Raw genomic sequence first — 56,548 nt, 5'->3', positions numbered from 1 at the left:
CGGCGAGGATTATGCGTTCGGCACCATGATCCGCGTCGGTAACGGGTGAGGTGTCGGCTTTATAGCTGATGGCCGGTCCGGCGTTGTAAATGTCCAGGATCGCCCTTCCGGCTGCGAGCGCCGATCTTTCCAATGTTTCCAGCATCGCCATTCTTCTTTTCCGCGCCAGCGCCCCGATTCGCATGGGATTGGCGGAACACCGATAGCCTTCCTTCCTTCATACTCAAATCTGTCTCTTTGCCGCAATCGCGGAAGCTCCTGGCATTGCCGCGAGAAAAACCCGTTACAGCGGCATTTTGCGGCCGCAAGGCGTCTTGCATCTTTGCGTTGCGCCTTGCTTGTGCAAAGGTGGCCGCGCAAGTGAACTGGATGTCTTCATGCGTTATTCCGCATTCTCGATCGTCAAGAACGCTCTTTCCGGAAATCTGAAATGGAAGCCGCAATGGCGACAGGCCGAACCGAAATCGCATTATGATGTGATCATCATCGGCGGCGGCGGTCATGGCCTCGCCGCAGCCTACTATCTCGCCAAGGAATTCGGCGTCAAAAACGTCGCCGTACTGGAGAAGGGCTATCTTGGCTCAGGAAATGTCGGACGGAACACGACGATCGTGCGTTCCAACTACATGCTGCCGGGCAACGAACCGTTCTACGAATTCTCGATGAAGCTTTGGGAAGGGCTGGAGCGGGAGCTGAACTATAATGTGATGCTGTCGCAGCGCGGCGTCATCATGCTTTACCACAGCGACGGCCAGCGCGACGCTTACATCCGGCGCGGCAACGCCATGTGGATGGAGGGCGTGGCGGCCGAGCTGATCGAGCGCGACCAGTTGAAGAAGATGATCCCCTTCCTCAACTACGACCACGCCCGCTATCCGATCCTCGGCGGGCTCCTGCAGCGGCGCGCCGGTACGGCCCGGCACGATGCGGTCGCCTGGGGTTACGCGCGCGGCGCCGACCGCCATGGGGTCGATATCATCGAACATTGCGAGGTGACCGCGATTCGCCGCGAAAGTGGCGTCGTCACCGGGGTCGAGACGACCAAGGGCTTCATCGGCTGTGGGAAGCTGGCGCTGGCGGCCGCGGGCAACACCTCCCGCGTCGGCGAGATGGCGGAGCTGAAGCTGCCGATCGAGAGCCATGTGCTTCAGGCCTTCGTGACCGAAGCGCTGAAGCCCTGCATCGATCATGTGATCGTCTACGGCGGCGGGCATTTCTATATCTCGCAGTCCGACAAGGGCGGCCTTGTCTTCGGGGCGGAGATCGACGGTTACACCTCCTATGCCCAGCGCGGAAACCTCGCGACAGCCGAGCATGTGATGGAGGAGGGGGTGACGATGATCCCGGGCCTTTCGCGCGTCCGGGTCCTGCGCTCCTGGGCCGGCGTGATGGACATGAGCATGGACGGATCGCCGATCATCGACCGGACGCCGATCGACAATCTCTATCTGAACTGCGGCTGGTGCTACGGTGGTTTCAAGGCGACGCCCGCATCGGGCTACTGCTTCGCTCACCTGATCGCCAAGAACGACACGCATCCGGTCGCGCGTGCCCTGAGGCTCGACCGCTTTGCCCGCGGCTATGCGGTCGACGAGGCCGGTGCCGGTCCGCAACCCAATCTTCACTGACAGAAGCGGCGAACCGCTCTCTCCCTCGCGGTCGCATTTCGAACCAACTGGATCCGCGCGGGTCCAAGGACAAGACGATGGCAAGCCTGATCACCTGTCCCCATTGCGGGGTCCGCCCGAAGGAAGAGTTTGCGATCCGCGGCGACGCATCGCTCGTTCGCCCGGTGCCGACCGCATCGGACGAAGCCTGGCACGATTATGTCTATGTGCGCGCCAATCCGCGGGGGCGTACGCTTGAGCACTGGCAGCACGTGGCGGGCTGCCGCCGCTTCCTCGTGGTCGACCGCGACACGTTTACCCATGAGGTCCACTCCGTGACCGATGGTGCTGTCTTCGCCAGGGAGAACGGCCGATGACCGCCTATCGCCTGACGACGGGAGGACTGGTCGATCGCAGCCGTTCGCTGAGTTTCAGTTTCGACGGCCGCCCCTTGCGCGGCTTTGCCGGGGATACGCTTGCCTCGGCGCTCCTTGCCAATGACCAGCTGCTGGTCGGCCGCAGCTTCAAATATCACCGCCCGCGCGGGATCGTTAGCGCCGGCCCGTCAGAACCGAATGCGCTTGTCACGATCGGTTCCGGCGCGCGCAGCGATCCGAACACGAAAGCGACCGTTGCGGAGCTCTACGCCGGATTGACGGCACGCAGCCAGAACCGCTGGCCGTCGCTCGGCTTCGATATCGGCGCGGTGAGCAATCTTCTCTCGCCATTCATTGGCGCGGGCTTCTACTACAAGACCTTCATGTGGCCAGCGCAGCTTTGGGAAAAGTTTTACGAGCCGCTGATCCGTCGTGCTGCCGGTCTCGGGCGTGCGGTACTCGAGCGCGATCCGGAAAGTTATGAGAAATCCTGGGCACACTGCGACCTGCTCGTCGTTGGTGGCGGCCCGACCGGCCTGATGGCGGCGCTTACCGCGGCACGCGCCGGCCTTCGCGTCATTCTGGCCGACGAGGATTTCCGCCTCGGCGGGTCGCTCCTTTCGGAAACGCAGGCGATCGATGGTGCGCCCGCGCATGTCCTTGCCGATCGTGTCGCCGCCGAATTGCAGGCGCTGCCGAACGTGACCCTGTTGCCGCGAACGACGGTCTTTGGGTGGTACGACGACAATGTATTCGGCGCCGTCGAACGGGTTCAGAAGCACGTGGCGGAGCCTGTCGCCAAGCTGCCGACGGAGCGGGTCTGGCGCATCGTCGCGAGGCGGGCGCTTCTCGCGACCGGTGCCGAGGAGCGTCCGCTGGTCTTCGGCGGCAATGACCGGCCGGGCGTGATGATGGCCGGGGCGCTCAGGATCTATACGAACCGCTACGGCGTGGCGGCCGGCAGATCGGTTGCGATCTTTACCAGTGGCAGCGCCGGATATCAGGCAGCCCGCGACCTCCACGCCAAGGGCATCGCCATCGCGGTGATCGTCGACAGTCGTGCAGCGGCAGAAGACGCCGCGCCTGAGGGCACGCGCGTGATTCGTTCGGCCTCTGTTGTCGATACCAAGGGACGCCGGCGGGTTTCGGGGATCGTCGTCGAGCGGTCGGGCTTCGAGGAACTCGTACCCTGTGACGCGATCGGCATGTCCGGCGGCTGGAGCCCCGTCATTCACCTCGCCTGCCAACGCGGGGCGAAACCGGTCTGGTCCGATCAACTGAGCGCCTTCATTGCGCCGGACGTTGGCAGCGGACTGCGGGTCGCCGGCGCGGCAAATGGGGTCTACACGCTTGCCGGTTGCCTCGGCGATGGCGTTGCCAAGGCGTCGGCGATCGCCGCCGAACTGGGATTCAGGCCCGCTCAGGACATTCTGCCGGAAACGGGCGAGGAAGCTGATCCGCACGTCACCGCGCTTTGGTATGTACCCGGAGCAAAGTCCAAGGCCTTTGTCGATTTCCAGAACGACGTGCACGCGAAGGATCTGGGGCTTGCTCTGCGCGAAGGCTTCGGCCACGTCGAACACGCCAAGCGCTATACGACCAGCGGCATGGCTACCGACCAGGGCAAGCTCTCGAATATCAACGCCGTTGGCATTCTTGCAGGCATGCGAGGAGTGAGCCCCGCGGACGTGGGGACGACGACATTCCGCCCGTTCTACACGCCCGTTTCCTTCGGCGCGCTTGCCGGCACCGCGCGTGACAAACACGCGGCACCCACGCGCAAATCACCGCTGCATGAATGGGCACGGAAAAGCGGCGCGACCTTCGTCGAGTCGGGTCATTGGTATCGGTCCGCCTGGTATCCCCGCGCTGGCGAAAAGGCCTGGCGCGAGAGCGTCGATCGCGAGGTGCTGAACGTACGGGCCAACGTCGGCATTTGCGACGTCTCGACACTCGGCAAGATCGAGCTTTTTGGCCCGGACGCGGCTGAATTTCTCAATCGGCTCTATTGCAACGCGCTGTTGAAGCTTCCGGTCGGCAAGGCTCGTTATGGCCTGATGCTTCGCGAGGACGGTTTCGTCTATGACGACGGCACCGTCAGCCGGCTCGCGGAAGAGCACTTCCTGGTCACGACGACGACCGCGATGGCGGGCGGCGTGATATCACACATGGAGTATTGCTCGCAGGTGCTCTGGCCCGAACTGAAAGTTCGTTTCTGCTCCGTATCCGACCAATGGGCGCAGATAGCGATTGCCGGCCCGAAGGCGCGCAGCGTGTTGCAGCAGCTTGTCGAGGATGACATCTCCGACGCGGCATTCCCGTTCCTCGCAGCCGGAGCAGTCACGCTCAAGGGCGGCCTGAAAGCGCGGCTTTTCCGCATCTCCTTCTCCGGCGAGTTGGCCTTCGAACTCGCCGTTCCGGCGGGATTTGGCGTGGCAGTTGCCGATCAGCTGATGGACGTGGGCCGCGCCTTCGATATCTGCGCCTATGGGGTGGAAGCCCTCAATGTGCTGCGGGTGGAAAAAGGCCTGCCGACACATGCCGAATTCGATGGTCGGGTGACGCCTGATGACGCCGGGCTGGGCCGCATGGTTTCCTCCCACAAGACGGACTTCATCGGCAAGCATCTCTCGTCGAGATATGGACTGACGGCCGCAGACCGCATGCAGCTTGTGGGACTGAAGCCAGTGGACAGGGAAAAGGACATTCGTGCGGGCGCGCATCTGCTGCGCGAGGGCATGAAGCCGTCGACCCTCAGCGACCAGGGCTGGGTCAGCTCCGCCTGCTTCTCGCCGGCACTCGGTCATCACATCGCGCTTGCCTTCCTCAAATCCGGCCGTGAACGCTACGGCGAACGGATTGTCGTGTGGGACAAGCTGCGCGATCAGGAAGTTGTCGCCGAAGTCTGCGACCCGGTCTTCGTCGATCCCGAGAACGCCAGAATGAAAGCCTGAGGACGCGCCGATGATCCGCGATTACTACAACCGCAATGCGCTCGATGAGAAGCTGCGCGGCACGCCCCAGTCGCCCGGCGCCAATCATCTCGCGATCGGCCACAGGCAGGCGGTGGCGTTGGTGCTTGCCATTGCCGGCGAGGAGGACGCGGTCGAAAAGCTGTTGTCGTCGGCAACTGAATTCGCGGTGCGCTTCAGCGCGCCGGGCGAATGGCTGGTCGTCTCTGAAAACGATACGCCGGAGGCGCTGCAACGTCGTCTCGATGCCCTGTGCAGCGGCCGGGCCCATATCGTCGATCAAAGCGACGCGCGCGTCTTGTTGCGGCTTTCCGGACCATCGGTGCGCCGGATCCTTGCAAAGGGCATCGGCCTCGACCTGCATCCCGCCGCCTTTGAGACCGGGACCAGCGCGAATGCGCTTTGCGGCCACATTGCCGTCAATCTTGCGCGCACCGGGCAAGACGCATTCGAGCTGATCGCTCCGCGCTCTTATGCGGAGTCCCTTTTCGATGACCTCATGACAATGGGGCGCGAACACGACCTGACGGCGGCATTCGCCGGGTGACGAGGCAAGCGGTTGCGGCAGTCTCCGAATTGTCCAATCGCAACATCGGCCGCAATTCAAATTGCTACAGCGTCCTTTGTGCGTCCTATGGAACGCGTGAGGCTATTGATGCCGATTTTCCGCGACTTTGCGGTCAATCGTGCTCATTTCGCGTGCGATCGCTGCTAAAATTTTGATTTTTCTGGCTTCGAAAACGCCAAATCGATTTTATCGCCGAAGAATCCGGAGGAGAACCACTTTTTAGCTTTCATTTTCGTTTGAAAGAGGTATGGAATTGGGGCAAAGAGCACGCTCACCAATGAGCTCTAATAACAAGAGATCGGACCGCTAGGATCTGGTCCAGGGGAAGATTGATGGAGTATTTCGTCCAGCAGCTCGTCAACGGGCTGACGCTTGGGTCTATTTATGGTATGATCGCGATCGGTTATACCATGGTTTACGGCATCATCGGCATGATCAACTTCGCCCACGGCGATATCTTCATGCTGGGCGGCTTTGCCGCGTTGATTGTCTTTCTGATTCTCACAACATTCATGGCGGGTGTGCCGGTTGTACTGGCGCTGTTGCTAATGATGATCGTCGGTATGCTTACGGCAGCGATTTGGAACTGGACCATTGAGCGGGTGGCTTACCGTCCGCTGCGCGGGTCCTTCCGTCTGGCGCCGCTGATCACGGCCATCGGCATGTCGATCGTACTGTCGAACTTCATTCAGGTGACCCAGGGCCCGCGCAACAAGCCGATCCCGCCGCTTGTCTCGTCGGTCTATGATATCTTCGGCATCGCCATTTCGCTGAAGCAGATCATCATCGTTATCATCACGGCCATTCTGCTTTCGGTTTTCTGGTACATCGTCAACAAGACGCCGCTTGGTCGTGCGCAGCGCGCCACCGAACAGGACCGCAAGATGGCGGCGCTGCTCGGTGTCGATGTCGATCGCACGATCTCGGTGACCTTCGTCATGGGCGCGGCGCTCGCAGCTGTCGCCGGGACGATGTTCCTCATGTATTACGGTGTCGTCGTTTTCACTGACGGCTTCGCTCCGGGCGTCAAGGCGTTTACCGCTGCCGTTCTCGGAGGCATTGGCTCACTGCCGGGCGCGGTTCTCGGCGGGCTGATGATCGGCCTCATCGAGTCATTGTGGTCGGCCTATTTCACCATCGACTACAAGGATGTCGCGACGTTCTCCATTCTCGCGATCGTTCTGATCTTCAAGCCGTCAGGTATTCTCGGACGACCGGAAGTCGAGAAGGTATAATTCCATGGCAAATATTGCATCTACCACTGCAAGCGCTGGCACTGAGGTGACGGCGCGGGCCCTGCGGGAGGCTGTCTTCGCGGGCCTCGTCACCCTCGGCCTGTTCGTTCTGTTCGTCGGCCTCAAGACCGACCAGAACATCCGCAACGAGCTGATCCTCACCCAGCGCTGGGGTCTGCTGGCGACTTTCGTGATCATTGCCATGGTCGGTCGCTTCCTGATGGTCGCCTACGCCCAGCCCTGGCTTGCGCAGAGAAAAGCGGCGAAGGTGGCTGCACCGGAGGTCGTGAAGGAGGAGGGCTTTTTCAGCCGCAATTTCTCCAAGATCGCGATCGTTGCGCTCATTCTCTATCCGCCGGTCATTCTGGCCCTCACCGGTGTCCAGGGATCGTTGAAGTGGGTGGACAACTTCGGCATCCAGATCCTGATCTACGTGATGCTCGCCTGGGGCCTTAACATCGTCGTCGGCCTCGCCGGTCTGCTCGACCTCGGCTACGTCGCGTTCTATGCGGTCGGGGCCTATTCCTATGCGCTGCTTTCAAGCTATTTCGGCCTGTCCTTCTGGGTGCTCTTGCCGGTCGCCGGTCTTCTGTCCGCCTGCTGGGGTATGATTCTGGGCTTCCCGGTACTGCGCCTGCGCGGCGACTACCTGGCGATCGTGACGCTCGCTTTCGGTGAGATCATCCGCCTCGTGCTGATCAACTGGACCGAAGTGACCAAGGGCACGTTCGGTGTGTCCGGCATCGCCAAGGCGACGCTGTTCGGCATCAAGTTCGATGCCTCCAAGACCGGCTTCGCGGCGATAATGGGGCTGCCGATCTCGTCGGCCTACTACAAGATCTTCCTCTTCTATCTGATCCTCGGCCTTTGCATGATTACGGCCTTTGTCACCATCCGGCTGCGCCGCATGCCGGTCGGCCGGGCTTGGGAAGCGCTGCGCGAGGACGAGATCGCCTGCCGGTCGCTCGGCATCAACACGACGACGACCAAGCTGACGGCATTCGCCACGGGCGCGATGTTCGGCGGCTTTGCAGGGTCGTTCTTCGCGGTGCGCCAGGGTTTCGTCTCGCCGGAATCCTTCGTATTCCTTGAGTCGGCCGTCATCCTTGCGATCGTCGTGCTCGGCGGCATGGGCTCGCTGACCGGTATCGCTATAGCGGCCATTGTGATGGTCGGCGGTACGGAGATCCTGCGCGAGCTCGCCTTCCTCAAGGTGATCTTCGGACCGAACTTCACGCCCGAACTTTACCGCATGCTGATATTTGGCCTGGCCATGGTCGTCGTCATGGTGCTGAAGCCGCGCGGCTTCGTCGGATCCCGCGAACCGACTGCGTTCCTCCGCGAACGCAAGGCTGTCTCCGGCAGCTTCACCAAGGAAGGGCACGGCTGATGGCCATAGAGACAACGACAATGACAAAAGACCCCATTCTAAAGGTTGAGCACCTGTCGATGCGCTTCGGCGGTCTCATGGCTATCAACGATTTCTCTTTCGAAGCCTCTCGCGGTGACATCACCGCACTGATCGGCCCGAACGGAGCGGGCAAGACGACAGTGTTCAACTGCATCACCGGCTTCTACAAGCCTACGATGGGCATGATCACCATGCGCCAGCGGTCCGGCAAGGAGTATCTGCTGGAGCGCCTGCCCGATTTCGAGATCACCAAGCAGGCCAGGGTGGCGCGCACCTTCCAGAACATACGGATGTTCTCGGGCATGACGGTGCTGGAAAACCTGCTTGTTGCCCAGCACAACAAGCTGATGCTGGCGTCCGGCTACACCTTCCTCGGTCTGTTTGGCTTCCCGGCCTACCGTCAGGCGTCCAAACAGGCCATCGAACTCGCCAGGCATTGGCTCGAAAAGGCGTCACTGATCGACCGCGCCGATGATCCGGCCGGCGACCTGCCCTATGGTGCGCAGCGGCGGCTCGAGATTGCCCGCGCCATGTGCACGGAACCGGAGCTTCTCTGCCTCGACGAGCCAGCGGCAGGCCTCAACCCACGTGAATCGCATGCGCTCAACGACCTGTTGCAGGGTATCCGTCGGGATACCGGGACATCCATCCTGTTGATCGAGCACGACATGTCCGTGGTAATGGGGATCTCCGATCACGTGGTGGTGCTGGAATACGGCCAGAAGATTTCCGACGGCAACCCGGAATTCGTGAAGAACGATCCGAAGGTCATTGCGGCCTATCTGGGTGTCGAGGACGAAGAGGTTGAAGAGGTGATCGAACAAATCGAGGAAATCGAGGGCGAGCAGGGAGGCACCAAGCAATGAGTGCGCCGCTGCTGCATGTAAGAGCCGTCGAGACCTATTACGGCAACATCCGGGCCCTGAACGGCGTCGACGTGGAGGTTCATCGCGGCGAGATCGTCAGCCTTATCGGCGCCAACGGCGCCGGGAAGTCGACGCTGATGATGACGATCTGCGGCAGCCCGCAGGCGCGCACCGGCTCCGTCCACTTCGACGGTCAGGACATCACGCGGCTGCCGACGCACGAGATCGCCCGTCTCAGGATCGCGCAATCGCCGGAAGGGCGCCGCATCTTCCCGCGCATGACGGTATTCGAGAACCTGCAGATGGGAGCGAGCCTCGACAACCTGAAGTATTTCAACGAGGACGTCGAAAAGATCTTCACGCTCTTCCCGCGGCTCAAGGAGCGGCGGGCGCAGCGCGGCGGCACGCTTTCGGGCGGCGAACAGCAGATGCTGTCGATCGGGCGCGCGCTGATGGCCCGGCCGAAGCTGCTCCTGCTCGACGAGCCTTCGCTTGGCCTTGCGCCGCTGATCGTGAAGGGCATCTTCGAGGCGATCAAGAAACTCAACAAGCAAGAGGGCCTGACGGTGTTCCTCGTCGAACAGAACGCGTTCGGCGCGCTCAAGCTGTCGGACCGCGCTTATGTCTTGGTCAACGGCAGGGTGACCATGAGCGGGACAGGCAAGGATCTTCTCGCCAATCCGGAAGTCCGTTCGGCTTACCTCGAAGGTGGCCGCCATTGATGCGCCGCGCCTGGAGTATGTGACATGCAGGGAATTCTTTACGAAGAAACGTCGATCTGGCAGTTCATCTTCATCACCTGTGTGCTGGGTGGCTGGACCGCCTGGCGGACGGGCAAGAGCGTCGCCGATACCTGGCATAACTTTCCGCGGCTGCTGCTCTACGTGGCGCTGCTCGGTTGGGCTATCCGCTTCATTCATCACGCTCTTTTCGGCGGAACGATGTTCAGCCTGCAGTACTATATCGTGGACACGATCGTGCTTTTGTTGTTTGCTACTGCCGGTTTCCGATACTACCGGACCAGGCAAATGACCAATAACTACTACTGGCTCTACGAGAAGGCCTCGCCCTTCTTCTGGAAAGCCAAATAAGGGAACAGCGCGTGCCGGTCGATTGCGGCCGGTGCGAAAGAACACCGGCGCAATTAAGGTGGGCATTGCGCAGGCTTGGAAACGAGACCCGCTCGAATATTGGGAGTAACAAGATGAAAAAGTCTCTTCTGTCGGCCGTTGCGCTGACGGCAATGGTCGCCTTTAGCGGCTCTGCGTGGGCTGATGTTGTGGTCGGCATTGCCGGCCCGTTGACCGGCCCGAATGCTGCGTTCGGTGCGCAGCTCCAGAAAGGTGCGGAACAGGCGGCTGCCGATCTCAACGCTGCAGGCGGCATCAATGGTGAACAGATCAAGGTCGTGCTCGGCGACGACGTGTCGGATGCCAAGCAGGGCGTTTCGGTCGCCAACAAGTTCGTTGCAGACGGCGTGAAGTTCGTCGTCGGCCACTTCAACTCTGGCGTGTCCATCCCGGCTTCGGAAATCTACGCCGAAAACGGCATCCTGCAGGTCACGCCGGCCTCCACCAACCCGCAGTTCACTGAGCGCGGCCTGTGGAACACGTTCCGCACTTGCGGTCGCGACGACCAGCAGGGTGCGGTTGCCGGTGCCTACCTCGCCGCCAACTTCAAGGACGCGAAGATCGCCGTTGTTCACGACAAGACCCCCTATGGTCAGGGCCTTGCCGATGAAACCAAGAAGGCAATGAACGAGGCCGGCCTCACCGAAGCGCTCTACGAAGGTATCAACACGGGCGACAAGGACTTCTCCGCTCTGATCGCGAAGATGAAGCAAGCCGGTGTTTCCATCGTCTATTACGGCGGTCTGCACACGGAAGCTGGCCTGATCATGCGCCAGATGAAGGACCAGGGCCTGAAGGCAACGATGATGTCGGGTGACGGCATCGTCTCGAACGAACTGGCCTCGATCGCTGGTGACGCCGTTGACGGCACGCTGATGACCTTCTCGCCGGATCCGCGCAAGAATCCGAATGCCAAGGAGCTCGTCGAGAAGTTCCGTAACGCCGGCTTCGAACCGGAAGCCTACACGCTCTATGCCTATGCGGCTCTTCAGGTCATCGCTGAAGGCGCGAAGGCTGCCGGCGGCAACGATCCGCAGGCCGTTGCGGAAGCCATCAAGGCCAAGGGTCCGTTCAAGACCGCAATCGGCGAACTCGGCTACGACGAAAAGGGTGACATCACCCGCCCGGACTACGTCATGTACACCTGGAAGAAGGGTGACGACGGCAAGTACAGCTACTTCCAGAACGAATAGTCGTCATTTCATTCCGCTTTTGGAAAGACCCGGCGTGAAGGCGCCGGGTCTTTTGTTTTGTGATAGCAGTCCACGTGTACCGACCGCGCAGCCCGTCTGATCAGGCGTGCAAGGACGCTGTGGCACTGAATTGCCGCATGTATCCTCAAATCGGCTACGATCAAGGACACATGCAGCAGCGATGCGCATGCTTTCGCCCCTGGCGGCGCTTATCTCAGCAGCGACGTACGCAGCGTCGTGATCTCCTGCTTGAGCCGGGCAAGTTCCCCCGGTTTCATCCCCGTCGCGCTGACAATGCCATGCGGTACCTTCTCGGCCTTTTCCCGCAAGGCGCGGCCGCTGTCGGTCAATTTCACGCGCACTTGTCGTTCGTCGGCCTGGTCTCGTACCCGCGATATGTAGCCCATGCCTTCGAGCCGCTTCAGCATGGGTGTGAGCGTGCTCGATTCCAGAAAAAGCCTTTCGCCCAAACTGCCGACGGTCTGATCGTCCTTTTCCCACAGGACGATCATCACGAGATATTGCGGATAGGTGAGGTCTAACTCATCGAGCAGCGGCTTGTAGACGCGCGTGAAGGCGTGGTTTGTCGAATAGATCGCGAAGCACAGAAAATTGTCGAGTTTCATCAGGTCTTCGTGAGAGGGGCTGTCTGCCTTGGTCATTGTTCCAACTCAGATTTGATCAATAGGATAAAATATATCGTTCGCGATCTAATCGCAAGGTACTGACACGTTGAATTCATCCCGCTAAACATCGTGCACGATTTAATTGATGACAATGTAACGCCGAATCGTGGCGAAACGTTTGTGAAGATTTAAATCGTGCACGATTTAGTCGTGAGATCTAAAGCAGGCTGCACGATGGAACAAGGAGTAATTCCATGACAAGCACACCGGCAAGCGTAACCACGAACGGCCTCTCTCGGAGAGGCGTGCTGGCTGGCACTCTGGGTGCCGCTGCGGCAGTATCTGCTGTCCGCCCGGCTTCGGCGGGAGGCGCCGCGAATGCAACCACCACCACAACCAGCGAAGGAGCAAGGACCATGGGCAGCAGGATCGTCACCCGCGACGGCGTCGAAATCTATTACAAGGACTGGGGTCCGAAGGACGGTCCGGTCGTCGTGCTCAGCCACGGCTGGCCGCTGTCGTCCGACAGCTGGGAGGCCCAAGCCTTCCATCTCGCCAACAACGGCTTCCGCGTCATCACCCATGACCGCCGCGGTCATGGCCGCTCCAGTCAGCCCTGGGACGGCAACGACATGGACCACTATGCCGACGATCTCGCCGAACTGATCGAAAAACTGGATCTTTCCGGCATCTTCCTCGCCGGCTTCTCGACCGGCGGCGGCGAGATCTCCCGCTATATCGGCCGCCACGGCACCAAGCGCGTCGCCAAGGCCGGGCTGATCTCGGCGGTGCCGCCGTTGATGGTCAAGACCGACAAGAACCCCGGCGGACTGCCGAAGGAGGTGTTCGACAATCTCCAGGCGGCAAGCGTCGCCGACCGCTCGCAGCTCTACAAGGACATCGCCTCCGGGCCGTTCTTCGGCTTCAACCGGCCGGGCGCCAAGGTTTCGCAAGGCATGATCGACAGCTTTTGGCTGCAGGGCATGATGGGCGGCCACAAGAACACTCACGACTCGATCGTCGCCTTCTCGCAGACCGATTTCACCGAGGACCTGAAGAAGTTCGATGTGCCGACCCTGATCATCCATGGCGACGACGACCAGATCGTGCCGATCGATGCCGCGGGGCGGGCCTCGAAGAAACTCATTCCGCATGCGGTGCTGAAGGCCTATCCCGGCGCCCCGCACGGCATCACCGAAACCCACAAGGACCAGCTCAACCAGGACCTGCTTGAGTTCGCGAGGTCGTAATTCCTGAACGAAAGAGAAGGGGGCGCCCGAGTGGCGCCCTTTTTCTCGTCGACAACCTTCTTCGTCGCTTGCAAACCGCCGACAGGGGGCTCAGGGAGTAAGCGCCTTGCGTGGTCAAGCGCGGATTCTCCTTGCGAAACAATGTCTTGACTTTGGAGCTCGGCTCGCGGACGATGCCACCATCGGTGCATGCCGTCTTGCAAAAATTTCCAACGGCCTTTCATGAATGATGCAGCAATCATCGCTCCGCAGCGGGCGTGGGGAAAAGGGCGGCTCGTTGCCAAATGCCGGAACGGCCGTACGGCTATTGCCGAGCTCTATCAGGAAGGCTGCGCCAAGATCCGTTTTCCAAAGACCTTTGATGCGTCGATCGAAGCGGTGCTGATTAATTCGTCGGGAGGAATCACCGGCGGCGACCGGATGGCTTGGGCGTTCGAGGCGGGCGAGGGCACCTCGCTTACGTTGACGACGCAGGCCTGCGAGAAGATCTACAAGGCGAGTGCGGGAACGGCCGATATCTCGGCGCGGATCCTTGTTGCTGGCGGAAGCCGGGTCGATTGGCTTCCGCAGGAAACCATCCTCTTCGATCGCGCATCCCTGGCGCGGTCACTGGACGTCGAGCTTGCCGGAGACGCAACCTTTCTGGCGGTCGAGGCGGTTCTTCTCGGCCGCAAGGCGATGGGTGAGGTGGTGCAGGCTGGTCTCTTTCGCGACCGCTGGCGGGTGAGAAGTGACGGCCGGCTGCTGCATGCGGAGAACCTGGCGCTTGCCGAGGATATTGCCGCACTTGCGGGGCGTTCCGCGGTGCTCGGCGGCGCGGCAGCTTTTGCGACATTGCTCTATGTCGGGTGGGATTGCGAAGTGATGCTTTCGCGGCTGCGAGGCGCGCTCGGCAGCTATGCGGCCGCCGGTGTCAGCCATGTTCATGTTGCCGGTCGCGACAAGCTGGTTGCCCGCGTAGCGGCGACCGACGGCTTCGCGCTCAGAAAAATTCTCGTCCCGCTTATTTCGCACTTGCGTAACGATGCGTCTGTGCCGAAAGTCTGGACTCTTTGATCCACAATCCACTGGACGGCGACGCATGAATCTTACTCCGCGCGAAAAAGACAAGCTGTTGATTTCCATGGCGGCGATGGTCGCTCGCCGGAGGCTGGAGCGGGGCGTGAAGCTCAATCATCCGGAGGCGATCGCCCTCATTACCGATTTCGTCGTCGAAGGTGCGCGCGACGGGCGCTCCGTGGCCGAACTGATGGAAGCCGGCGCGCATGTGCTGACCCGCGACCAGGTCATGGATGGGATCCCCGAAATGATCCATGACATCCAGATCGAGGCGACCTTTCCGGATGGCACGAAGCTTGTGACGGTCCACGAACCGATCCGCTAGAGCGGGATACGGGACCCGCCGTCAACGTTGAGGGACAATCATGCTGAGTCTACGCCCGAACTGCGAATGTTGTGATCGCGACCTGCCGCCCGAGAGCCGGGAGGCCATGATCTGCACGTTCGAATGCACCTTCTGTGCCAACTGTGCCGAGGAGAGGCTCGGTGGCATCTGCCCGAATTGCAGCGGCGAGCTGGTCCGACGGCCGATCCGCCCGGCTGCCATGCTTGCGAAATATCCGGCGTCGACGGAGCGCGTGTTGAAGCCGCAAGGCTGCGCGCGCGGCCAGGCGGCCTGAATGAGGAGAGGGACATGATTCCTGGCGAAATCATCGCAGCCGAAGGCGAGATCGAACTGAACGTTGGTTTCGAAACGGTCACCATCGAGGTTTCCAATTCCGGCGACCGTCCTGTGCAGGTGGGGAGCCACTATCACTTCGCCGAGACGAATCCGGGCCTGATCTTCGATCGTGACGCGGCCCGCGGCAAGCGGCTCGACATTCCGGCGGGCACGGCCGTGCGCTTCGAGCCAGGCCAGACGAGGCAGGTGACGCTGATCCCGCTTTCGGGCAAGCGCGAGGTGTTCGGCTTCCGCCAGGCGATCATGGGAAAGCTATGAGGATCTTCGCGCCACTTTCCGGCTTGCTTCTGCTGTCAACGGTTTCGGCAGCAGCGCAGGAGCAGCCAACGGTCGATTGCCAGAATGCCGTAACGCAGATGGACATGAATATCTGCGCCGGCCAGGACTATGACAGAGCCGACGCGGACCTGAACAAAATCTACAAGCAAGCGATCGCTGCCATGAAGGCGATGGATAAGGAACTCGGCGAAATCGATGCCGCCTATGTCGGGGCCGAAGAGGCATTGAAGAAGGCGCAGCGGGCCTGGATCGGATACCGCGACGGGCAGTGCGAACTGGCCGGTTTCGAGGCGCGCGGCGGGTCGATGGAGCCGATGCTGGTTTCCGGCTGTCTTGCCGAACTGACCCGCAAGCGAACCGGCGAATTGAAGCAACTCCTCGAACCGAGCGGAAACTGACCGTTGAGCGGCCGTATCATTATGATCGTTGGCAATGGCGACGTGCCGCAAGGCGCGGCGGCCGCTATTGACGCTGCCGATCTCGTCATCCGCTTCAACGATTGCCGCTCCGTCGGCAAGGGCGGCACAAGGACCGATATCGTCGCGGTCTGCAACACCGGTCGCCCTGCGCTTTCGATGCTCGGCGGCGGCCGGTGGAAGACCAGCGACGCCGTGCGGCAGGCGCGCGAGATATGGAGCGTCCGTTCTGGCGCAAAGTTTGCCGCATTGCGGGCGGAGCTCGCGAAGACGCACCCGGATCTCGACGATTTCTGCGACGATTACACGGCGGGCTTCGAAGCTTTCGCACATGCGACAGGCCGACGCCATCGGATGATTCCGGTGGAAACGCACGAGCGGCTCGATCGCGATCTCGCCCGGTTTGCGTCGGCGCCCTATGTCGTGCCGTCGAGCGGCCTGGTGGTGATCGCCGACGTCCTCTCCGAATTCGTCCAGCCCGGAGACGACGTGGTGCTTGCCGGCTTCGGCCACAGCGGCTGGGAATGGCATCCCTTTGCGGCGGAGCGCCGCTACGTTGACGCACTCGTCGCCGAAGGCCGCCTGCGCCGCCTTGGTCAACCCCAACCTTCAGACTTTTCCCAAGGAGCCTGATCCATGCCCTACAAGATGTCGCGCGCGGCCTACGCCAACATGTTCGGTCCGACGGTGGGTGACAAGGTGCGCCTTGCGGATACCGAACTCTTCATCGAAGTCGAGAAGGATTTCACCGCCTATGGCGAAGAGGTGAAGTTCGGCGGCGGCAAGGTTATCCGCGACGGCATGGGGCAAAGCCAGGTCACGCGCGAGGGCGGCGCGGTCGACACCGTGATCACCAACGCGCTGATCGTCGACCATTGGGGAATCGTAAAGGCGGACATCGGCCTCAAGGACGGGCGGATCGCGGCGATCGGCAAGGCCGGCAATCCGGACACGCAGCCGGGTGTCACCATCATCGTCGGCCCGGGTACGGAAGTTATCGCCGGCGAAGGCAAGATCGTCACGGCCGGCGGCATGGACAGCCATATTCACTTCATCTGCCCGCAGCAGATCGAGGAAGCGCTGATGAGTGGCCTCACCTGCATGCTCGGCGGCGGCACCGGCCCGGCGCACGGCACGCTCGCAACGACCTGCACGCCGGGCCCCTGGCACATCGCCCGGATGATCGAGGCGGCTGATGCATTCCCCATGAACCTCGCCTTCGCCGGCAAGGGCAATGCGTCGCTCCCCGGCGCGCTTGTGGAAATGGTGCTCGGCGGCGCCACCTCGCTGAAGCTGCACGAGGATTGGGGCACGACGCCGGCGGCGATCGACTGCTGCCTCTCGGTTGCCGACGAATATGACGTGCAGGTGATGATCCACACCGACACGCTGAACGAGAGCGGCTTCGTCGAGGATACGATCGCCGCGATCAAGGGCCGGACGATCCATGCCTTCCATACGGAAGGGGCAGGCGGCGGCCATGCACCGGATATCATCAAGATCTGCGGTCAGCCGAACGTGATCCCGTCCTCGACCAATCCGACGCGGCCCTACACGCTCAACACGTTGGCAGAGCATCTCGACATGCTGATGGTCTGTCACCACCTGTCGCCGTCCATCCCGGAGGACATCGCCTTTGCCGAAAGCCGTATCCGCAAGGAGACGATCGCGGCTGAGGACATCCTGCACGACATCGGCGCCTTTTCGATCATCTCGTCCGACAGCCAGGCCATGGGCCGCGTCGGCGAAGTGGCCATCCGCACCTGGCAGACGGCCGACAAGATGAAGCGCCAGCGCGGACGGATGAAGGAAGAGACCGGCGACAACGACAACTTCCGGGTCAAGCGCTACGTCGCCAAATACACGATCAACCCGGCGATCGCCCATGGCCTCAGTCATGAGATCGGTTCGCTCGAAGTCGGCAAGCGCGCCGACCTTGTCATCTGGAACCCGGCGTTCTTCGGCGTGAAGCCCGACATGGTGCTGCTCGGTGGCTCGATCGCCGCGGCGCCTATGGGCGACCCCAATGCCTCGATCCCGACGCCGCAGCCGGTCCACTACCGGCCGATGTTCGGAGCCTATGGCCGAAACCGGACCAACTCCTCGGTCACCTTCGTCTCACAGGCGTCGCTCGATGCGGGGCTTGCAGGCAGGCTTGGTGTCGCCAAGGAACTCGTCGCCGTCCAGAACACCCGCGGCGGCATCGGCAAGGCGTCGATGATCCACAACAGCCTCACGCCGCATATCGAAGTCGACCCGGAGACCTACGAGGTCCGCGCCGATGGCGAGCTCTTGACCTGCGAGCCGGCGACGGTTCTGCCGATGGCGCAGCGGTATTTCCTGTTCTAGGCGGGCCGCCTTCGGAGAGAGCGAAACAGAAAGCCATGCGGTCAGCGCATGGCAGCCATGCGGAGCCCCCGAAATCGCCGCTTTGATGCTGCACCGCAGCGCAATCTCCGATAGGAAAGTGTTCTCACTTTCCGGCCGGCTCGCGCTTTCCTCCCAAGACTGATCGCGGCCGGCAGCTTGCCCTGAAGGAGATGATTATGCTCGGCAGAAAAGTTCCCGCTGTAACCTTCCGCACTCGCGTCCGCGACGAAGCCGTCGGCGGCTCCAATCCGTTCCGCTGGCAGGATGTTTCGTCGGACGACTATTTCGCCGGCAAGCGCGTCGTGCTGTTTTCGCTCCCGGGTGCCTTCACCCCGACCTGCTCGACCTATCAGCTTCCAGATTTCGAAAAGCTCGCCGCTGAGTTCCGCGCCGAAGGCATCGACGAGATCTACTGTGTCTCGGTCAACGATGCCTTCGTGATGAACGCCTGGGGCAAGTCGCAGAACCTCGAAAACGTCAAGCTGATCCCGGATGGTTCGGGCGAGTTCACCCGCAAGATGGGCATGCTGGTTGCCAAGGACAATCTCGGCTTCGGCATGCGCTCCTGGCGCTATGCCGCGGTCATCAACAACGGCATCGTCGAGCAGTGGTTCGAAGAGGAAGGCTACTCCGACAATTGCGACAGCGACCCCTACGGCGTTTCTGCGCCGCAGAACATTCTCGCCGCGCTGAAGTCGCAGAAGATCGCCGCCTGATCCGGTTGCGAAGGCCTGTCCCTCTCAAGAGGTGAAGGGCTGAAGACGACTGAAGGCCCCGGCTCAGGCAGGCTGCGTGCAAGTAGTTGCTTTCCGCATTCCTGCTGGCGCTGGGGCCTTTTCTTGTTACATTGGTGCCGGAGAGGGCGAGGATCGATGGTCTACGTTATCGCATATCTGAAGGCACATGCGGGTAGGGGCGATGACGTCGTCGCCCTGGCGGCACCGCTGATCGAGGCCACCCGCGAGGAAACGGGCTGCATCAGCTACGATCTCTACCGCAAGCCCGCGGAGCCGGACACGCTGGTTTTCGTCGAGAACTGGAAAGACCGGGCGGCCGTGGATGCGCATTTCGCCGAGCCGCACCTGAAGGCCTTTGAGGCGGCAATGGCGGATCTCCTGGCGGACGTTCGCATCGAGGTCGTACACCCGGAAAGGATAGAGGTGATCTGACGTGCCTTATCGCTCGACCGAAGTTCTGTCGCCAGGCCCCGCGGACAAGGTGCCGCTTCACAGTGTGACGCTCGACCATGACGAGCGCCATCTGCGGCGCAAGCTGCTCCATCTCGAAAACGACGATGTGGTTATGCTCGACCTCAAGCAGCCGGTGATGCTCGCCGATGGCGATCTCCTGGTGCTGGAAGGAGGCGAGTACATTCGGATCAAGGCCGCCGACGAGGCGCTTTACGAGGTTCGCGCGCGGGACCGCCTGCATCTCATCGAGCTTGCCTGGCATCTCGGCAACCGACATCTTCCGGTGGCGGTCGCGGAGGCGCGGATCCTGATCGCCCGCGATCCCGTCATCCGCGTAATGCTCGAAGGCTTGGGCGCCACCGTCAACGAAGTGACCGAGCCCTTCCAACCGTTGCGCGGCGCTTATGGTGGCGGGCACGGCCACGGCAACCACGGTCATGGCGGTCACCACCACCACGAGCATGGCTGACCAGGCCGACATGCAGGCACTCCTGCGCCTTGTCACCTGGCTGTCACCCGCCTTTCCGGTCGGTTCCTTCGCCTATTCCGGGGGGCTGGAGCAGGCTGTTGCCGATGGCCTCGTGACCAATGCCGAAGAGCTGTGGCTTTGGCTGGAAACGCTGCTGACGCGCGGTGCCATCTGGAACGACGCCCTTCTCCTGGCCGAAAGTTATGAGGGGTATGACGATCTGCGGCGATTGAAGGCGGCGAGCGAACTGGCCGAAGCGATGGCGGCTTCGTCGGAGAGGCACATGGAAACCGTGCGGCAGGGCGAGGCGTTTCTGGCCGCCGCGCGCAACTGGCCAAGCGACGTATTCGAACTGCTCGGACAAGTGGTGGCATATCCGGTGGCGGTCGGCGCCGTGGCGGGTGCGCATCGCACGGGATTGCGGCCCGTCCTTGCTGCCTATCTCGGCGCTGTGGCCTCGAACGCTGTTTCGGCTGCCATTCGCTGCGGTGTCATCGGTCAGCGCGATGGCGTCGGTGTGCTGGCCCGTCTCGAAAACACGATTGCCGCTATCGCCGATCGCGCCGCGCAAGCATCGCTGGACGAGCTTGGCTCGGCGACGATCATGGCCGATATTTCGTCGCTGAGACACGAGACGCTCTATACGCGGCTGTTCCGCTCCTAGATCACGATGATTTTGGGCGGGATGCGGGCGGAAAACCGCGGACACTTTTCCTTATCCCGCTCTAACGGGCGGCCGAATTCTGAAAGGACAAGCAGATGTCATCGAAAAACGGTCCCCTTCGCGTTGGCATCGGCGGCCCGGTTGGTTCCGGCAAGACGGCGCTGACCGACAAGCTGTGCAAGGCGATGCGGGAGAAATATTCCGTCGCGGTCGTCACCAATGACATCTACACCAAGGAAGACGCCGAAGCGCTGGTGCGGATGCAGGCGCTGCCGTCGGAACGGATCATCGGCGTCGAGACCGGCGGTTGCCCGCATACGGCGATACGTGAGGATGCGTCGATCAATCTGCAGGCGATCGCCGATCTCAATCGCCGGATTCCAGATCTCGACGTCGTCTTCATCGAATCGGGCGGCGACAATCTGGCGGCGACCTTTTCTCCCGATCTCGCCGACCTGACAATCTACGTGATCTCCGTCTGCCAGGGCGAGGAGATTCCGCGCAAGGGCGGGCCGGGGATCACCAAGTCCGATCTCCTCGTGATCAACAAGAAGGACCTCGCACCCTATGTGGGGGCCAATCTCGACGTGATGGAACGGGATGCGGAGCGGATGCGCATGGCAAAGCCGTTCGTGTTTTCGGACATGAAGCGCGGCGACGGCATTGACCGGATCGTGGAATTCTTGACGGTGGAAGGCGGGCTCTAACGCCGGGCTCGATGCGGATTTCGGCTACTGCATGTTTCTTCAAATCGTAGCCGATTTGACGATGAAACTCAGAAACGCTCCAGCGCCTGCCGGTCGCGGATTTCGATCACGCGGCCTTTGACGATGACGCCTGAGTGGCGAAGCGTCGAGAAGGCGCGCGACAGAGCCTCCGGCGCGAGGCCGAGCTTGCCCGCAAGCACGTTCTTCTGGAACGGTAGGCGGAAGGAGAAGCTGCTCAGGCCGTCCGGACAATGGCTGAGGATATAGCTCGCGACCCGCTGAGGCGCGGTGAGCAGTCGGTCCTCGGCAAGGCAGTCTTCCGTCATCTTGCCATGACGGCAGAGGAGTTCGATCAGCGCCTGGGCGACATCGGTGTTTTCCGCGGCGAGTTGGCGAAGCTTGTGGCTTTCGAACCGCGCGACGATCGAAGGCTCCACTGCCTGCGCATTGGCAGTCGCGCGGTGTTCCAGAAACATGGCGTTTGCGCCGAAGATCTCGCCCTTTGGCAATACGGCAATGTCGGCTTCGCGACCGTCCTTGCCCAAGCGGTAGAGACGGACGAGACCTGAGAGCACGAAGAAGAAGTGATCGATCGGCTCGTCCTGACGAAACAGGATATCGTGTTCCTCGTGCGTGGAAACGATTGCGCCCTCGAGGATCGCCTCTGCCGTCGGCCGCGGCAGTCTCGCGAAAAAATGCGAATCGAGAAGAACGGTTCTATCGGTCGAGGTCAGTCGCAAGGTCTTCATCCGTGCCATTCCCGAATTGGATCGAACCGATCCTAATCGGTCATCGAAAGATGCGAATTGACCCCGATCAAATAACTTTCACAAAAAGGCCCGCGCATGACGGCGCGGGCCTAGATAGTTTGCAGCGCGGGAGCGGTTTTACTCGGCGGCAAGCGCGGGATGGTTGATGACCTTGCGGCCGGACTTTTCGTCACGCTGCTCTTCCAGCGCCTTGATGCGCTCCTGCATTTCCTCGATCGTGCTGCCCTGCTCGGCGGCGAGCCGCGTCAGCGCCTCGCGGTCGAGCGGCAGGTCCTCCTCGTCCTTCTTGCCGACGAAGCGACCGAAGATCCAGGCGAGCAGCCGCGACAGGTCGTCCATGATCAGGAAGAAGGAGGGAACCACGACGAGGCTGAGCACCGTGGAGACGATGATGCCTCCGATCACCGCGATCGCCATCGGCGCACGGAAGGAGCCGCCTTCGCCGACGCCGAGCGCCGACGGCAGCATGCCGGCGGACATGGCGATCGAGGTCATCACAATCGGGCGGGCGCGCTTGCGGCCAGCTTCGATCATCGACAGCGTGCGGTCCATGCCGTGATGCATCATTTCGATACCGAAATCCACGAGCAGGATCGCGTTCTTGGTGACGATACCCATCAGCATAAGGATACCGATCAGCACCGGCATCGAGAGCGCGTTCTGGGTCAGGATCAGGGCTCCAGCCACGCCGCCGATCGCGAGCGGCAGCGAGAACAGGATGGTGAAGGGCTGGATCACATCCTTGAACAGCAAGATGAGCACGACCAATACCATCATCAGGCCGAGCAACATGGCGTTGCCGAAGCTCTGCTGCATTTCCGCCTGCACCTCGGCATCGCCGCTTTCACGGAACTCGACGGTCGCCGGGAGCTTGACCTCGCCCGCGATCTGCTTGAAGCGATTGGACGCCGTGTCGAGCGCGACGCCAACCGGAAGGTCGGCACCCAAGGTCACGACGCGGTACCGGTCGTAGCGCTTGATCGAGCTCGGGCCTTCCGAATAGTTGATGTCCGCAACGCTCGAAAGCGGAACGGTCGCGCCAGACGCAGTCTGGACCTTGAGGTTGCGGATCGCCGCGAGATCCGTGCGGAAATCCCGGTTGAGCTGGACACGTATCGGGATCAGCCGGCCGTCGAGCGCGATTTTGGTGAGTTGCGCGTCGATGTCGCCGATGGTGGCGACGCGGATGACCTCGGAGATCTGCTGCGTCGTGATGCCGAGGCGGGACATCTGATCGGCGCGCGGACGAATCTGCAGCTCCGGCCGCGGCAGCGCGCCATCGGGGCTGACGTTGGCGAGCAGCGGGTCACTGCGCAGCTTGACTTCAAGTGCAGCGACGGCGCTGTCCAGGTCTTCGTCGTTGTTGGAGAGCAGGTTGAACGACAGATCGCGCTCGCCACGGTCGTTGAGCTTGGTGACACGTACGTCAGGAATCGAGCGCAGCTTTGCGAAGATCTCCCGTTCGATCTCAGATTGCGGCTTGATGCGGCCCGCCGGCGGCAGCTTCGGTAGGTACTCACCGATGAGCGGCATGCGGCCGATGACGTCGTTAACGACCTTGTTGACGAGCGAGTGGTCGAGCTTCTTGAGAAGCACGGTGACTGCGGCGCGCCGCAGTTCGAGATCGCCCTTCGGCGAGGCGCCGCCGAGCACGAAGACGTTCTCGACGCCGTCTATGTCCTTGATGCGGTCATAGATCTCGGATGTCGTCCGGTCCGTGTCCTCGAGCATCGCGTCCGGCGGCAATTCGATCGACAGGCTGACGCGCGATGCATCTTCCGGCGGCAGAAAGCTGCCGGGAACCTGAAACAGGAAGTAGAGGGAGATGGCAAGGCAACCGATGGCGGCCAACAGCGTCGAATAGCGCCAGCGGGTCGTCACCCTGATGATGCCCGTGTAGAGCTTCATGATGGCACTGTCGTCGCCTCCGTGGTGGCCACCACCGACATCGCTAGGCTTCATCAGATAGGCCGCCATAACGGGGGTGATCAGGCGGGCGACGAGCAGCGAGAAGAAGACGGAGACCGCGACCGTCAGGCCGAACTGAATGAAGTATTGCCCCGGAATGCCCGGCATGAACGAGACCGGGACAAAGACGGCGATGATGGTGAAGGTGGTGGCGATCACCGCCAGGCCGATCTCGTCTGCCGCCTCGATCGCGGCGCGGTAGGGCGACTTGCCCATGCGAATATGCCGCTCGATATTCTCGATCTCTACGATCGCGTCGTCGACGAGGATACCGGTCGCGAGCGTCATCGCGAGGAAGCTGACGAGGTTCAGCGAGAAGCCCAGGAGCTCCATCACCCAGAACGTCGGGATGGCCGAGAGCGGCAGCGCGATCGCGGAAATCAGCGTTGCACGCCAGTTGCGCAGGAACAATAGCACGACGACGACGGCGAGCAGTGCTCCCTCGATCAACGTATGGATCGCCGCCTCGTAGTTGCCGTAGGTAAAGTAGACCGAGTCGTCGACCTTCTCGATGGTGACGTCCGGATGCTTGGCGCGGATGTCGTCGAGCGTCTTGGCGACCGTTTCGGCAACGGTGACTTCGCTGGCGCCCTTGGCGCGGAAGACGGCGAAGGTGACGCCCGGATGGCCGTTGAACCGCGAGAACGACTTCGGCTCCTCGTAGGTATCGATGATGCTGCCGAGTTTCGACAGGCGGACGAAGCGTCCATTCGGCAGCGAGATCATGGTGTTGGCAAGCTCAGCCACGTCACGCGTGTCGCCGAGCGTGCGGATTGCCTGCTCGCTGCCGCCGACCTGGCCGCGACCGGAGCCGAGATCCATGTTCATGCGGCGAAGTTGCCCGTTCACGTCGGCGGCGGTAATGCCGTATGAGTTCAGGCGGTCTTCGTTAAGCTCGATGCGGACCTCCCGATCGGAGCCGCCGTAACGGTCGACGCGGCCGATGCCGCTCTGGCCCTGGATGGCGCGCTTGATCGTGTCGTCGACGAACCAGGACAGCTCCTCCAGCGTCATACCGGGTGAGGAGACGGAGAACGTCTGGATCGCCTGGCCTTCGACGTCGACCTTGGAGACGATCGGCTCCTCTATCGAGGTCGGCAGGTCGCTGCGGATGCGGTCGATCGCGTCCTTGACGTCCTGCACGGCCTGAGTCGTCGGCACTTCCATGCGGAAGATGACGGCTGTGGTCGAACTGCCGTCGGTAATCGTCGATTGGATGTGGTCGACGCCAGACACGCCTGCGACCGCGTCCTCGATCTCCTTGGTAACCTGGGTTTCGAGTTCGGCGGGGGCGGCGCCGCTCTGCGTGACGCTGATCTGAACGATCGGGACGTCGATGTTCGGGAAGCGGGTGATCGGCAGCGAATTGAACGACTGCCAGCCGAGCACGACCAGCACGAAGAAGGCCAGGATCGGGGCGACCGGATTGCGGATGGACCAGGCTGAGAAGTTCATGGTCTCTGTTCCCGTCAGTTGGTGGCCGGCTGCGCAGACTTGACCGGGTTGATGCGGTCACCGTCGCGGACATAGGCGCCGGCCTTTGCAACTGCCTGTTCACCTGCCTTGAGGCCGGAAAGGATTTCGACGAACTGCCCGTCCTGGATGCCGGTAACCACCGGCACCAGCCGGACCACGCCGTCTTCGACCTTGCGGACGATTGCCTTGCCGTCGTCGGCTGTAACAGCGGTTTGCGGCAAAACAACCGTTTGCTTTTGTTCGACAGTGATGACCGCGCTCGCATACATGCCGGCGCGGGCCTTCGACGTATCGCTCAGGGTAATGTCGACCGAACCAAGCCGCGTCTGCGGGTCCACGGTCGGCGCGATCAGCCGGATTTTGCCCTCGATCGTGGTGCTGCTTCCGGCGAGCCTGACCGACGCCGGCTGCCCGACGGCAAGCTTGATGAGGTCGGCCTCGGCGACATCCGCCTTCATCTCGATCGCACCGTCGCGAATGATGGCGAAGAGCGGCTCTCCGCTGCCGCTGGCAATGGCGCCGATTTTGGCGTTCTTCGCTGAGATCACGCCGCTGACCGGAGCCTTCACGGCAGTACGCGCAAGACGCAGGTCTATGTCATCGATCTGTGCCTGCACCACCTTGATGTCTGCCGTCGCGACGCTCACCGATTGCTCGGCCGAGTGGACGCGGGCGCGGGCGGCGGCGGCGAGCGCCTTCAAGCGGTCAGCCTCGGCCGTCGACACCGTGCCGTTCTCGGACAGCCGCACGGCACGATCGGCAACGCGTGTCGCCTCTTCCGAATTGGCCGTCATTTCGGCGAGCTGCGCGCGCAGTTGGGCGAGCGACGCCTCCGCCTTGGCGAGATTGGCTTCGAGCTGGCTCTTCTGCAAAAGCAGTGCGTCGTCGTTGAGGACGACCAGCGTACTGCCTTCTTCGACCTTGTCGCCGACATCGACGTTCAGCGATCGCACAGAAAGACCGTCGACAAGCGGCGAAACATAGGTCTCCTCGACCGCCTCGATGGAGCCGGTGGCGATGACGCGGTCGCTGATCGATTGCTGTACGGCTTCGGTAACGACGATCGAGGGGAGCGTCTGCGATTGTTGCGGCTTGGCAGCCTCTTCGGCAAAGGTGCCGGAAAATGCGCACAAGATCATTGCCGCGCAGGCGCCGAAAAGAGGAACAAGTTTCTGAGCCATCGGCCTGTTTTCCCAAAAATGAAATACCGGACATCGCGCCTTAAGCGGCAAAGGTCTGGTTTAAATCACGCTATTCTCTTGTGTCCCCTGCACCGCCGGCGGATCGCCACGTTCACGGACATGGTCACAAGCTTAAATTTTTCCCAATGCAGGCGGTTTCAAACCGATTGCATCGAGTCCAGGAAAAAGTTCCCTAAAGGGCAAAGCTTAAGAAAACGATTTCCTCCCTCAGCTGCCCTAACCAAACGCTTTGGCCTATGTAATCGTCGCGCTAAATGCTTACAAGGTCACTGAAGCGATGGTGCCTCACCATTTCTATTCTCGTATATCTCGCAAGGCAATATGCGAGGATGCAACTTCGGCGCGACTATTTGACCTCCTGAATTGGGTTGGCGTCGGCTCTACTGCATGATTGCTTAAATCGAAATCGATTCAAAGCGCTACAGCGACCTTGGCGCGTCCGATTGGACGCGCGGCGCTGTAAGAAAAAGGAGCGCGCGGCGGGGGCCGCACGCTCCGGTTTCCATTGGCTTTTTGCGTCTGTTACTTGAGCGCTTCGTCGGTTACTTCGTGCGTCCAGGCGCCTACCGGCTCCTTAGAGATGACTGGGTCGGAGCCGCCGGCGAGCAGCGACTGGACAGTGCGCTTGTAGTCGGCCTCGTCGAGCGCGCCGTTGGAGCCTGCCGTCAGCTTGGCGATTTCGCCCATCATGCGCTTCTGGTGCTTTTCCGTCTGGGCGCCCGTGGAATCGTTCTCAAGGACGATATCGGCAGCCTCGTCCGGGTTCTCCTCGGCATATTTCCAGCCCTTCATCGAGGCGCGGACGAACTTCACCATCTTTTCCTTGAATGCCGGATCCTTGAGCTTGTCTTCGAGCACATAAAGGCCATCTTCGAGGGTGGCGACGCCTTGGTCTTCATATTTGAAGGTTACGAGGTCCTCCGGCTTGATGCCGGCGTCGATCACCTGCCAATACTCGTTGTAGGTCATCGTGGAGATGCAGGCGGCCTGCTTCTGAATCAGGGGATCGACGTTGAAGCCCTGCTTCAACACGGTCACACCGTCTGCACCGCCCTCGGTCGGGATCTTCAGATGTGCCATCCAGGAGAGGAAGGGATATTCGTTGCCGAAGAACCAGACGCCGAGCGTCTTGCCCTTGAAGTCGTCCGGGCTCGTCACGCCGGATTCCTTGAGACAGGTCAGCATCATGCCGGAGCTCTTGAACGGCTGGGCGATGTTGACGAGCGGCACGCCCTTTTCGCGCGTGGCAAGGGCGGAAGGCATCCAGTCGACGATGACGTCGGCTCCCCCGCCGGCAATCACCTGGGCCGGCGCGATATCCGGGCCGCCGGGCTTGATATCGACGTCAAGGCCCTCTTCCTCGTAGAAGCCCTTGTCCTTGGCGACGTAGTAGCCGGCAAACTGGGCCTGGGTGACCCACTTCAATTGCAGCGTGACCTTGTCGGCGGCATTGGCATGGAAGGCGGCAAGCGAAAAGACGCCTGCAGCAAGCAGAGACGCAAGTTTCTTATTCATGTCTGTTCCCTCTTATTGTTGGTTCATTCTCATTGCTTCATTTTGAAGCGCATCGCATTCGATAGGAGCCCGGCGACGCGCTTTCGGTCTTTGTTTGCCTGCATGTCGTTGTCCCGAAACCGCTGCATACTTTCGGGCGACATGCGTTAGGCCCGCCCACTGCGGATGGACGGATGCCAGAAGGTGACGGCGCGCTCGGCGAGCGCGACCACCCCGTAGAAGGCGGAGCCAGCCACCGCCGCGACGGCGATCTCGGCCCAAACCATGTCGACGTTCATGCGGCCCACTTCCGTGGAGATCCGGAAGCCCATGCCGACAATGGGCGTTCCGAAGAATTCGGCGACGATGGCGCCGATCAGCGCCAGCGTGGAGTTAATCTTGAGCGCGTTGAAAATGAAAGGCCAGGCGGCGGGAAGGCGCAGCTTGACGAGCGTCTGCCACCATGTCGCCGCGTAGGTGCGCATCAGGTCCCGCTCCATGTGGCTCGCCGCCGCCAAGCCGGAAACCGTGTTCACCAGCATCGGAAAGAAGGTCATGATGACGACGACGGCGACTTTTGACTGCCAGTCGAAGCCGAACCACATGACCATGATCGGCGCGACGCCGATGACGGGGAGCGCAGAGACGAAGTTGCCGAGGGGCAGCAGGCCTTTCTGCAGGAAGGGAGAGCGGTCGATCAGGATCGCCACGACGAAGCCGAGGCCGCAGCCGAGCGCATAGCCGGTCAGCACGGCTTTCAGGAAGGTCTGCCGGAAGTCCGCTGCCAGCGTCGGCAGGGAGTTGACGAGGCGCTGCCAGATCATCGACGGCGCCGGCAGCAGCACCGACGGAATGCCGAAGCCGCGGACGACACCTTCCCAAAGCACGAGAATGGTGATGCCGAAGAGGAGGGGAACGGCGAAACGCGCGGCGTTCGCGGCCGTTGCGTGCGCAAAGTGCTGGCGCACGAGCCACTCGTTGAAGGCCCAGGCAGCGAGCCAGAAGAGCACGGCTCCGGCGAGAACGGGAAGACTCATGCCTTGGCTCCCATGCGCTTGAGAACGGCGGTGTGCGCGAGGCCAACGATCATGACGAGGACGGCGGCGAGCGCTGCGGCCATGAACAGAGCCGCCCAGATCTGTACCGTCTGGCCATAATACGACCCAGCGAGCAGGCGGGCGCCAAGCCCGGCCACGGCCCCCGTGGGCAGCTCGCCGACGATCGCGCCGACAAGCGAGATGGCGACGGCGACTTTCAGCGAGGTGAAGAGGTAGGGCATGGAGGATGGCCAGCGCAGTTTCCAGAAGGTCTGCGCCGACGAGGCATTATAGGTGTGCATCAGGTCGAGCTGGATCGTTTCCGGGCTGCGCAGTCCCTTCACCATGCCGACGACGACCGGGAAGAACGAGAGGTACGTCGAGATCAGCGCCTTCGGCAGCAACCCGGCGATGCCGATCGCGTTCAAGACGACGATGATCATCGGGGCGATCGCAAGGATCGGGATGGTCTGGCTGGCGATCACCCAGGGCATCAAGGACCTGTCCATCGCGCGGTTGTGAACGATGCCGACGGCGAGCAGCACGCCAAGCGCGGCGCCGATGCCAAAGCCGAGCAGCGTCGCGGAAAGTGTGATCCAGGCGTGATAGATGAGACTCCGCTTCGACGTGATCGCCTTGTTGGCGGTCGTATCCCAGATTTCGGCGACGACCTGGTGAGGGGCAGGCAGGACGGGCCGCTCCTGCGCCATTGTGTTCCGGACGATATCGGAGAACCCGATCTCGGTGCCGGCGCGGGCCGCCACGTCGCGCTCGAAGGGCGCATTGAGGAAGATGGTGGTGAGGTACCAAACGGCGATCAGGATGACGACCACGGTAGAGATGGGAAGCAGCTTGTCTCTGAAGAAGCTCTCTTCGCGCATTGGTCACGCCTCCCTTCCGCTCAACGGTTCGGCGCGCCAGTGATAGAGAATGTCTGGCAGCCTCTCTTCGTTTTCGCCACCCGTTCTGCGCACCGGTACGAAACCCTCCCGTTCATAGAAGCGTTGGGCACTCGTATCGTGTTCAAACGTCCAAAGCCTCAGCTCGCTTTTTGCCCGCTTCTTCGCTTCGCGAAGCAGCGCCGTTCCGATTCCGACGCCTCGGTGGCTTTCGTCCAGATAGAGCGCGGTCACAAAGCCGTCTGCGGACAGGGCAAGAAAGCCCGCGATTTCGCCCCCACAGTCGGCGACTATGACAGGCCCGTTTGCGAAGACGCTTTCTCGATAATGCCGCACCACATCGCCTACCGGATGGACTCTTGGCATCCACGCCGTAGCGTCCACCCAGCGATTGAAGATGTCGGCGCACGCTTCCATGTCCGCCAAATCCGCATCGCGACAGCGAGCCTGGGCGGCGCAAGCACTACTCATCATAGCTGTGCCCCGCTCTCAAACCCTCACGGACGCGGTGGGCGATTTCCAAAAACTCGGGCGTCTCGCGAATACCGAGTGGCCGCTCCCGCGGAAGAGTGGATTCGATGATGTCGGTCACGCGGCCCGGGCGCGGACTCATGACGACGATCCTGGTCGAGAGGTACACGGCTTCCGGAATTGAGTGGGTGACGAAACAGATCGTCTTGTTGGTGCGCGCCCAGAGTTTCAGAAGCTGCTCGTTCAGGTGGTCGCGAACGATCTCGTCGAGGGCGCCGAACGGTTCGTCCATCAAGAGCAGATCGGCGTCGAAGGCGAGCGCGCGGGCGATCGAGGCGCGCTGCTGCATGCCGCCGGAAAGCTGCCAGGGATATTTCTTGCCGAAGCCCGAGAGGTTGACGAGTTCGAGCGTGCGCTCGATCCGGGCCTTCCGCTCGTCTTTCGAATAGCCCATGATTTCGAGCGGCAGGGCGATGTTCTTCTCGATGGTGCGCCAGGGGTAAAGTGCTGCCGCCTGGAAAACATAGCCGTAGGCGCGGTGCCGGCGGGCCTCTTCCGGCGTCATGCCGTTGACCGCAATGGCGCCTGAGGTCGGTTTTTCGAGGTCGGCGATGACTCGCAGGAATGTCGTCTTGCCGCATCCGGACGGGCCGATGAAGGAGACGAAATCGCCCTTGGCCACATCGAGGTTCACGCCCGTCAGTGCATTGACCGGCCCGTCGCTGGTCTGGAACGTGAGGCCGAGATCCCGAGCAGAGACCACGGAGGCAGAATTGGATGTCATGGGCGGATTCTCATTGTGGCTTGTCTGTGGCAGACTGCTATCCGAACCTGCAACATGCAAAGCCGCCGATGTCCTCTGTTGCGGTTTTTTCAGCGAATTCTGGAGAGCGTTCATGTCTCGATCATCCAATTCTGGCTGTCGCGTGGTTCGACCGGGTGACACATATGCCGGCAAGCAAGGGCTCAGCTATTTCGAGGGGATCGCCGCGGAAACGGTCGGCTCGAAGGGCATTTGCATGCATCTGCTGACGATCCCGGCCGGCGCGCGTGCCAAGGCGCATCTGCATGAAAGCCACGAGACCGCGATCTATGTACTTGCCGGCGAGGCGCACACGTGGTTCGGCGACCGGCTCGAAGAGCATGTGATCGTCAAGGCGGGCGAGATGTTCTACATCCCCGCCGGTGTGCCGCACCTGCCCGCCAATCTCTCCGATAAGCCGTGCTCGGCGGTGATCGCCCGGACGGATCCGAAGGAGCAGGAAAGCGTCGTCCTGCTGCCCGAACTCGATGCCCTGGTGCCGTGAGGCGGAGATTGCCGCAACTTGCCGCAAATCCTCAATCTCGCCACGCGAAGGGATAAGGCCAGTGAGGTTGATGGGGGCGGGCGAAGGCAATGACCAAGCCGACTGCACTTGAACCATCTATGCTCGCCCTCCATCCGCTTTCTCGGCTGGGGTTCCTGAATTTCCGATCCGCCGCGCGAAATAAAAGGCTGCTCCCCCTGCCGCGCCGCTGATTGCGCAGGCTGCGAAGAACAGTTGATCCTCCCGTCCCATTCGCTGACCGTAGAGTCCTACATCCTCCATTGGTTCAGGGGCGTTTTCGAACGAGGATGTAATGAATCCCGCCAGGAGAATAAACGCGAATGTCAGCGCGACACACACGACGCCAGCAAGGCAATGGTAGCCCAGGTTCCGTCGGCCAAACCGCTGCATGAGCCGGTAAAGACCGAAACTTGCCGGAGCGAAGACAGGGAATGCGACCAGAGATACAAAGAATGGCAACAGAATACCGACCGGAATGAGAACAGGGAAAGGGACACCGGAAATTGACTTAGGGTCGACGAACACCAACATGGCGAAAGCCGTGTAGGTGCCGGCGAGGGTAGCCGCCGCGTGTAGCCGCGGAAACCAGTTCTCCCGGTCATGAGCATACATTGCCAGCACTCTGCCCCGATTCCCCGATCACACCCCGCTTGCCGGAATGCCGGTGCGTTGCACTGCCCGCGGCGCCGTCACTTCCTTCCATGTGGTAAGGGCCGTGCTGACGGCGGGGAAGGGATCGCGCTTGACGAATTCCCCGTGACCTTCCTGCGTCTTCACCGTGCCTTCCTCGATCGAAACGACGCCGCGGGTGAGCGTGAAGCGCGGCAGCCCCGTTACGGTCTTGCCCTCGAAGACGTTGTAGTCGATCGACGATTGCTGGGTCTTGGCCGAGATCGTCTTCGTGCGCTTCGGATCCCAGACGACGAGGTCGGCATCAGCGCCGACCAGGATCGCGCCCTTCTTCGGATAGATGTTCAGGATCTTGGCGATATTGGTCGAGGTCACCGCCACGAATTCGTTCATGGTGATGCGGCCAGTCGCGACGCCGTGGGTCCACAGCATCGGCATCCGGTCCTCGAGACCCCCGGTGCCGTTCGGGATCTTGGTGAAATCGCCGACGCCGAAGCGCTTCTGGTCGGTGGTGAAGGCGCAGTGGTCGGTCGCGACCACCTGCAGCGAGCCTGAGGCAAGCCCGGCCCAGAGGCTGTCCTGATGCTGCTTGTTGCGGAAGGGCGGTGACATCACGCGGCGAGCGGCGTGGTCCCAGTCCTTGTTGAAATATTCGCTTTCGTCGAGCGTCAGGTGCTGGATCAAAGGCTCTCCAAACACGCGCATGCCCTTCGCGCGAGCGCGCCGGATCGCCTCGTGGGCCTGCTCGCAGGAGGTGTGGACGATATAGACCGGACAGCCGGCCATGTCGGCGATCATGATCGCGCGGTTGGTTGCCTCGCCTTCGACCTCGGCCGGCCGTGAATAGGCATGAGCCTCGGGGCCATTGTTGCCTTCAGCGAGCAACTTCGCCTGCAACTGAGCGACGACGTCGCCGTTTTCGGCGTGGACGAGCGGCAGGGCGCCAAGCCCGGCGCAGCGCTGGAACGAGGAGAACATCTCGTCGTCATCTACCATCAGCGCGCCCTTATAGGCCATGAAGTGCTTGAAGGTAGTGATGCCCTTGTCCTTGACGATGGTCTCCATCTCGTTGAAGACCTGCTCGCCCCACCAGGTGATCGCCATGTGGAAGGAATAGTCGCAATTGGCGCGTGTCGACTTGTTGTCCCACATGGTGAGCGCTTCAAGCAGCGACTGGCCGGGTGAGGGGAGCGCGAAATCGACGACCATGGTCGTGCCGCCGGCGAGTGCCGCGCGGGTGCCGCTTTCGAAATCATCCGAGGAATAGGTGCCCATGAAGGGCATTTCGAGATGGGTGTGCGGGTCGATGCCGCCGGGCATGACATAGCAGCCGGTCGCATCCAGCGTCTCGCTGCCGGAGAGGTTCGGTCCGATCTCGACGATCTTGCCGCCCTCGACCTTGACGTCGGCCTTGTAGGTGAGGTCGGCCGTGACGATGGTTCCACCCTTGATCACAGTGCTCATTGCTCGTGTTCCCTTGCGATTGTGTTTTCGGCCGCCGGAAGGGCCAAGAAAAAGGGCGGAACCGTCGTCCCGCCCACAATGTCACTTCACGATTTCAGCCGTTTCGACCACGGCGTGGAAGAGGACATCGGCCCCCGCGGCGGCCCACTCCTTGGAGATGTCTTCCGCCTCGTTGTGGCTGAGGCCGCCGACGCAGGGGCACATGATCATCGTGGTCGGGGCGACCTTGGCGGCCCAGCAGGCATCGTGGCCGGCCCCCGAGATGAGATTCATGTGGCTGTAGCCGAGCTTCTCCGCGGCGCCACGCACGGTTGCGACCAGTTTGGGATCGAAGGTCACGGGATCGAAATGGCCGACCGCCTCGATCGAGCAGCCGACACCCAATGCCTCGGCGATCTTCGGCGCTTCGGCCTCGATGCGCGCGCGCATGCCGTCGAGCTTGGCCTGGTCGGGCGAGCGAATGTCGATGGTGAAGACGACCTTGCCCGGGAGCACATTGCGCGAATTGGGAGAGAAGAACACCTGGCCGACGCCGCCGACTGCGCCCGGCTGGTTTTCCATGGCAACGTTCTGGACCATTTCGAAGATCCGCGCCATGGCAAGGCCGGCATTGAGCCGCATGTTCATCGGCGTCGAGCCGGTGTGGGCCTCCCGGCCCGTAAGCGTAACTTCCAGCCACCACAGGCCCTGACAGTGGGTGACGACGCCGATCTGCTTACTCTCGGCTTCCAGGATCGGTCCCTGTTCGATGTGGTATTCGAAATAGGCGTGCATCTTGCGCGCGCCCACTTCCTCGTCGCCGAGCCAGCCGATGCGTTTCAGTTCGTCGCCGAAGCTTTTTCCCTCGGGATCCTTGCGTGCATAGGCGTAATCGAGCGTCAGGGCACCGGCAAAGACGCCGGAAGCGATCATCGCAGGGGCAAAACGCGCGCCCTCTTCATTGGTCCAGTTCGTCACCACGACCGGATGCTTGGTGCGGATGCCGAGATCGTTCATCGTGCGCACGACCTCAAGGCCGCTCAGGACACCGAGTACGCCGTCGAACTTGCCGCCGGTCGGTTGAGTGTCGAGATGAGAGCCAATGTGCACGGGCAGGGCGTCCGGATCGGTGCCGGGGCGCGTCATGAACATGGTGCCCATCTTGTCGACACCCATGGTAAGCCCGGCCGCCTCGCACCAGGATTGGAAAAGCCGACGAGCCTCGCCGTCTTCGTCCGTCAATGTCTGGCGATTGTTGCCGCCGGCGACGCCGGGGCCGATCTTTGCCATATCCATCAACGAATCCCACAGGCGGTCAGCGTTGACGCGCATGTTCTCGCCAGGTGCTGCCATGGCGTTCTCCTCATTTTTCGGTTTGCCCCTTGCGGCGCAGCCCTCATGTTCCCGACGATCAAATCCAAGCTTTGTTTTTGGTGCCTTTCGATCAGCCGTTGCCTTTGTCGGCAAACTGGCTGATAATTTGACCGGTTGGTAAACATTACAACTTCCGTGGCGGCACTCAAGCCGGAAAAACAAAAAATCGGAGTTGTTGCCCAAAAAAATGGCGCGTCCGAATTTTGGGCAATTCGAGGTGCTGCAACGATTTTGTGCGTCTGCGCGCGAGTGTCGTTGTGCGCAAGCAACGGGCAGGGGGCATGATGGTACTTCCAAGAGCGGCCAAGACCCAGAGGCGTACACGCATCCAGGAGGAGAAGGAGGAGCAGATCCTCGAGGCGGCGCTGGAGGTCTTTTCGGCTAATGGCTTTCGCGGCTCAACCATCGATCAGATCGCCGAAGTGGCGGGCATGTCGAAGCCGAATCTGCTCTATTATTTCCGCACCAAGGAGGCGATGCATCGAGCGCTGATCGACCGCGTGCTCGACACCTGGCTCGATCCGCTCCGCGAGTTCAATGCCGAGGGCAACCCGGTCGCCGAGATCCGCAGCTACATCCGGCGGAAACTGGAAATGGCGCGCGATTTCCCGCGCGAAAGCCGGCTCTTCGCGAATGAGGTTCTGCAGGGCGCCCCGCACATCGAGGACGAACTGAAAGGCCCGCTGAAAGAACTCGTCGACGAGAAGGCCGAAGTGATCCGCGCATGGGCAAAGGCCGGCAAGATCGCCAAGTGCGATCCCTATCACCTTATCTTCGCGATCTGGTCGACGACTCAGCACTACGCCGACTTCGACGTGCAGGTCCGTGCCGTGCTCGGCCAGGACAACGCCGGGGACGGGCGTTTCGAGGATGCCGCACGCTTCCTCGAGCGCCTGTTCGTCGACGGCCTGCAGGTCCGCGAGCAACCGTCGTCGGATTACGCTGAGGAGATATAGGTCCGCTCGATCGCCCTGAGGGCGCTTAACTCGCCGCCGGCAGCACATCGGAAAGCTGCGTGGCGCTGCCGAGGATCCAGGTCTCGAGCGTCGCCTGCCTGCCGCGCAGGCCGATATCGAGGCGCATGTTGCCTTCGAGGTCGAGGCCGGCGCGACGGACGAGTTCGACCGAAACCGCAAGTTCGGCATCATGCTCCTTCGCGAGCCCTTCGAGCCGGCTGGCGGTGTTGATCGTATCGCCGACCGCCGTCAGCGAGGTCGCCCGTCCATAGCCCATCTCGCCGATGATTGCCGGGCCTGCGTGCAGGCCGATCGCCAATCGCAGCGGTTGTTCAAGTTCACCGTCGAATGTCTGATTAAGAGCCTGAATTCCGTTGGACAAACGGACTGCGGCAGCGAGTGACTGAAGGCATGCTTCGTGGAACGGGGTCTTCAGCCCGAAGATCGCAAGCGCACCGTCGCCGATGAACTTGTCGATCACGCCGCCCGAGCTTTCCACGGCTTCGCCGACCATTTCGAAGTAGCGGTTGAGCAGGAACACCGTATCGAAAGGCAGCTTGTGCTCGGCGATGCGGGTGAAGTCACGCAGATCGCAGAAGAGCACGGCGATCCGGCGCTCGCGGCCCTCGCCGTTCTGCTGGGCGAGTTGCTTCTTTATCCCCAGGCTGTCGGTATCGAGAATGGGGACGACGGTCACGCTGTGAACCGGCCGGAACTGGCAAGCGAGCCGCACATTGTCCGGCGCGCCGATCCGGGTCAGTGTCGCCCGTTCCGCGGCTTCCGGTTCCGGTTGGCCGTCCAGGCCCTGAATGACGCGGACCCGGCACGTCGAGCAGCGGCCACGTCCGCCGCAGACGGAAACGTGGGGAATACCAGCGGCGCGGCTTGCCTCCAGCACGCTGAAACCAAGGCTGACCGCCGCGACACGGCCGTCGGGATAGCGGACGCGAATTCGGCCGCGCTTCGGCAGCGCGCGAAGGGCGAAGGTGCCTGCGATCAGGCCACCGAAACCGGCGTAGAGCGCCAGGCGGATGTCTTCCATAAGAGCCATATCGACCCGCGGGTTGTGCCCGACGTAAGCGGTGTCGCCATAGCCACCATGTTCTGCATAGACGCGCTCAAGCGATCGCGCCCCGTTGACGAAGCCGAGCAACGCGAAGATCGGGACGAGCAGCGCAATCGTATAGAGCAGGATCTCATAACGCGGGAACCAGGGGCGGCCGCGCATCCAGAACCAGGCGCCGAGACATCCGTGGCTCCAGGCGAGGAGAAGCGCCGCCGTTTGCCGGGTGGTGTTGATGGAACTCGACCAAAGCGTTCGAAGGATTTCGGGATAGGTGGCTTCGATCCCGGAGAAGATCGGTTCAACCCGGGCGGCGACCACATGCGCCATCAACACGAAAGGCAAGCTGAGGCCGAAGACGATCTTGAGCGCCTCGCGTGCGGGCATTCTGAGCGTCTGCCGCCGATAGAGGCTGTCGAGGGCCATCATGAAATGCAGGAGCAATGCGCCGTAGAGCAGGATTGTCCCGGGTACGCTGTGCCAAAGGAGATTGAACGTCCGCCTGCCGGCTTCCATGGCGTCGATGGAGATCAAGCCGAGCGAATGATTGAAGAAATGGCAGAGGATGAATGTGCCGAGCACTGTCCCCGAGACCAGATGTGTCTTCTTGCGTGCGCTGGTGGAAAAGGTCGTCAAGCACTCTGCCCGGTATTTGCCGGCTCTGGCCGGCCATTGCTGATGCCGCTCTTATTAACTAGATCGCGGATACCGACAACTTACGTTTTCGACACAAACTGTTTCGTTTTCGTGACTTCAATTCAGAGGGTGGCGGCCTTGCTCGACCGTTCCCAATGCTACTCCATGATGCGGGGTAGCCGCTCGGCGAGTTTGTCGATCACCACCCGGAGCTTTGGCAGCATAAGCTGTGTTTGCGGCCAGACCGCGTAAGCCTTGAAGGTTTGGCCGGGCCGGTCCGTAAGCACGCGCACCAGTTCGCCGCGCTGCACGCGTTCGCGCACCAACCAGCACGGCAGCCAGGCAAGGCCGAGGCCATCGGCCGCGGCATCGGCGATGGCGGCAAGATCATCCAGCCGCAAACGGGTCTTCGGCGTCACGTCTTCGGTCGCATTCCCCTTGACCGGAAAGGACCACGGGCGCTGGTGTCCGCTCCGCGCGTAGACGACGGCATCGTGCATGGTGAGGTCATCAAGGCTAGTCGGTATACCGTGGGCTTCGAGATAGGCGGGCGCCGCGCAGACTGTCATGCGCTGATCGGCGATCGCACGTGCCATCAGGCCCGGGTCGGTGCCCGCGGAACCGTTGCGGATGGCGAGATCGAAACCCTCGTCGAGGAGATCGACAACGCGGTCGTTGAAGGAAAGATCGAACTCCAGACGCGGATGCGCGCGAAGCAGATCGTGCAGCAGCGGCGCCACGCATAGGCGGCCGAAGAGGACAGGCATCGAAATGCGCAGCCGGCCGCGAATTTCCTGCTTGCCGGATTCAAGCAAAGCCTCGGCGTTCCGGACTTCGTCAAGCGCCTTCAGGCAGCTCCGGTAGAAGAGCTGGCCCTCGTCCGTCAGGCTTTGCGTCCGGGTGGTGCGATGAAAGAGGCGCACGCCGAGCCGCTGCTCGAGCCGTGCGACCGTCTTGCCGACGGCCGAGCGGGTAAGATTCAGCCGCTCAGCGGCGGCCGAGAAACCGCCGGCATCGGCGACCTCCACGAATACGGAAATACCGTTCAGCCTTTCCATTATTGTATCCAGCTGAGAACCAATGATGGGAAATCTTATCGCAACTGGCGATGTGAGTTCAACACTATGCTCGTTCCATCACCATCCACGTGAAAGGAATGATCATGACGAAATGGATGAGGGAATGGAGCATCGACGCGATCGGCCCGCAAAATCTGAAGATTACCGAACATCCCGTGCCGGATATCGGTGATCGTGATATGCTCGTCCGGACGACGGCCGTGTCGCTCAATTACCGTGACAAGCTGATGCTTGAAACCGGCATGGCGCTGGATCTTGACTTCCCCTTCGTACCGGCTTCGGACATGAGCGGCGTCGTCGAAAACGTGGGCAAAGGCGTGACGCGCTTCAGCCCCGGCGACCGCGTCATCTCGACCTTCCACCCCGGCTGGCTCGATGGTCTCAGGCCGGGAAGCGGCAGAGAGCCATCCTATGCGACGCTTGGCGGCGTGCATCCGGGCGTCATGTCGGAATATGTCGCGTTCCCTGAAGACTGGTTCGTCGCCGCACCGAAGAGCCTCGACGCAGCCGAGGCGAGCACTCTGCCATGCGCCGGCCTCACCGCCTGGTTCGCGCTGCTGGAGAAGGGGCATCTCAGACCCGGCGATCGCGTCGTCGTCCAGGGAACGGGTGGCGTCGCGCTTTTCGGACTGCAGATCGCCAAGGCGATGGGTGCCGAGGTGATCGTCACGTCGGGAAGCCAGGAAAAGCTCGCCCGGGCGCTGGCACTTGGCGCTGACCACGGCATCAATCGCAAATCTGAGGACTGGGTCGAACGGGTTTATGAGCTGACCGCAGACCACGGCGCCGACCACATTCTGGAAATCGCTGGCGGCGCCGGCCTTGGCCAGTCGCTGAGAGCGGTCGCGGCCGACGGGCGCATTTCCGTGATCGGCGTATTGGAAGGCTTCGAGATTTCAGGGCCGGCGGCGCCGCTGCTTTTGAAATCCCCGGTGCTGCAGGGCATCAGCGTGGGGCATCGCCGGGCGCTCGAAGATTTCGTTGGCGCGGTCGACCGCATCGGCCTGAAGCCGGTCATCGACAAGCGATACACGTTCGCCGATTTCCGCGAGGCGCTGGCGCATCTCGATCGCGGTCCCTTCGGCAAGGTCGTGATCGAATTCTAGATCGTTTCATTGAAGGGATGAACCGATCTAACGCATTGAAACGACGCAATTCCGGACGGAAAACCGTTGCACACTTTTTCCTGGAATGCTTTGCGCCCACCACAAAGACGAAAGGCCGCCGGTGCTCCCTCCCGGCGGCCCTCCTGTATCATCGACGTTCCCTTACTCAGCGGCCTGTCGAGCCATCGGATTGTTGGGATGGGTCGTCCAGTTGGCGTAGTTCGGGTCCACCGGCTTGCCGGTGCGTTTGTCGAGAGTGCCGGCCGCGAGCGGCTCCATCGTGATGCAGTTCGAGACGGGGCAGACGTTAACGCAGAGATTGCAGCCGACGCATTCCTCTTCGATCACCTCGAAATGGCGCACGCCGTTGACGAACTGGGTGATCGCCTGGTGCGAGGTGTCCTCGCAGGCGATGTGACAGCGACCGCACTTGATGCAGGCGTCCTGGTCAATCTTCGCCTTGGCGACATAGTTGAGGTTCAAGTACTGCCAGTCCGTGACGTTTGGCACGGCGCGACCGCAGATGTCGTCGAGCGACCTGTGGCCCTTGGCGTCCATCCAGTCGGAAAGGCCGGAAATCATTTCCTGGACGATCTTGAATCCGTAGGTCATCGCTGCCGTGCAGACCTGGACGTTGCCGGCACCGAGAGCCAGGAATTCGGCCGCGTCGCGCCATGTGGTGATGCCGCCGATGCCCGAGATCGGCAGTCCCTGGGTTTGCGGATCGCGGGCGATCTCGGCGACCATGTTGAGCGCGATCGGCTTCACCGCCGGGCCGCAATAGCCGCCGTGGCTGCCCCGGCCGTCGATCGAGGGCTCCGGTGAGAACGTGTCGAGATTGACCGAAGTGATCGAGTTGATCGTGTTGATCAGCGACACGGCGTCGGTGCCGCCTGCCTTGGCTGCTCGGGCGGGTTTGCGGATGTCGGTGATGTTCGGCGTCAGCTTGGTGATCACCGGCATGCGCGTGTACTGTTTGCACCAGCGTACGACCATCTCGATATATTCGGGCACTTGGCCGACCGCGGACCCCATGCCGCGCTCGGACATGCCATGCGGACAGCCGAAATTAAGCTCGATGCCGTCGGCCCCGGTTTCTTCGACGAGCGGCAGGATCGCCTTCCAGGCGTTCTCCTCGCAAGGCACCATGATCGAGGCGATCAGAGCGCGATCAGGCCAGTTCATCTTGACCTGCTTCATCTCGCGCAGGTTCACGTAAAGGTCGCGGTCGGTGATGAGCTCGATATTGTTCAAGCCGAGCAGGCGCCGGTCGGCGCCCCATATCGCGCCGTAGCGTGGTCCGTTGACGTTGACGACCGGCGGTCCTTCCTCGCCGAGCGTCTTCCAGACGACGCCACCCCAGCCGGCCTTGAAGGCGCGCTCGACGTTATAGGCCTTGTCCGTCGGCGGCGCCGAAGCGAGCCAGAACGGGTTCGGGGATTTGATGCCGACAAAATTGTTGCGAAGATCAGCCATTGTTTCGTCCTCTCGATCCTGTTCCGCTTCTTACGCGACGGCGCTCGCCAGCGGCTGAGCCGCGGCGAAAGCCCGGTTGATCGATTCGGCGGCGTCGCGCCCCATGGCGACGGCGGAAACGGTCAGGTCCTCTCCGCCCAGCACGCAGTCGCCGCCCGCCCAGACACTGGCGAGCGACGTGCGGCCTTCCGCATCGACGACGATGCGTCCGCCCTCCAACTGAAGCGCGCCGAGGCCAGAGGCTTCGAAGGTCTGGCCGATGGCCTTGAAAATCTGGTCGGCTGCGATGATACCCGTTTCCCCTGTTGTCGTCAGCTTGCCGTTGTCAAGCGTGGTGTACTCAAGTTCGATGCCAGCGACCTTGCCATCCTTCAGCGCGATGCGCTTCGGCTGCAGCCAGTGGCGGATGGTGACGCCCTTGGAAGTTGCGAGATCCTGCTCGAACTCGGAGGCATTCATGTGTTCCTTGCCGCGGCGGTAGCAGATCGTCACCTCCTCGGCTCCGAGCAGCTTCGCCTGGACGGCCGCGTCGATGGCGGTCATGCCGCCGCCGAGCACCACGACCCGCCGGCCGACCGGGATGTCGGCCTTGGTCTTCGACTGCCGGAGTGCGGCGATGAAGTCCACGGCGTCGTCAACGCCTTCGGCATTCTCGTCCTCGATCCTGAGCGCATTGACGCCGGCAAGACCGAGACCAAGGAAGACGGCATCATATTGCTCCGACAAGTCGGCAAGCGAGAAGTCGCGGCCAAGCGCCTGCCCATGGCGCACCTCGATGCCGCCGACCGAAAGGACGTAGTCGACCTCCTTCTGGGCGAAATCGTCCACAGACTTGTAGGCGGCGATGCCGTATTCGTTGAGTCCGCCGGATTTTTCGCGCGCATCGTAGACCACCACGTCGTGGCCATTGACCGCGAGCCGATGAGCGCAGGCAAGCCCCGCAGGTCCTGCACCGACCACAGCTACCCTGCGACCCGACGATGCGGCTCGCACGTAGAATTGCTTGTTCTCCTTCATCGCGATGTCGGTCGCGTAACGCTGCAGTCTGCCGATCTCGACCGGGCGCTCCTCGGCGGTGTTGCGCACACAGGCCTGCTCGCAGAGCGTTTCGGTGGGACAGACGCGGGCGCACATTCCGCCAAGTATGTTCTGGTCGAAAATCGTCTTTGCCGAGCCGATCGGATTGCCCGTGGCAATCTGCCGAATGAACATCGGGATGTCGATCGAGGTGGGACAGGCCGTCATGCACGGCGCATCATGACAGAAGTAACAGCGGTCGGAAGCGACCAGCGCCTCGTGTTTGTCGAGCGGCGGATGAAGGTCGGAGAAATTGGCTTCGTATTCCTTGAGCGGCAGCCGGCCGCCAAGGATCCCAGATTGCGTCGTTCCCATTTTTAGCTCCCAATGTTTTCTCAGGATGAGAGAACGGTAACACGCTTTATTTTTTTATCAAACGGTAAAAGTTTACTTCGGAAACTTGCCGAACGCCCTGAGAACCGGGGCTTTCTCTTCATGCGTCCGATTCACTCCGCACGTTTGTTTGACAGGGCAGTGCAAATAGTGGCAGCAAATCAAAGGGGAAGGAGATAATCGTATGGCGCGCAGGCCGGAGACCAACAACAGGCTGGACGATGCTGCCCGCGCTGGCTGGCTGTACTATGTCGCCGGCCGAACGCAGGACGAGATCGCTTCGATCATGGGCATCTCGCGGCAATCGGCGCAGCGCCTCGTTTCCCTCGCCATGGCCGAGCGACTGATCAAGGTTCGGCTCGATCATCCGATTGCCGCCTGTCTCGAGGCGGCCGCCCGACTCAGGGAAAAATATGAGCTGAAGCACGTCGATGTCGTGCCGAGCGATCCGGGCTCGAGTTCGACAACTGTCGGGATCGCCGAAGCGGGCGCTGTCGAGATCGAGCGCTGGCTGAAGTCGACGGACCCGGTGGTTCTCGCGATCGGGACGGGGCGCACGCTGAAAGCGACGATCGACCAGTTGCCCTCGATGGAATGCCCGCAGCATCGGATCGTGTCGCTCACCGGCAATATCAGGCTCGATGGCTCGGCCGCCTACTACAATGTCATCTTCAGCATGGCGGACACGATCAAGGCGCGCCATTTCCCCATGCCCCTGCCGGTTCTCGTCTCGTCGCCCGAGGAGCGCGAGGTCCTTCACAACCAGAGTCTCGTCAAGCTCGCTCTCAAGCTCGGCGCGGAAGCCAATGCCGCCTTCGTCGGCGTGGGCGAACTCGGGCCGGACGCACCGCTGTGCGAGGACGGCTTTCTGGCGCGCGAGGAAATGGAGCGACTGATGGCAGCCGGTGCCGCAGGCGAGATTTGCGGCTGGATGTTCGATCACGACGGCGAACTGCTCACGGGCAGCATCAACGAACGTGTCGCCTCCATTCCGCTTCCCCCACGCGACCGGGCATCGGTCATCGGCATTGCCAAGGGCAAGCGCAAATACGAGGCGCTCCGCGCGGCGCTCAAGGGCCGCATCATCAACGGCCTCATCACCGACGAAACCACCGCTGACTTTCTGCTCGGCGCGTGATTCAAGCGAGATTGACTCGGGCGATATCGAGCGTCCGGGACGCTCAGGAGCGCATTCGGTCCGGCGCGCTCGATAAAAAAATCCATAGCTGAAACAGGCCATTAACAGTTTCGGGTGCGTCGCAGCAACGAATGCAGATTGACATTTTGCGTCAACGGGTGAGTAATTGCCCATGAGCAAGGCAAATGCTCAATTCTTCTGGGAGGAAGTCGATGAATTTGAGAACTTTCCTGCTGGGCACGTGCTCGGCAGTCGCTCTGGCGGGTCTGGCCCAAGCAGAAACCCTCACCATTGCGACCGTGAACAACGGCGACATGATCCGGATGCAGAAGCTGACGGATGATTTCACCTCGAAAAATCCCGACATTCAGCTCGAGTGGGTAACGCTCGAGGAAAACGTGCTGCGCCAGCGCGTGACGACGGATATCGCGACGAAGGGCGGCCAGTACGACATCATGACGATCGGCACTTACGAAGTGCCGATCTGGGCGAAGCAGGGCTGGCTCCTGCCGCTCGACAACCTTGGTGCCGATTACGATGTCGATGACCTCTTGCCGGCGATCCGCAGCGGCCTGACGATCGACGGCAAGCTCTATGCCGCGCCATTCTATGGCGAAAGCTCGATGGTGATGTATCGCAAGGACCTGTTCGAGAAGGCCGGGCTCACGATGCCCGATGCCCCGACCTGGGACTTCATCGCGGATGCTGCCCGCAAGATCACCGACAAGAACAGTGAAATCTACGGCATCTGCCTGCGCGGTAAGGCCGGCTGGGGCGAGAACATGGCCTTCCTGACGGCGACGGCGAACGCTTTCGGCGCACGCTGGTTCGACGAGAAATGGCAGCCGCAGTTCGATCAGCCCGAATGGAAAAATACGCTCGACTTCTATGTCAAGCTGATGAATGAGGCAGGCCCGCCCGGTGCCTCCTCCAACGGTTTCAACGAAAACCTGTCACTCTTCCAGACCGGCAAATGCGGCATGTGGATCGACGCAACGGTTGCCGCTTCCTTCGTAACAAACCCGAAGGAATCGACGGTTGCCGACAAGGTCGGTTTCGCGCTTGCCCCCGATACCGGCCTTGGCAAACGCGGCAACTGGCTCTGGGCGTGGAACCTCGCAATCCCCGCAGGCTCGCAGAAGACCGAGGCGGCCGAAAAGTTCATCGCCTGGGCAACTGGCAAGGACTATCTGAACCTCGTCGCCGAGAAGGAAGGCTGGGCAAACGTTCCCCCCGGTACCCGCACGTCTCTCTATGAGAACCCGGAATACCAGAAGGCGGCGCCGTTCGCGAAGATGACGCTCGACTCGATCAACGCGGCCGACCCGAAGAACCCGGCGGTCAAGCCGGTGCCCTATGTCGGTGTGCAGTTCGTCGCGATCCCGGAATTCCAGGGCCTCGGCACTGCGGTCGGCCAGGTCTTCTCGGCAGCGCTTGCCGGTCAGATGAGTGTCGATCAGGCGCTTGCCAGCGCGCAGCAACTGTCGACCCGCGAAATGACCAAGGCAGGTTACATCAAATAGGGCTCCCAAGGGCCGGGGCGCTGGCTGGAAACGGCTGGTGTCCCGGCAACTCTCAGAGCGGGATGGGGAAAGCGGAACGGGTTTTCCGCTTCCCGCTCTGACTTTTTTAGATCGGTCACGGCGCGTCCGGCATGCGCGTAAACCGCGCAGCCTTCATGGAACAGCGTTGATAACTACGGGAGGACGCCATGGCGACCTTGCACACCCGCTCCGCCGCGCGGCTGATGATCGCGCCCTCGGTGCTTCTGCTTCTGGCCTGGATGATCGTTCCGCTGGCCATGACCATCTATTTCTCGCTTCTGCGCTACAATCTGCTGATGCCCGGAATGGAGGAGTTTGCAGGGTTCTCGAACTATACTTACTTCCTGACCGATCCGGCATTCTTCCAGGCCATCTTCAACACGCTCGCGATCGTGCTCGGCGTGCTGTTCATCACGGTGATCGGCGGTATCGCCCTCGCACTTCTTCTCGACCAGCCGATGTTCGGGCAGGGGATCGTGCGCATCCTGGTGATTGCGCCCTTCCTGATCATGCCGACCGTCGCGGCGCTCGTCTGGAAGAACATGTTCATGAACCCGGTGAACGGGCTCTTTGCCTGGCTCGCCAAACTCGTCGGCCTGCAGCCCTTCGACTTCCTCGCCAATGCGCCGCTCTTCTCGATCATCCTCATTGTCGCGTGGCAATGGCTGCCTTTTGCGACGCTCATCCTGCTGACGGCGTTGCAGTCGCTCGACGAGGAACAGAAGGAGGCCGCGCAGATGGACGGCGCCGGCGCCTGGAGCCGCTTCTTCTATCTGGTGCTGCCGCATCTCTCACGGGCGATCACCGTGGTGATCCTGATCCAGACGATCTTTTTGCTGTCCGTCTTCGCCGAAATCCTCGTCACCACCAACGGTGGTCCGGGCACGCAGAGCACGAATCTCACCTTCCTCGTCTATGCGCAGGCTCTCCTGCAGTTCGACGTGGGCGGCGCATCCGCCGGCGGCATCATCGCGGTCATCCTCGCCAATATCGTCGCATTCTTCCTGATGCGCATGATCGGCAAGACGCTGGAGGCTTGAAAGTCATGGCACGCAATGTCTCGACCCGACGCAAGCTGGTTGTTACGGTCGTCGCCTGGACGATCGGCATCCTGATCTTCTTCCCGATCCTCTGGACGTTCCTGACGAGCTTCAAGACGGAGGCGCAAGCGATCGCCTCGCCGCCGGCATTCCTCTTCTTCGACTGGACGACCGAGAACTACTTCGAAGTCCAGAGCCGGTCGAACTACTTCAAGCACTTCATGAACTCAGTGGTCGTCTCCTTCGGCTCGACGCTGCTTGGTCTCATCGTCGCCATTCCCGCGGCCTGGGCCATGGCTTTCGCGCCGACGAAGCGCACCAAGGACGTGCTGATGTGGATGCTGTCGACGAAGATGATGCCGCCCGTTGGCGTGCTGGTGCCGATGTACCTGATGTTCCGCAATTCCGGGCTTCTCGACACCCGTACCGGCCTGGTGATGGTCCTGACGCTGATCAACCTGCCGATCATCATCTGGATGCTCTACACCTATTTCAAGGAAATCCCCGGCGAGATCCTGGAAGCGGCGCGTATGGACGGCGCCTCTCTCTCCAAGGAGATCATCTATGTGCTGACGCCGATGGCGATCCCCGGCATTGCCTCGACGCTGCTCCTCAATATCATTCTTGCCTGGAACGAAGCGTTCTGGAGCTTGAACCTGAGCGCGGCGAAAGCGGCACCGCTGACCGCCTTCATAGCCTCCTATTCGAGCCCGGAAGGCCTGTTCTACGCGAAGCTCTCGGCGGCCTCGACGATGGCGATCGCCCCCATCCTCATACTCGGCTGGTTCTCGCAGAAGCAGCTTGTACGCGGCCTGACCTTCGGCGCGGTCAAATAAGGATACGACCATGGGAAGCATCACACTCAAGAACGTATCGAAAGTCTTCGGCGCCCACGCCGTCATCCCTTCGATCGACCTCGATATCAATGACGGTGAATTCGTCGTCTTCGTCGGACCGTCCGGCTGCGGCAAGTCCACGCTTTTGCGCTTGATCGCCGGCCTGGAGGACGTCAGCGACGGCGAGATCGTCATCGACGGCAAAAAGGCGACGGACCTGCCGCCGGCAAAGCGCGGCCTCTCGATGGTGTTCCAGTCCTATGCGCTCTATCCGCATATGAGCGTGCGTTCCAATATCGCCTTTCCCCTGAAGATGGCAGGCGAGGACAAGGCGGTGATCGACAAGAAGGTGGCGGACGCCGCGCGGGTGCTGAACCTCACCGACTATCTCGACCGCAAGCCGCGCCAGCTTTCCGGCGGTCAGCGCCAGCGCGTGGCGATCGGGCGGGCGATCGTCCGGCAGCCGGAAGCCTTCCTGTTCGACGAGCCGCTTTCGAACCTCGATGCGGCGCTGCGCGTCAACATGCGTCTCGAAATCAGCCAGCTTCACCAGCAACTGAAGACAACGATGGTCTATGTCACCCACGACCAGGTCGAGGCCATGACCATGGCCGACAAGATCGTGGTGCTCAATCGCGGGCGCATCGAGCAGGTGGGCTCGCCGCTCGATCTCTATCACAAGCCGGACAATCTTTTTGTTGCCGGCTTCATCGGCTCGCCGAAGATGAATTTCATTTCCGGGGCGCCGGCCGCCGCCTATCAGGCCCACACGATCGGCATCCGTCCCGAGCATCTGGCCCTTTCCAAGGAACAGGGAACGTGGCGGGGCACAGTCGGGGTGGCTGAACATCTCGGCTCCGACACCTTCCTCCATGTGAATGCCGACGGCATCGGCACGTTGACGGCGCGTGTCAGCGGCGACTTCGGCGTCACCCATGGCGATCCGGTTTTCCTGACGCCGGATGTCCAGCGCCTGCACAAGTTTGACGAAAGGGGATTGGCAATTCGATGAAACGTCTTGAAGGGAAAAGCGCGCTGATCACCGGATCCGCGCGGGGTATCGGCCGTGCCTTCGCCGAGGCCTATGTGCGCGAGGGGGCCACCGTCGCGATCGCCGACATCAATATCGAGCGGGCGAAGCAGACGGCTCAGGAAATCGGACCAGCCGCCTATGCCGTGCAAATGGACGTGACCCGACAGGAATCGATCGATGCGGCGATCGCTGCAGTTGTCGAGCACGCGGGCGGCCTGGATATCCTCGTCAACAATGCCGCTCTTTTCGATCTGGCGCCGATCGTCGAGATCACCCGGGAAAGCTACGAGAAACTGTTTTCGATCAATGTCGCCGGTACGCTCTTCACCCTGCAGGCGGCGGCCAAGCAAATGATCGCGCAGGGGCGCGGCGGCAAGATCATCAACATGGCGAGCCAGGCTGGGCGCCGCGGCGAGGCACTGGTCGCCGTCTATTGCGCAACCAAGGCGGCCGTTATCAGCGTTACCCAATCGGCCGGGCTCAATCTCATCAAGCATCGCATCAACGTGAACGCGATCGCTCCGGGCGTCGTTGATGGCGAACACTGGGATGGCGTCGATGCGCTCTTCGCCAAGTACGAGAACCGTCCGCTCGGCGAAAAGAAGCGCCTGGTTGGCGAGGAGGTGCCTTACGGACGGATGGGCACCGCCGAAGATCTGACAGGCATGGCGATTTTCCTCGCCTCCTCGGAAAGCGACTACGTCGTCGCCCAGACCTACAACGTCGATGGCGGCAACTGGATGAGCTGAGGTTTCGTTGCAGGACGAGCCCCGAAAGGAACGATAGGATGACGACCAGACTCTCCCTTGCCACACTAGACACCGTCAAGGCCAAGGCTGGCGTTCCGAAATACGGTCGGCACGATCTTCGCGCCGGAATCGTCCATTTCGGCGTTGGCAATTTTCACCGCGCTCACCAGGCCGTCTATCTCGATGATCTCTTCAATCTCGGGATCGACCGTGATTGGGCGATCATCGGGGCCGGGGTCTTGCCGTCGGACGAGGTCATGCGGGCCAAGCTCGAAGCGCAGGATTTCCTGACGACGGTGGTCGAGCAGGACAACAATCGCACGGGCGCACATGTCACCGGCGCGATGATCGCCTATCTCAAGCCCGGTGATACACCGGCCATCGTGGCGCAGCTCGCAAGCCCGTCCATTCGCATCGTATCGTTGACGATCACCGAAGGCGGCTATTTCATCGATCCGGCGTCCGGCGTCTTCAATCCTGCCCATCCGGCAATCGTCGAGGACGCGCGCAATCTGGCTTCGCCGAAGACTGTCTTCGGCCTCATTCTCGCGGGCCTTGCCGAGCGCAGGGCGAGGGGGATTCCGCCCTTCACCGTCATGTCCTGCGACAATATCCCTGGCAATGGCGAGGTGACGCACGCGGCCGTTGCCGGCTTGGCACGCCTCTCGGATCCCGCCTTCGCAGACTGGATCGATGCCAATGTCGCCTTTCCGAACGGCATGGTCGACCGCATCACGCCCGCGACGGGCGCCCGCGAAATCGGTTTCGTCGCCTCGGAATACGGCATCGACGACGCCTGGCCGGTCTTTTGCGAGGAATTCAAGCAATGGGTGCTGGAGGACCATTTCCCGCAAGGCCGTCCGGCACTGGAAAAGGTCGGCGTCCAGTTCGTTCCCGACGTCGCTCCCTATGAGCACATGAAGATCCGCATCCTCAACGGCGGCCATGCCGCAATCGCCTATCCGGCGGCATTGCTCGATATCCATTTCGTCCATGAGGCGATGGAGGAGCCCTTGATCCGCGGCTTCCTGGCAAAGCTCGAACAAGACGAAATCATCCCGGTCATCCCGCCGGTGCCGGACACGGATCTCAACGACTATTACCGGCTCATCGAGACACGCTTCGCCAATCCGAAGATCGGCGACACCATTCCGCGGCTGGCCCAGGATGGTTCGAACCGCCAGCCGAAATTCATCCTGCCGTCGACCGCCGATCGCCTGCGCCGTGGTGAAGATGTGGTCGGGCTGTCGCTGGTATCTGCTCTCTGGTGCCGCTATTTCGCCGGCAAATCGGACAGCGGCAAGGATATCGTCTTCAATGACGCAAGCGCCGACCGGCTGCACGCCGCCGCGCTTGCGGCGAAGGAAGACCCGATGGCTTTCCTCGCCCTTTCCGATATTTTCGGCGACGTCGCCCGGTCCGATCTCTTCCGGCGGCGTTTCGGGCATGCGTTGAAAACGCTCTGGGAAAAGGGCACGCGCGCAACGCTGCAGCTTTATCTGGATGGCAACCTCGGGGAATAGCGCCGATGGCGGACCGCGCTAGGCTGGTGATCTTCGACTGCGACGGCGTCCTGGTCGACAGCGAACCGATCTCGCTTGCCGTCCTTGTCGAGGCGCTGGATGCCGCGGGCATATCGATGACGACGGCCGAGGCGAGCGCGCGCTTCCTCGGCCGCAGCCTTAAAAGCATGTCCGCCATCCTTCATGACGAACACGGCCTTGCGACCGACGACGCCTTTCTCGAAGGCATGCGCACGCGCCTATATGCGCGCTTTCGCGAGGAACTGAAGCCCGTTCGAGGCATTCGCCAGGCGGTCGAACAGCTCGACGGGGCCTGTTGCGTTGCGTCGTCGAGCCAGCCCGAGCGCATTCGTCTTTCCCTGACGGTGACCGGGCTGATCGATCTCTTCGAGCCGCACATCTTCAGCGCCAGCATGGTTACGCACGGCAAGCCGGCGCCCGATCTCTTCCTCTATGCGAGCGAGCAAATGGGCTACGCGTCCGCCGATTGCGTCGTCGTGGAAGACAGTCCGGCCGGTATCGAGGCTGCGAAAGCGGCCGGCATGCGCGTCTTTGCCTTCGCCGGCGCCAGCCACGCGCGAAACGACCGGCATCGGCAAGCGCTGGCGCAACTTCACCCCGATGTCCTGTTTGACGATATGGGCGAATTGATACAGTTTGTCCGGCAATAAGTCAGAGCAGGATGGCGGCAATGCAGCATGACCACATGCCGTTCTGACCTCTCAAATCATCGTGATCTCGGGACGGAGACATCCATTGATGCGCGAATATGTCGTTGCGGTCGATATCGGCACCGGTAGCGCCCGTGCCGGCATTTTTGACCGCAAAGGCAAGCTTCTCGCGCGGGCCGACAGGCCGATTGCCATGAACCGGCCGGAAGAAAACCACGCCGAGCAGGATTCCGAGGACATTTGGGCGGCGGTCTGCGGGGCGGTCAAGGCGGCACGCGACAAGGCCGGTGTCGCCGCGGATAATGTCGCGGCGATCGGTTTCGACGCGACCTGCTCGCTGGTCGTGCGCGATCGTGACGGCGCACCGCTTTCGGTCAATCGTGCCGGTGACGCGCGTTGGGACACGATCGTCTGGCTCGATCACCGGGCGCTCAAAGAGGCCGATTTCTGCACGTCGACAGAGCATCCCGTCCTTCACCATTCCGGCCGCGTGATGTCGCCGGAGATGGAAATGCCGAAGTTGATGTGGCTGAAGCAAAACCTTCCCGGGCAATGGGAAAGGGCCGGCTATTTTTTCGATCTTGCGGATTACATGTCCTGGCGCGCGACCGGCAGCACGGCGCGATCGCGTTGTACGCTCACGGCAAAATGGAATTATCTCGCGCATAAGGAGAGAGGCTGGCAGGCCGACTATCTCGAAGAGATCGGCCTTGCGGACCTTCTCGACCGAGGGGGGCTGCCTGAGGAAACCCTGCCCATTGGCAGCGCAGTCGGGACCCTGACCGCAACGGCGGCCGGGGAGCTAGGCCTCGACACGGAATGCCGGGTTGCACCGGGACTGATCGATGCCTATGCCGGCGCGCTCGGCGTGCTCGGCAGATTTGCCGCCGAGCCCGCAAATCTCGAACGGCAACTCGCCCTCATCGCCGGCACCTCGAGCTGTATTGTCGCCTTTTCACGCGAGATGAAGCCTGGCTTCGGCATGTGGGGGCCCTATTTCGAGGCGGTGTTTCCGGGCTGCTGGTTGGTCGAGGGCGGGCAGTCGGCGACGGGCGCGCTCCTCGATCATATCGTGCGCGTGCATGGCGGTGGGCGGGAACCGACCGCGGAGACGCACATGAAGATCATCCAGCGCGTGCAGGAACTGCGCGCGCTTCATGGCCCGGCCTTCGCCGATCGGCTGCACGTTCTTCCCGATTTTCACGGCAACCGATCGCCGCTCGCCGATCCGCACGCGCTCGGCGTCATCAGCGGTCTCGCGCTCGATTCATCGTTCGATGCGCTTTGCCGTCTCTATTGGCGCGCCTGTGTCGCGATCGCGCTAGGCATCCGGCACATTCTCGAAATGATGAAAGAGGCGGGATACAATCTCGATACGCTGCATGTAACCGGCGGTCATGTGCGCAATCCGCTGCTGATGGAGCTCTATTGCGATGCGACCGGCTGCCGCGTCGTTGCGCCCGAAACGCCCGATGCCGTGCTGCTCGGCACAGCGATGGCGGCTGCTGTTGCCGGCGGACTTTACTGCGATCTCGCAACGGCGGGGACGGCAATGGGGTCCAATGGTCAGGAACGTCTTCCCAATGCTGCCTTGCGCAATCTCTACGATCGCGACTATCAGCGGTTTCTGACCCTTTACCGGCATCGCGCGGAGTTGGAAGCGATGGAGTAGCCGGCAATTTTTTTCGGAACTTTTTTCTTACGTGCGCGTTTGAGCAGACAACCGGACGGTGGCGCACATCGCCCCCAATGTGACGCCGGAGGCATACCGCCGGTTGCCCAACTCACATCCCCTCTGTGAGTTGATAAAGCTCAGCCAGTGCCCTTCCCTCGGCACTGGCTGTTTTGCGTTAAGCCCATTGTGATCTTTTCGACGACGGCAATCGCCGACAGATGCGACTCAGGCGGCCGCTTTTGTCGATTCATTGAAGAATAGCGCCTGGCTGATAAGTGCCTTGACCATTTCCGGGTTGAAGGGCTTCGTGACGAGGAAGGTCGGCTCGGGCCGTTCGCCGGTCAACAGTCTCTCGGGGAAGGCGGTGATGAAAATCACCGGAATGGCGGCGGTCTTCAGGATCTCGTTCACGGCATCTATGCCGGAACTTCCATCCGCCAACTGGATGTCGGCGAGCACCATGCTGGGCTTCGTGTCCTTGTAAAGAGCGATTGCCTCGTCCCGGGTCCGTGCGATGCCAGTGACGCGATGGCCGAGACTCTTGACCATCTGCTCGATGTCGATCGCGATCAACGGTTCGTCCTCGATGATCATGATATCGGTCGCAACCTGACGCGAGATTTCCTGCGATGCCCGCTCGAGAAGCGCGCTCAATTTGTCTGTATCGACGTCAAGCACTTCCGCAGCCTCGTTAGTGCTGAAGCCTTCGACCGACACGAGCAGGAAGGCTTGACGCGCCAGCGGCGATACCGCCGCGAGGTTGACCGATGCCCGCTGTTCCCAGGCAAAGGGCGAAACCGGCTCAGGGATCAGGACCGAGGATGAGCCGAACAAGGAGGTATAAAGACGAAATAGAGCGACCCTGTCATTGCTCGCTTCGGGAAAGATCGCGGTATCCGCGATAAGAGCCTCAAGAACGGCCGCCACATAGGCATCGCCCGAGGTTTGTGAGCCGGTCAAAGCGCGGGAATAACGGCGCAGATAGGGCAGGAGCGGCGCGATCCGGTTAGACAGTGTCATTCAGGACTCCCTCAGTCATGTCTTCGGTTCTTGTCTCGACGCGGAAACGCCCGGCTGAAAAAAAGGTTCCGCGGTGGAACATTTCATTTTTTTCCTGCGTTATGGTGGAGGCGAACTCAAAGGTGACGATTGCAAAATGAGATATAGTTCAGGGGCAGGGCGGCCGATCGGCATGAGCTCGTCGACCGGTGATCCGAATGTACAGATCGCGGCGAAGCTGAAAGCGCTCTATCAGTCCGTGCAGGAAGAGGCGATTCCCGCACGTTTTCTTGATTTGCTGGAAAAGCTGGACGCAGCTGAACAGCACTCGACTCCGCAAGGCCGATCGGTTCTGCAAGGGAGGGAGTAGGCGCCGGATGCCGTCTGAAAATCAAGAATTCAAGCGCGAGATGCTCGCGGCGCTTCCCAGCCTGCGCGCCTTTGCCATGTCGCTCATCGGCCGCCACGATCGAGCCGACGATCTCGTGCAGGACACGATCATGAAGGCCTGGGCGAAACAGGACCATTTCGAGATCGGCACGAACATGAAGGCGTGGCTCTTCACGATCCTGCGCAATGAGCTCTACAGCCAGATGCGCAAGCGCGGTCGGGAGATCCAGGACAGTGACGGCCATTTCACCGAATCGCTTGCCCACCATCCCGAGCAATACGGTTCACTCGATCTCCAGGATTTCCGGCGTGCCCTTGATCAGTTGCCTCCGGACCAGCGCGAAGCGATTATCCTGGTCGGTGCCTCCGGCTTTTCCTACGAAGAAGCTGCTAAAATCTGCGGCTGCGCGCTCGGCACCATCAAGAGCCGCGTCAATCGCGCGCGCCAGCGCCTTCAGGAAATTCTCCAGGTGCAAGGCGAGAACGACTACGGCCCCGATGAGACCTCGGCGCCCATCACCTCGCGCGCATTCGTTTCGTGATTGTCGTGCGCTCTCGAGGCCAGACCGTTGCAAGTCGACGGCAGTCCTGCTTTTTTGCTCGGAGCACTAGGTACTGCGGTGGGGCGGGAACCTTCTAAACTAGGAGAGGTCCTGCTTCTGGCGGGTGCGCGAGTTTGGAGTTGGACCGGATGCGCGAGAAGACCGAGGCGATGCTTCCAACGGTAGCGCAAGTGCTCGATGCCCGCGAACGGCTTAGCGTCCTGCATGCCGCCGTGCCTGATATGGCGGTGCCGGACGCCGACTTCGACGGTCTCGCGAAGCTCACGGCAAGCTTGTTCAGCGCCCCGATTGCCCTCGTCAGCCTCGTTGATAGTGAATGGCAATGGTTCAAGGCGGCCGTCGGAACGACGGAAACACGGCGGCGCTGCGACGAATCTTTTTGCCTCCACACGGTCGCGGATCCCGACGGCGTCTTTGTCGTGCTCGATGCGTCGCAGCATCCACTATTTCGGCATCGGCCGAGGGTCATTGACGCCCCGTTTCTCCGCTTCTATGCCGGTGCTTCCATTCTCTTGGACGGTCAGGCGGTCGGCACTGTCTGTGTCTTCGACGTGGCGCCGCGCAAGGAAATCGCGCCGAAACTGATCGATGAGCTTCGCCGGATTGCCGGTATTGCCGCATCGCTGCTCAAGCTCAAGGAGGAGGCGCGCCGGCGCGCGCTGAAGGAAGCGGCGCTTTCGCGCGAGGAACAGCGTCTCGCCATGGCGCTCGACGCAGCGAATGTCGGCAGCTGGCTTTGGGATATCCGCGCCGGCACCGTTGCGGGTAACGGCGCGATGATGCGCATGTTCGGGCTGCCGCCCGAACGCTCGGTCGGCGCCAGGACGATCTTCGCCGCCATCCATCCCGATGACCGCATTGCAACGTTTTCCAAGCTCAGGCAGGCCATGGCCGTGAACGAGGAATATGACGGCATGTTTCGCGTTCGCGACGGCGAGCGTTGGCTCCTCGGGCGCGGCAGGGTACACGACCGCGACGGCAAGGGTGCTCCGCTGACCTTCCTCGGCATGACCATCGATGTCACGGACCAGCAGGCTTCGGTGCAGCGGACGCGGCTTCTGCTCAAGGAACTGAACCACCGGGTCAAGAATACCTTGGCGATGCTGCAGTCGCTCGCCCGTCAGACGCTTAGACAGACGAGCGATCCCGCCGAGTTCATGACTGCGTTCGCCGGCCGGCTCCAGTCCATCTCGGACGCGCACGGGCTGCTGTCCGATTACGAATGGGGCACGATCCACCTCTCGGAACTGATATCGAAGCAGTTGCGCCCCTATGTCAGCGACTATGCCGAACAGGTCGAGCTCCATAAGGACGAAATCCTGCTGGGCCCCGATCAGGCGGTTGGACTTGGGTTGGTCCTGCACGAGCTGGCGACGAACGCCCTGAAATACGGGTCGCTGTCGGTGCCGAAGGGTAAGGTCGTGCTGACCGCGCGCGGTGTCGTGGAAGACGGCGGTGCCGTGCTGCATCTGACCTGGACAGAGGTGGGCGGCCCGCC

General features: G+C 61.7%; 56 protein-coding genes (1 of these 56 cut by a window edge). 38 read left to right on the top strand and 18 right to left on the bottom strand.

Annotated elements, in window-relative coordinates; translation table 11 throughout:
- Positions 1-145, bottom strand: partial view of a 3'(2'),5'-bisphosphate nucleotidase CysQ gene (cysQ, locus tag GHK62_RS15755; protein WP_153440103.1) — the start only. It extends 632 nt beyond the left edge of the window; the window shows 145 of its 777 coding nt (coding positions 1-145); it begins with the start codon at positions 143-145; the stop codon falls past the left edge of the window.
- Positions 146-377: 232 nt separating this feature from the next.
- Between cysQ and GHK62_RS15750 the strand changes: the two genes are divergently transcribed.
- The 10 genes from GHK62_RS15750 (at position 378) to GHK62_RS15705 (ending at position 11,359) form a co-directional block, all read left to right on the top strand.
- On the top strand, positions 378-1,628 hold the full coding sequence (locus GHK62_RS15750) for a sarcosine oxidase subunit beta family protein (protein WP_153440102.1): 1,251 nt from the start codon (positions 378-380) through the stop codon (positions 1,626-1,628).
- A 77-nt stretch (positions 1,629-1,705) separates the two neighbouring features.
- A complete protein-coding gene (locus GHK62_RS15745) occupies positions 1,706-1,984 on the top strand; it encodes a sarcosine oxidase subunit delta (protein WP_153440101.1) in 279 nt (92 codons plus the stop codon).
- Positions 1,981-4,938: a sarcosine oxidase subunit alpha family protein gene (locus GHK62_RS15740; protein ID WP_153440100.1), complete on the top strand. Its 2,958-nt coding sequence runs from the start codon at positions 1,981-1,983 to the stop codon at positions 4,936-4,938. Before GHK62_RS15745 ends, GHK62_RS15740 begins: the two co-directional genes overlap by 4 nt.
- Before the next feature lie 10 nt (positions 4,939-4,948).
- Positions 4,949-5,503, top strand: a complete 555-nt coding sequence (locus GHK62_RS15735; RefSeq protein WP_153440099.1) for a sarcosine oxidase subunit gamma — start codon at positions 4,949-4,951, stop codon at positions 5,501-5,503.
- Between the two features lie 353 nt (positions 5,504-5,856).
- Entirely contained in the window at positions 5,857-6,759 is a 903-nt protein-coding gene (locus tag GHK62_RS15730) for a branched-chain amino acid ABC transporter permease (RefSeq protein WP_153440098.1), read from the top strand.
- Between the two features lie 4 nt (positions 6,760-6,763).
- Complete coding sequence (livM, locus tag GHK62_RS15725; protein ID WP_153440097.1) at positions 6,764-8,149, top strand: high-affinity branched-chain amino acid ABC transporter permease LivM; 1,386 nt, start codon at positions 6,764-6,766, stop codon at positions 8,147-8,149.
- Positions 8,149-9,036 (top strand): ABC transporter ATP-binding protein, encoded by an 888-nt coding sequence (locus GHK62_RS15720; RefSeq protein WP_153440096.1) that lies wholly within the window; start codon positions 8,149-8,151, stop codon positions 9,034-9,036. Before livM ends, GHK62_RS15720 begins: the two co-directional genes overlap by 1 nt.
- Positions 9,033-9,758 carry an ABC transporter ATP-binding protein gene (locus tag GHK62_RS15715; RefSeq protein ID WP_153440095.1) on the top strand — a complete coding sequence of 242 codons (726 nt, stop codon included), beginning with the start codon at positions 9,033-9,035 and terminating at the stop codon, positions 9,756-9,758. The genes GHK62_RS15720 and GHK62_RS15715 overlap by 4 nt, the downstream gene beginning before the upstream one ends.
- Before the next feature lie 24 nt (positions 9,759-9,782).
- Positions 9,783-10,127 carry a DUF6867 family protein gene (locus GHK62_RS15710; protein ID WP_153440094.1) on the top strand — a complete coding sequence of 115 codons (345 nt, stop codon included), beginning with the start codon at positions 9,783-9,785 and terminating at the stop codon, positions 10,125-10,127.
- Positions 10,128-10,240: 113 nt separating this feature from the next.
- Positions 10,241-11,359 carry a branched-chain amino acid ABC transporter substrate-binding protein gene (locus tag GHK62_RS15705; RefSeq protein WP_153440093.1) on the top strand — a complete coding sequence of 373 codons (1,119 nt, stop codon included), beginning with the start codon at positions 10,241-10,243 and terminating at the stop codon, positions 11,357-11,359.
- Positions 11,360-11,568: 209 nt separating this feature from the next.
- Here GHK62_RS15705 and GHK62_RS15700 read toward each other — a convergent pair whose 3' ends face one another.
- The gene (locus GHK62_RS15700) at positions 11,569-12,021 is read right to left on the bottom strand and encodes a MarR family winged helix-turn-helix transcriptional regulator (protein ID WP_167528266.1); all 453 of its coding nucleotides are present in this window, start codon (positions 12,019-12,021) and stop codon (positions 11,569-11,571) included.
- Between the two features lie 218 nt (positions 12,022-12,239).
- On the opposite strand from GHK62_RS15700, the gene GHK62_RS15695 reads away from it, so the two are divergent.
- The 13 genes from GHK62_RS15695 (at position 12,240) to ureG (ending at position 21,071) form a co-directional block, all read left to right on the top strand.
- A complete protein-coding gene (locus tag GHK62_RS15695) occupies positions 12,240-13,235 on the top strand; it encodes an alpha/beta fold hydrolase (protein WP_153440092.1) in 996 nt (331 codons plus the stop codon).
- A gap of 222 nt (positions 13,236-13,457) precedes the next feature.
- A complete protein-coding gene (locus GHK62_RS15690; protein WP_153440091.1) occupies positions 13,458-14,291 on the top strand; it encodes an urease accessory protein UreD in 834 nt (277 codons plus the stop codon).
- Positions 14,292-14,316: 25 nt separating this feature from the next.
- A complete protein-coding gene (locus GHK62_RS15685; protein WP_153440090.1) occupies positions 14,317-14,619 on the top strand; it encodes an urease subunit gamma in 303 nt (100 codons plus the stop codon).
- A 40-nt stretch (positions 14,620-14,659) separates the two neighbouring features.
- Positions 14,660-14,914, top strand: a complete 255-nt coding sequence (locus GHK62_RS15680; protein ID WP_153440089.1) for a DUF1272 domain-containing protein — start codon at positions 14,660-14,662, stop codon at positions 14,912-14,914.
- Between the two features lie 14 nt (positions 14,915-14,928).
- Positions 14,929-15,234: an urease subunit beta gene (locus GHK62_RS15675; RefSeq protein WP_153440088.1), complete on the top strand. Its 306-nt coding sequence runs from the start codon at positions 14,929-14,931 to the stop codon at positions 15,232-15,234.
- Complete coding sequence (locus GHK62_RS15670) at positions 15,231-15,653, top strand: lysozyme inhibitor LprI family protein (RefSeq protein ID WP_153440087.1); 423 nt, start codon at positions 15,231-15,233, stop codon at positions 15,651-15,653. Before GHK62_RS15675 ends, GHK62_RS15670 begins: the two co-directional genes overlap by 4 nt.
- Positions 15,654-15,674: 21 nt before the next feature.
- Entirely contained in the window at positions 15,675-16,304 is a 630-nt protein-coding gene (locus GHK62_RS15665) for a Urease operon accessory protein (RefSeq protein WP_153440125.1), read from the top strand.
- Positions 16,305-16,307: 3 nt separating this feature from the next.
- Positions 16,308-18,020: an urease subunit alpha gene (ureC, locus tag GHK62_RS15660; RefSeq protein ID WP_153440086.1), complete on the top strand. Its 1,713-nt coding sequence runs from the start codon at positions 16,308-16,310 to the stop codon at positions 18,018-18,020.
- A 197-nt stretch (positions 18,021-18,217) separates the two neighbouring features.
- Positions 18,218-18,757, top strand: coding sequence for a peroxiredoxin (locus GHK62_RS15655; RefSeq protein ID WP_153440085.1), 540 nt, complete (start codon positions 18,218-18,220; stop codon positions 18,755-18,757).
- Between the two features lie 156 nt (positions 18,758-18,913).
- Entirely contained in the window at positions 18,914-19,210 is a 297-nt protein-coding gene (locus GHK62_RS15650) for a putative quinol monooxygenase (RefSeq protein ID WP_153440084.1), read from the top strand.
- Position 19,211: 1 nt separating this feature from the next.
- On the top strand, positions 19,212-19,700 hold the full coding sequence (ureE, locus tag GHK62_RS15645) for an urease accessory protein UreE (RefSeq protein ID WP_184108859.1): 489 nt from the start codon (positions 19,212-19,214) through the stop codon (positions 19,698-19,700).
- Complete coding sequence (locus GHK62_RS15640) at positions 19,693-20,364, top strand: urease accessory protein UreF (protein ID WP_153440124.1); 672 nt, start codon at positions 19,693-19,695, stop codon at positions 20,362-20,364. The genes ureE and GHK62_RS15640 overlap by 8 nt, the downstream gene beginning before the upstream one ends.
- 95 nt (positions 20,365-20,459) lie before the next feature.
- Positions 20,460-21,071: an urease accessory protein UreG gene (gene ureG / locus GHK62_RS15635; RefSeq protein ID WP_153440083.1), complete on the top strand. Its 612-nt coding sequence runs from the start codon at positions 20,460-20,462 to the stop codon at positions 21,069-21,071.
- Between the two features lie 68 nt (positions 21,072-21,139).
- On the opposite strand, the gene GHK62_RS15630 is transcribed toward ureG, so the two are convergent.
- The 8 genes from GHK62_RS15630 to GHK62_RS15595 all read right to left on the bottom strand — a co-directional run bounded on the left by GHK62_RS15630 (position 21,140) and on the right by GHK62_RS15595 (position 31,172).
- Complete coding sequence (locus GHK62_RS15630; protein WP_153440082.1) at positions 21,140-21,820, bottom strand: Crp/Fnr family transcriptional regulator; 681 nt, start codon at positions 21,818-21,820, stop codon at positions 21,140-21,142.
- 138 nt (positions 21,821-21,958) lie between these two features.
- A complete protein-coding gene (locus tag GHK62_RS15625) occupies positions 21,959-25,264 on the bottom strand; it encodes an efflux RND transporter permease subunit (RefSeq protein WP_153440081.1) in 3,306 nt (1,101 codons plus the stop codon).
- A 14-nt stretch (positions 25,265-25,278) separates the two neighbouring features.
- The gene (locus tag GHK62_RS15620) at positions 25,279-26,466 is read right to left on the bottom strand and encodes an efflux RND transporter periplasmic adaptor subunit (protein ID WP_153440080.1); all 1,188 of its coding nucleotides are present in this window, start codon (positions 26,464-26,466) and stop codon (positions 25,279-25,281) included.
- 543 nt (positions 26,467-27,009) lie between these two features.
- Entirely contained in the window at positions 27,010-28,002 is a 993-nt protein-coding gene (locus tag GHK62_RS15615; protein WP_153440079.1) for an ABC transporter substrate-binding protein, read from the bottom strand.
- A gap of 146 nt (positions 28,003-28,148) precedes the next feature.
- Complete coding sequence (locus GHK62_RS15610) at positions 28,149-29,018, bottom strand: ABC transporter permease (protein WP_153440078.1); 870 nt, start codon at positions 29,016-29,018, stop codon at positions 28,149-28,151.
- Entirely contained in the window at positions 29,015-29,899 is an 885-nt protein-coding gene (locus GHK62_RS15605) for an ABC transporter permease (protein WP_153440077.1), read from the bottom strand. Before GHK62_RS15605 ends, GHK62_RS15610 begins: the two co-directional genes overlap by 4 nt.
- A gap of 3 nt (positions 29,900-29,902) precedes the next feature.
- Positions 29,903-30,388 (bottom strand): GNAT family N-acetyltransferase, encoded by a 486-nt coding sequence (locus tag GHK62_RS15600; protein ID WP_153440121.1) that lies wholly within the window; start codon positions 30,386-30,388, stop codon positions 29,903-29,905.
- Positions 30,381-31,172: an ABC transporter ATP-binding protein gene (locus GHK62_RS15595; protein ID WP_153440076.1), complete on the bottom strand. Its 792-nt coding sequence runs from the start codon at positions 31,170-31,172 to the stop codon at positions 30,381-30,383. The genes GHK62_RS15600 and GHK62_RS15595 overlap by 8 nt, the downstream gene beginning before the upstream one ends.
- A 112-nt stretch (positions 31,173-31,284) precedes the next feature.
- Between GHK62_RS15595 and GHK62_RS15590 the strand changes: the two genes are divergently transcribed.
- Positions 31,285-31,695 (top strand): cupin domain-containing protein, encoded by a 411-nt coding sequence (locus GHK62_RS15590; RefSeq protein WP_167528265.1) that lies wholly within the window; start codon positions 31,285-31,287, stop codon positions 31,693-31,695.
- Between the two features lie 117 nt (positions 31,696-31,812).
- On the opposite strand, the gene GHK62_RS15585 is transcribed toward GHK62_RS15590, so the two are convergent.
- The 3 genes from GHK62_RS15585 to GHK62_RS15575 form a co-directional block, all read right to left on the bottom strand.
- On the bottom strand, positions 31,813-32,328 hold the full coding sequence (locus GHK62_RS15585) for a hypothetical protein (RefSeq protein WP_153440075.1): 516 nt from the start codon (positions 32,326-32,328) through the stop codon (positions 31,813-31,815).
- Positions 32,329-32,355: 27 nt separating this feature from the next.
- Positions 32,356-33,810: a dihydropyrimidinase gene (gene hydA, locus GHK62_RS15580; RefSeq protein ID WP_153440074.1), complete on the bottom strand. Its 1,455-nt coding sequence runs from the start codon at positions 33,808-33,810 to the stop codon at positions 32,356-32,358.
- Positions 33,811-33,891: 81 nt separating this feature from the next.
- Complete coding sequence (locus GHK62_RS15575) at positions 33,892-35,142, bottom strand: Zn-dependent hydrolase (protein ID WP_153440073.1); 1,251 nt, start codon at positions 35,140-35,142, stop codon at positions 33,892-33,894.
- A 305-nt stretch (positions 35,143-35,447) separates the two neighbouring features.
- Between GHK62_RS15575 and GHK62_RS15570 the strand changes: the two genes are divergently transcribed.
- Positions 35,448-36,119: a TetR family transcriptional regulator C-terminal domain-containing protein gene (locus GHK62_RS15570; RefSeq protein WP_153440072.1), complete on the top strand. Its 672-nt coding sequence runs from the start codon at positions 35,448-35,450 to the stop codon at positions 36,117-36,119.
- A gap of 25 nt (positions 36,120-36,144) precedes the next feature.
- Here the strand turns inward: GHK62_RS15570 and GHK62_RS15565 are convergent, their stop codons facing one another.
- Both GHK62_RS15565 and GHK62_RS15560 read right to left on the bottom strand, forming a co-directional pair.
- The gene (locus GHK62_RS15565) at positions 36,145-37,818 is read right to left on the bottom strand and encodes an adenylate/guanylate cyclase domain-containing protein (RefSeq protein ID WP_153440071.1); all 1,674 of its coding nucleotides are present in this window, start codon (positions 37,816-37,818) and stop codon (positions 36,145-36,147) included.
- Positions 37,819-37,976: 158 nt separating this feature from the next.
- Positions 37,977-38,876, bottom strand: coding sequence for a LysR family transcriptional regulator (locus tag GHK62_RS15560; RefSeq protein WP_153440070.1), 900 nt, complete (start codon positions 38,874-38,876; stop codon positions 37,977-37,979).
- 104 nt (positions 38,877-38,980) lie between these two features.
- On the opposite strand from GHK62_RS15560, the gene GHK62_RS15555 reads away from it, so the two are divergent.
- Entirely contained in the window at positions 38,981-40,003 is a 1,023-nt protein-coding gene (locus GHK62_RS15555) for a zinc-dependent alcohol dehydrogenase family protein (RefSeq protein ID WP_153440069.1), read from the top strand.
- Between the two features lie 162 nt (positions 40,004-40,165).
- Here the strand turns inward: GHK62_RS15555 and preA are convergent, their stop codons facing one another.
- On the bottom strand, positions 40,166-41,479 hold the full coding sequence (gene preA / locus GHK62_RS15550) for an NAD-dependent dihydropyrimidine dehydrogenase subunit PreA (protein WP_153440068.1): 1,314 nt from the start codon (positions 41,477-41,479) through the stop codon (positions 40,166-40,168).
- Positions 41,480-41,509: 30 nt separating this feature from the next.
- Complete coding sequence (locus GHK62_RS15545) at positions 41,510-42,871, bottom strand: NAD(P)-dependent oxidoreductase (protein ID WP_153440067.1); 1,362 nt, start codon at positions 42,869-42,871, stop codon at positions 41,510-41,512.
- Positions 42,872-43,073: 202 nt separating this feature from the next.
- Between GHK62_RS15545 and GHK62_RS15540 the strand changes: the two genes are divergently transcribed.
- From GHK62_RS15540 to GHK62_RS15500, 9 genes are all read left to right on the top strand, one after another.
- Positions 43,074-44,027, top strand: coding sequence for a sugar-binding transcriptional regulator (locus GHK62_RS15540; protein ID WP_153440066.1), 954 nt, complete (start codon positions 43,074-43,076; stop codon positions 44,025-44,027).
- 212 nt (positions 44,028-44,239) lie between these two features.
- Positions 44,240-45,550 carry an ABC transporter substrate-binding protein gene (locus tag GHK62_RS15535; RefSeq protein WP_153440065.1) on the top strand — a complete coding sequence of 437 codons (1,311 nt, stop codon included), beginning with the start codon at positions 44,240-44,242 and terminating at the stop codon, positions 45,548-45,550.
- A 188-nt stretch (positions 45,551-45,738) separates the two neighbouring features.
- Complete coding sequence (locus GHK62_RS15530; protein ID WP_153440064.1) at positions 45,739-46,611, top strand: carbohydrate ABC transporter permease; 873 nt, start codon at positions 45,739-45,741, stop codon at positions 46,609-46,611.
- A gap of 5 nt (positions 46,612-46,616) precedes the next feature.
- Positions 46,617-47,447 carry a carbohydrate ABC transporter permease gene (locus GHK62_RS15525; RefSeq protein ID WP_153440063.1) on the top strand — a complete coding sequence of 277 codons (831 nt, stop codon included), beginning with the start codon at positions 46,617-46,619 and terminating at the stop codon, positions 47,445-47,447.
- Positions 47,448-47,457: 10 nt separating this feature from the next.
- Entirely contained in the window at positions 47,458-48,459 is a 1,002-nt protein-coding gene (locus tag GHK62_RS15520; RefSeq protein ID WP_153440062.1) for an ABC transporter ATP-binding protein, read from the top strand.
- Positions 48,456-49,229: an L-iditol 2-dehydrogenase gene (locus tag GHK62_RS15515; RefSeq protein ID WP_153440061.1), complete on the top strand. Its 774-nt coding sequence runs from the start codon at positions 48,456-48,458 to the stop codon at positions 49,227-49,229. Before GHK62_RS15520 ends, GHK62_RS15515 begins: the two co-directional genes overlap by 4 nt.
- Positions 49,230-49,267: 38 nt before the next feature.
- Positions 49,268-50,752: a mannitol dehydrogenase family protein gene (locus GHK62_RS15510; RefSeq protein WP_153440060.1), complete on the top strand. Its 1,485-nt coding sequence runs from the start codon at positions 49,268-49,270 to the stop codon at positions 50,750-50,752.
- Between the two features lie 5 nt (positions 50,753-50,757).
- A complete protein-coding gene (locus GHK62_RS15505) occupies positions 50,758-51,423 on the top strand; it encodes an HAD family hydrolase (protein WP_153440059.1) in 666 nt (221 codons plus the stop codon).
- An 88-nt stretch (positions 51,424-51,511) separates the two neighbouring features.
- On the top strand, positions 51,512-53,095 hold the full coding sequence (locus tag GHK62_RS15500) for an FGGY-family carbohydrate kinase (protein WP_153440058.1): 1,584 nt from the start codon (positions 51,512-51,514) through the stop codon (positions 53,093-53,095).
- A gap of 228 nt (positions 53,096-53,323) precedes the next feature.
- Here the strand turns inward: GHK62_RS15500 and GHK62_RS15495 are convergent, their stop codons facing one another.
- Positions 53,324-54,118 (bottom strand): response regulator, encoded by a 795-nt coding sequence (locus GHK62_RS15495; protein WP_153440057.1) that lies wholly within the window; start codon positions 54,116-54,118, stop codon positions 53,324-53,326.
- Between the two features lie 172 nt (positions 54,119-54,290).
- Between GHK62_RS15495 and rsiA1 the strand changes: the two genes are divergently transcribed.
- From rsiA1 to GHK62_RS15480, 3 genes are all read left to right on the top strand, one after another.
- Entirely contained in the window at positions 54,291-54,467 is a 177-nt protein-coding gene (gene rsiA1 / locus GHK62_RS15490; protein WP_380785505.1) for an anti-sigma factor RsiA1, read from the top strand.
- Positions 54,468-54,474: 7 nt separating this feature from the next.
- Positions 54,475-55,029 (top strand): RNA polymerase sigma factor, encoded by a 555-nt coding sequence (locus GHK62_RS15485; protein ID WP_153440056.1) that lies wholly within the window; start codon positions 54,475-54,477, stop codon positions 55,027-55,029.
- A gap of 149 nt (positions 55,030-55,178) precedes the next feature.
- Positions 55,179-56,548 (top strand): sensor histidine kinase (locus GHK62_RS15480; RefSeq protein ID WP_153440055.1); only part of this gene is annotated, 1,370 nt, incomplete at its 3' end.

The organism is Sinorhizobium terangae (assembly GCF_009601505.1).
GTDB lineage: Bacteria > Pseudomonadota > Alphaproteobacteria > Rhizobiales > Rhizobiaceae > Sinorhizobium > Sinorhizobium terangae.
This window is presented reverse-complemented; position numbering and strand designations above follow the sequence as displayed.

Bases quoted from the DNA above. Each gene is read 5' to 3' on its own strand.
- GHK62_RS15590 (WP_167528265.1), top strand. From the start codon at position 31,285: ATGTCTCGATCATCCAATTCTGGCTGTCGCGTGGTTCGACCGGGTGAC.
- ureC (WP_153440086.1), top strand. From the start codon at position 16,308: ATGCCCTACAAGATGTCGCGCGCGGCCTACGCCAACATGTTCGGTCCG.
- GHK62_RS15540 (WP_153440066.1), top strand. From the start codon at position 43,074: ATGGCGCGCAGGCCGGAGACCAACAACAGGCTGGACGATGCTGCCCGC.
- GHK62_RS15675 (WP_153440088.1), top strand. From the start codon at position 14,929: ATGATTCCTGGCGAAATCATCGCAGCCGAAGGCGAGATCGAACTGAAC.
- GHK62_RS15640 (WP_153440124.1), top strand. From the start codon at position 19,693: ATGGCTGACCAGGCCGACATGCAGGCACTCCTGCGCCTTGTCACCTGG.
- GHK62_RS15585 (WP_153440075.1), bottom strand. From the start codon at position 32,328: ATGTATGCTCATGACCGGGAGAACTGGTTTCCGCGGCTACACGCGGCG.
- hydA (WP_153440074.1), bottom strand. From the start codon at position 33,810: ATGAGCACTGTGATCAAGGGTGGAACCATCGTCACGGCCGACCTCACC.
- GHK62_RS15625 (WP_153440081.1), bottom strand. From the start codon at position 25,264: ATGAACTTCTCAGCCTGGTCCATCCGCAATCCGGTCGCCCCGATCCTG.
- GHK62_RS15535 (WP_153440065.1), top strand. From the start codon at position 44,240: ATGAATTTGAGAACTTTCCTGCTGGGCACGTGCTCGGCAGTCGCTCTG.
- GHK62_RS15705 (WP_153440093.1), top strand. From the start codon at position 10,241: ATGAAAAAGTCTCTTCTGTCGGCCGTTGCGCTGACGGCAATGGTCGCC.
- GHK62_RS15745 (WP_153440101.1), top strand. From the start codon at position 1,706: ATGGCAAGCCTGATCACCTGTCCCCATTGCGGGGTCCGCCCGAAGGAA.
- GHK62_RS15555 (WP_153440069.1), top strand. From the start codon at position 38,981: ATGACGAAATGGATGAGGGAATGGAGCATCGACGCGATCGGCCCGCAA.
- GHK62_RS15545 (WP_153440067.1), bottom strand. From the start codon at position 42,871: ATGGGAACGACGCAATCTGGGATCCTTGGCGGCCGGCTGCCGCTCAAG.
- GHK62_RS15740 (WP_153440100.1), top strand. From the start codon at position 1,981: ATGACCGCCTATCGCCTGACGACGGGAGGACTGGTCGATCGCAGCCGT.
- GHK62_RS15495 (WP_153440057.1), bottom strand. From the start codon at position 54,118: ATGACACTGTCTAACCGGATCGCGCCGCTCCTGCCCTATCTGCGCCGT.
- GHK62_RS15595 (WP_153440076.1), bottom strand. From the start codon at position 31,172: ATGACATCCAATTCTGCCTCCGTGGTCTCTGCTCGGGATCTCGGCCTC.
- GHK62_RS15690 (WP_153440091.1), top strand. From the start codon at position 13,458: ATGAATGATGCAGCAATCATCGCTCCGCAGCGGGCGTGGGGAAAAGGG.
- ureG (WP_153440083.1), top strand. From the start codon at position 20,460: ATGTCATCGAAAAACGGTCCCCTTCGCGTTGGCATCGGCGGCCCGGTT.
- GHK62_RS15520 (WP_153440062.1), top strand. From the start codon at position 47,458: ATGGGAAGCATCACACTCAAGAACGTATCGAAAGTCTTCGGCGCCCAC.
- GHK62_RS15695 (WP_153440092.1), top strand. From the start codon at position 12,240: ATGACAAGCACACCGGCAAGCGTAACCACGAACGGCCTCTCTCGGAGA.
- GHK62_RS15735 (WP_153440099.1), top strand. From the start codon at position 4,949: ATGATCCGCGATTACTACAACCGCAATGCGCTCGATGAGAAGCTGCGC.
- GHK62_RS15610 (WP_153440078.1), bottom strand. From the start codon at position 29,018: ATGAGTCTTCCCGTTCTCGCCGGAGCCGTGCTCTTCTGGCTCGCTGCC.
- GHK62_RS15605 (WP_153440077.1), bottom strand. From the start codon at position 29,899: ATGCGCGAAGAGAGCTTCTTCAGAGACAAGCTGCTTCCCATCTCTACC.
- livM (WP_153440097.1), top strand. From the start codon at position 6,764: ATGGCAAATATTGCATCTACCACTGCAAGCGCTGGCACTGAGGTGACG.
- GHK62_RS15730 (WP_153440098.1), top strand. From the start codon at position 5,857: ATGGAGTATTTCGTCCAGCAGCTCGTCAACGGGCTGACGCTTGGGTCT.
- GHK62_RS15715 (WP_153440095.1), top strand. From the start codon at position 9,033: ATGAGTGCGCCGCTGCTGCATGTAAGAGCCGTCGAGACCTATTACGGC.
- GHK62_RS15665 (WP_153440125.1), top strand. From the start codon at position 15,675: ATGATCGTTGGCAATGGCGACGTGCCGCAAGGCGCGGCGGCCGCTATT.
- GHK62_RS15720 (WP_153440096.1), top strand. From the start codon at position 8,149: ATGGCCATAGAGACAACGACAATGACAAAAGACCCCATTCTAAAGGTT.
- GHK62_RS15750 (WP_153440102.1), top strand. From the start codon at position 378: ATGCGTTATTCCGCATTCTCGATCGTCAAGAACGCTCTTTCCGGAAAT.
- GHK62_RS15515 (WP_153440061.1), top strand. From the start codon at position 48,456: ATGAAACGTCTTGAAGGGAAAAGCGCGCTGATCACCGGATCCGCGCGG.
- GHK62_RS15525 (WP_153440063.1), top strand. From the start codon at position 46,617: ATGGCACGCAATGTCTCGACCCGACGCAAGCTGGTTGTTACGGTCGTC.
- GHK62_RS15500 (WP_153440058.1), top strand. From the start codon at position 51,512: ATGCGCGAATATGTCGTTGCGGTCGATATCGGCACCGGTAGCGCCCGT.
- GHK62_RS15700 (WP_167528266.1), bottom strand. From the start codon at position 12,021: ATGACCAAGGCAGACAGCCCCTCTCACGAAGACCTGATGAAACTCGAC.
- GHK62_RS15615 (WP_153440079.1), bottom strand. From the start codon at position 28,002: ATGAATAAGAAACTTGCGTCTCTGCTTGCTGCAGGCGTCTTTTCGCTT.
- GHK62_RS15485 (WP_153440056.1), top strand. From the start codon at position 54,475: ATGCCGTCTGAAAATCAAGAATTCAAGCGCGAGATGCTCGCGGCGCTT.
- GHK62_RS15560 (WP_153440070.1), bottom strand. From the start codon at position 38,876: ATGGAAAGGCTGAACGGTATTTCCGTATTCGTGGAGGTCGCCGATGCC.
- GHK62_RS15685 (WP_153440090.1), top strand. From the start codon at position 14,317: ATGAATCTTACTCCGCGCGAAAAAGACAAGCTGTTGATTTCCATGGCG.
- preA (WP_153440068.1), bottom strand. From the start codon at position 41,479: ATGGCTGATCTTCGCAACAATTTTGTCGGCATCAAATCCCCGAACCCG.
- GHK62_RS15650 (WP_153440084.1), top strand. From the start codon at position 18,914: ATGGTCTACGTTATCGCATATCTGAAGGCACATGCGGGTAGGGGCGAT.
- GHK62_RS15510 (WP_153440060.1), top strand. From the start codon at position 49,268: ATGACGACCAGACTCTCCCTTGCCACACTAGACACCGTCAAGGCCAAG.
- GHK62_RS15620 (WP_153440080.1), bottom strand. From the start codon at position 26,466: ATGGCTCAGAAACTTGTTCCTCTTTTCGGCGCCTGCGCGGCAATGATC.
- GHK62_RS15570 (WP_153440072.1), top strand. From the start codon at position 35,448: ATGGTACTTCCAAGAGCGGCCAAGACCCAGAGGCGTACACGCATCCAG.
- GHK62_RS15505 (WP_153440059.1), top strand. From the start codon at position 50,758: ATGGCGGACCGCGCTAGGCTGGTGATCTTCGACTGCGACGGCGTCCTG.
- GHK62_RS15655 (WP_153440085.1), top strand. From the start codon at position 18,218: ATGCTCGGCAGAAAAGTTCCCGCTGTAACCTTCCGCACTCGCGTCCGC.
- GHK62_RS15680 (WP_153440089.1), top strand. From the start codon at position 14,660: ATGCTGAGTCTACGCCCGAACTGCGAATGTTGTGATCGCGACCTGCCG.
- GHK62_RS15710 (WP_153440094.1), top strand. From the start codon at position 9,783: ATGCAGGGAATTCTTTACGAAGAAACGTCGATCTGGCAGTTCATCTTC.
- GHK62_RS15530 (WP_153440064.1), top strand. From the start codon at position 45,739: ATGGCGACCTTGCACACCCGCTCCGCCGCGCGGCTGATGATCGCGCCC.
- GHK62_RS15575 (WP_153440073.1), bottom strand. From the start codon at position 35,142: ATGGCAGCACCTGGCGAGAACATGCGCGTCAACGCTGACCGCCTGTGG.
- GHK62_RS15670 (WP_153440087.1), top strand. From the start codon at position 15,231: ATGAGGATCTTCGCGCCACTTTCCGGCTTGCTTCTGCTGTCAACGGTT.
- GHK62_RS15600 (WP_153440121.1), bottom strand. From the start codon at position 30,388: ATGAGTAGTGCTTGCGCCGCCCAGGCTCGCTGTCGCGATGCGGATTTG.
- GHK62_RS15630 (WP_153440082.1), bottom strand. From the start codon at position 21,820: ATGAAGACCTTGCGACTGACCTCGACCGATAGAACCGTTCTTCTCGAT.
- rsiA1 (WP_380785505.1), top strand. From the start codon at position 54,291: ATGAGCTCGTCGACCGGTGATCCGAATGTACAGATCGCGGCGAAGCTG.